The following is a 56665-nucleotide window of genomic DNA, read 5'->3' as shown; positions in this document are numbered from 1 at the left end:
TGGGCGAGGACTTCCAGAAGGTCTTCAGCATCAACAAGGGCTCGATCCCGGTGCGCAACGACATGCTTGCCGACATGGGCAAGTACGGCTTCGACGCCTGCGCCCAAACCTCCGCCAAGGACTTCCTCGCCGACGCCAAGAGCGGCGGCCTGCAGCCGAGCATGGCGCACAACATGGCCACCACGCTTGCCGTGCAGGGCGCCTTCTTCGATGTGGTGACCAACTACATCAACGACCCCAAGGCCGACCCGGCCGATGCGGCGAAGAAGCTGGCGGCGGCGATCAAGGCGGCCAAGTAAAGGCTGGCGCGATCGTTGTAGGAGCGGCCTTGTGTCGCGAAAGGGCTGCACAGCAGCCCCAATCCGGTGCGCTCGATCTGTCAGGTAGGTGATGGTTTGGAGTCCGTGGGGGCTGCTGTGCAGCCCTTTCGCGACACAAGGCCGCTCCTACAGCCAGTGTGGCAGCGCCTGAAAGGTGACCCATGACCACAGCAACCGCCCAACTGCGGGCCTCCCCCCTGGACGCGCTGCAGCGCTGGCTACCGAAACTGGTGCTGGCGCCGAGTATGTTCATCGTCCTGGTGGGCTTCTACGGCTACATCCTGTGGACCTTCGTCCTGTCCTTCACCACCTCCACCTTTCTGCCGACCTACAAGTGGGCAGGCCTGGCGCAGTACGCCCGGTTGTTCGACAACGACCGCTGGTGGGTGGCAAGCAAGAACCTGATGCTGTTCGGTGGCCTGTTCATCGCCATCAGCCTCGCCATCGGCGTGCTGCTGGCCGTGCTGCTGGACCAGCGCATCCGCCGCGAAGGCTTCATCCGCACCATTTACCTGTACCCCATGGCGCTGTCGATGATCGTCACCGGTACCGCCTGGAAGTGGCTGCTCAACCCCGGCATGGGCCTGGACAAACTGCTGCGCGACTGGGGCTGGGAGGGTTTTCGCCTGGACTGGCTGATCGACCCTGACCGCGTGGTGTACTGCCTGGTGATCGCCGCCGTGTGGCAGGCCTCGGGCTTCATCATGGCGATGTTCCTCGCCGGCCTGCGCGGGGTCGATCAGTCGATCATCCGCGCTGCACAGATCGACGGTGCCAGCCTGCCGCGCATCTACTGGACCGTGGTGCTGCCCAGCCTTCGCCCGGTGTTCTTCAGTTCGCTGATGATTCTTTCGCACATCGCCATCAAGAGCTTCGACCTGGTGGCGGCGATGACGGCCGGTGGCCCGGGCTATTCCTCCGACCTGCCGGCGATGTTCATGTATTCCTTCACTTTCAGCCGCGGCCAGATGGGCATGGGCTCGGCCAGTGCCATCCTGATGCTCGGGGCGATCCTGGCGATCCTCGTGCCGTACCTGTATTCGGAGCTGCGGAGCAAGCGCCATGCATAGCCTTTCGGAAAAACCAGCGCTGAGCCTGAACCGCATCGCGATCCATGCGGTGCTGCTGATCGCCGTGCTGTTGTACCTGGTGCCGCTGGTGGTGATGCTGCTGACCAGCTTCAAGTCCCCGGAAGACATCAGCACCGGCAACCTGCTGAGCTGGCCCGCCGTGATCACCGGCATCGGCTGGGTCAAGGCCTGGGGTACGGTCAGTGGTTACTTCTGGAACTCGATCATGATCACCGTGCCGGCGGTGCTGATCTCTACCACCATCGGTGCGCTGAATGGCTATGTGCTGTCGATGTGGCGCTTTCGCGGCTCGCAGCTGTTCTTCGGCCTGCTGCTGTTCGGTTGCTTCCTGCCGTTTCAGACCGTGTTGCTGCCGGCGTCGTTCACCCTCGGCAAGCTGGGCCTGGCCAGCACCACCAGCGGCCTGGTGCTGGTGCACGTGGTCTACGGCCTGGCCTTCACCACGCTGTTCTTCCGCAACTTCTACGTGAGCATCCCCGATGCCTTGGTCAAGGCCGCGCGCCTCGACGGTGCCGGCTTCTTCACCATCTTCCGCCGCATCATCCTGCCGATGTCGACACCGATCATCATGGTCTGCCTGATCTGGCAGTTCACCCAGATCTGGAACGACTTCCTGTTCGGCGTGGTGTTCTCCAGCGGCGATTCACAGCCGATCACCGTGGCCCTGAACAACCTGGTCAACACCAGCACCGGGGCCAAGGAATACAACGTCGACATGGCGGCGGCGATGATCGCCGGCTTGCCAACCCTGCTGGTCTACGTGGTGGCAGGCAAATATTTCGTGCGCGGGCTCACGGCCGGCGCGGTCAAGGGGTAAGTCATGGCAACGCTCGAACTTCGCAATGTGAACAAGACCTACGGCAGCGGCCTGCCAGACACCCTCAAGGACATCCAGTTGTCGATCAATGATGGCGAGTTCTTGATCCTGGTCGGCCCCTCGGGCTGCGGCAAATCTACCCTGATGAACTGCATTGCTGGCCTGGAGAACATCACCGGTGGCGCGATCCTCATCGACGGCCAGGACGTCAGCGGCATGAGCCCCAAGGATCGCGATATCGCCATGGTGTTCCAGTCCTACGCGCTGTACCCGACCATGAGCGTGCGCGAGAACATCGAATTCGGCCTGAAGATCCGCAAGATGCCGCAGGCGGCCATCGATGAAGAGGTGGCACGGGTGGCCAAGCTGCTGCAGATCGAGCACCTGCTTGCGCGTAAGCCGGCGCAGCTGTCCGGGGGGCAGCAGCAGCGCGTGGCCATGGGCCGGGCCCTGGCGCGCCGGCCAAAGATCTACCTGTTCGACGAGCCGCTGTCCAACCTCGACGCCAAGCTGCGGGTCGAGATGCGCACTGAAATGAAGCTGATGCACCAGCGCCTGAAGACCACCACGGTGTATGTCACCCACGACCAGATCGAGGCCATGACCCTGGGCGACAAGGTGGCGGTGATGAAAGACGGCATCATCCAGCAGTTCGGCACGCCACAGCAGATCTACAACGACCCTGCCAATCAGTTCGTCGCCAGCTTTATTGGTTCGCCGCCGATGAACTTCATTCCAGTGCGCCTGGCCAAGCATGACGGGCGCCTGTTGGCAGTGCTCGACAGCGGCCAGGCGCGCTGCGAACTGCCGTTGGGGCCGGCCAGCGATGACCTCGACGGCCGCGAGATCATCCTCGGCATCCGCCCCGAGCAGATCGCCCTGGGCGCAAGCGAGGGCAACGGCCTGCCCGGTATCCGCGCCGAAGTGCAGGTGACCGAGCCCACCGGCCCGGACCTTCTGGTGTTTGTCACCCTCAACCAGACCAAGGTCTGCTGCCGCCTGGCGCCGGACATTGCCTGCCGGGTAGGGGATAGCTTGAACCTGCAGTTCGACCCGGCACGGGTACTGCTGTTTGACGCCGGCAGCGGCGAACGTTTGCACCTGGCCAGCAGCAATACCGCCGTAAAGGACAACGTGGCCCACTTCAAGGGCCGCTAATTCGTCTACACCATCAATAAGAAAAAAGAGGACGCAAAGGGATGGAACAGCGCAATCGCATCAGGACCTTGGGTTCACTGGCTCTGCTTGCCGTGGTTGGCAGCAGCGGTGTGCAGGCTGCCGAGGCATTTTCCAGCGAGTCGAAATGGATGACCGGTGACTGGGGGGGTACCCGCACCGAGCTGCTGGACAAAGGCTACGACTTCACCCTCGACTATGTCGGCGAGGTGGCCGGTAACCTGCATGGCGGCTACAACGACGACAAGACCGCACGCTACAGTGACCAGTTCGCGCTTGGCGCCCACCTGGACCTGCAGAAGATCCTCGGTTGGCACGATGCCGAATTCAAGCTGGCGATCACCGAACGCAGTGGCCGCAACCTGTCCAACGACCGCATCAGCGACCCGCGCGCCGGGCAGTTCAGCTCGGTGCAGGAAGTGTGGGGCCGTGGCCAGACCTGGCGGCTGACGCAGATGTGGGTCAAGCAGAAGTACTTCGACGGCGCGCTGGACGTGAAGGTTGGCCGCTTCGGTGAAGGGGAGGACTTCAACAGCTTCCCCTGCGACTTCCAGAACCTGGCGTTCTGCGGCTCGCAGGTGGGCAACTGGGTCGGCGGCATCTGGTACAACTGGCCGGTCAGCCAGTGGGCACTGCGGGTCAAGTACAACATCACCCCGGAATTCTTCGTTCAAGTCGGCGCCTACGAGCAGAACCCGTCGAACCTGGAGACCGGCAACGGCTTCAAGCTCAGTGGCAGCGGCACAAAAGGCGCAATCCTGCCGGTCGAGATGGTCTGGTCGCCCAAGGTCAATGACCTGCCGGGTGAATACCGCCTGGGTTACTACTACAGCACGGCCAAGGCCGATGACGTGTTCGAGGACGTCAACGGCAACCCGCAGGCGGTCACTGGCCAGGACTTCAAGTCGCATTCGAGCAAGCACGGCTGGTGGGTGGTGGCGCAGCAGCAGGTCACCGCCCATGGCGGCGACATCAATCGCGGCCTGAGCCTGTTCGCCAACTTCACCGTGCACGACAAGGCCACCAACGTGGTCGACAACTACCAGCAGGTCGGTCTGGTCTACAAGGGTGCCTTTGACGCCCGGCCCAAGGACGACATCGGCTTCGGTGTGGCACGCATTCATGTGAACGATGACGTGAAGAAGCGCGCCGAGCTGCTCAATGCCCAGAGCGGTATCGACGATTACGACAACCCAGGCTTCGTGCCACTGCAGCGCACCGAGTACAACGCCGAGCTCTACTACGGCTTCCACGTCACCAACTGGCTGACCGTGCGCCCCAACCTGCAGTACATCAAGAGCCCGGGCGGTGTGGACGAAGTCGACAACGCGCTGGTCGCAGGTTTGAAGATTCAGTCGTCTTTCTAAGCGAACTTGTTGTAAATTTACGCCAATCCAAATTCGGCTCCCGGCACCCACTGGCTTGCAGTGGTTGTCGAGGATAGGCCGAGATAGCGCTATCTCAAACAACAAGAGCCTGGAACCATGCCTGAACATCCGCTACATCGCTTCTTTTCCTCGCAGCGGCCGCGGCCGACATTCGAGTGGGAGCGTTACCAGCAGCGCGATGTGCTGATCATCGACCATCCCCATTGCCAGGCGGTGTTCAGCCGCCAGGGCGCGCAACTGCTGCACTTCCAGCCGGCCGGTGAGCGGCCCTGGCTGTGGTGCGCCGAGCAATGGCCGCAGGTGGGTGCCATTCGCGGTGGTGTGCCGGTGTGCTGGCCCTGGTATGGCCGCCATCCCAGCGAAGATCTGTGGCCAGCTCATGGCTGGGCGCGCTTGCTGGACTGGAAGCTGGTGGACAGTCGCGAAGACGAGGAAGGCGTCAGCCTGAAGTGGCGGCTGGACCTGTGTGACTGGCAGGTAGACCTGCACGCCAGGCTCGGCAGCCGCATGGAACTGAGCCTGAGCACCGAGCACCAGGACAGCGAACCTTGCCAGCTGAGCCATGCGCTGCTGGCCTATTGGCGTATCAGTGACGTTTCCGAGATAGCGCTGTCTGGGCTTGAGGATATCGAAGGTTATGACCGCCTGAGTCGCCAGGCCTGCCGTGAAGACGGCGCGCTCAAGCTCAAGGGTGGCTGCCAGAAGGTCTACCCGGGCACGCCGCGGGTGCAGTTGCAGGACCCGGCCTGGGAACGGGAGCTTTGCATCGACACCGGCGACAGCGACGATACTGTGGTCTGGCACCCGGGCAATCGGCCGCTGATGGGCGTCAGTGGCCGTGAGTGCCAGGGTTTTGTCTGCGTCGAGGCGGCCAGTGGCAGTGGCGAGGGCCTGAGCCTGGCACCGGGGCAGCGTGCGCACTTGCGGCTGCAGGCGCACCGGCTCAGTTGAGTTCGTCGTCCTCGATCGGGTAGCGGCTGGCGTTGAGGCTTTCCTTGATCTTGCGCAGGTGCGGCTGGAAGTCCACACCGCGGCGCAGGGTCATGCCGGTGGCCAGCACGTCGAGCACAGTCAGCTGGATGATCCGCGACGTCATCGGCATGTAGATGTCGGTGTCCTCCGGCAGCGGGATGTGCAGGCTCAGGCTGCAGGCCTGGGCCAACGGCGAGCCGGCAGCGGTCAGGCCGAGCACCGAGGCGCCGTTTTCCCGGGCCAGCCGTGCCACTTCGACCAGCTCGCGGGTGCGCCCTGTGTAGGAGATGATCACGAACAGGTCGCCGGTGTGTGCCACCGAGGCCAGCATGCGTTGCATCAGCACATCGGCATGAGCCGATACCGCAAGGTTGAAGCGGAAGAACTTGTGCTGGGCATCGAGGGCCACCGGCGCCGAGGCGCCGAGGCCGAAGAAGTGGATCTGCCGGGCCTGGATCATCATGTCCACGGCGCGGCTGACCTGTTGTGGGTCCAGTTGCTGGCAGGCGCTGTCGAGCGAGGCGATGGCGCTGCCGAAGATCTTCTGGGTGTAGGCTGCCGGGTCGTCGTCGGCTTCCACTGCGCGGCTGACGTAAGCCGCGCCGCTGGCCAGGCTCTGCGCCAGTTGCAGCTTGAGCTCCGGGTAGCCGCTGACGCCGAACGAACGGCAGAAGCGGTTGACGGTCGGTTCGCTGACCTTGGCCGCCTGGGCCAGCGCGGCGATGCTGAAGCGGGTGGCTTGTTGCGGGTTGAGCAGGATGACTTCGGCGACTTTGCGTTCGGCCTTGTTCAGCTCGTCGAGGCGTCCCTGGATCTGTTCCAGGAGGTTTCGCACGCGGTCCATGGGTGTGTCCTTGGGTCGGGAAGACAGCCGGCTGTTGGAGCAGCAGGCTTTTTGCACGGTCGTCTATCGTACTGTCGGTGCGATTGGCGTACCACTTGTCTGTAACGCTTGTGTGTAATGTTGTGGTTTTTACTACATTATCCCTTGAAAACCGTGTGTGAAAGCGGTATTCCTAGACCAACTTTAGGAAAGAACCAACATCATGGCTGCGATCAGTGTCGAACCTTGCACCTTTGCCCTGTTTGGCGCCCTTGGCGACCTGGCATTGCGCAAGCTGTTTCCCGCGCTCTACCAGCTCGACCGTGCCAACCTCCTGCACGCGGATACCCGCCTGCTGGCGCTGGCCCGCGAGGCCGGCAGCGCCGAGGATCACCTGAACACCATCGAAACGCACCTGCGCCGGCATGTGGCCGAGGCTGAAATCGAGCCCGCCGCGTTAGGGCGTTTTCTGGGTCGCCTGCGCTACCAGCACCTGGATTTCCTGCAGCCCGAGGGCTACCAGGCCCTGGCCGAGCAACTGGCCGCCGAGCAGCCGCTGATCGCTTACTTTGCCACGGCGGCGGCCGTCTACGGCGCCATTTGCGAGAACCTCGACAAGGCTGGCCTGGTCGCCCGCACCCGGGTGGTGCTGGAAAAGCCCATCGGCCATGATCTGGAGTCGTCGCGGCGGGTCAACGATGCCGTGGCGCGTTTCTTCCCGGAAAGCCGTGTCTATCGCATCGACCACTACCTGGGCAAGGAGACGGTGCAGAACCTGATCGCCCTGCGTTTTGCCAACAGCCTGTTCGAAACCCAGTGGAACCAGAATTCCATCTCCCACGTGGAAATCACCGTGGCGGAGAAGGTCGGCATCGAGGGCCGCTGGGGCTACTTCGACAAGGCCGGCCAGCTGCGCGACATGATCCAGAACCACCTGCTGCAACTCCTCTGCCTGATCGCCATGGACCCGCCCAGCGAGCTGTCAGCCGACAGCATCCGTGACGAGAAGGTCAAGGTGCTCAAGGCACTGGCACCGATCACCGGCGAAGGCTTGAGCACTCGTGTGGTGCGCGGTCAGTACATCGCCGGCTACAGCGACGGCAAGCCGGTGCCGGGTTACCTGGAAGAAGACAATTCCAATGCCCAGAGCGACACCGAAACCTTCGTCGCCCTGCGCGCCGACATCCGCAACTGGCGCTGGTCGGGCGTGCCGTTCTACCTGCGTACCGGCAAGCGCATGCCGCAGAAGCTGTCGCAGATCGTCATCCACTTCAAGGAAACGCCGCACTACATCTTCGCCCCGGAACAGCGTTTGCAGATCGGTAACAAGCTGATCATCCGCCTGCAACCGGACGAAGGCATATCCTTGCGGGTGATGACCAAGGAGCAGGGCCTGGACAAGGGCATGCAACTGCGCAGTGGCCCGCTGCAGCTGAATTTTTCCGACACCTGGCGCAGTGCGCGGATTCCGGATGCCTATGAGCGCTTGCTGCTCGAAGTGATGCGTGGCAACCAGAACCTGTTCGTGCGCAAGGACGAGATCGAGTATGCCTGGAAGTGGTGTGACCAGTTGATCGCCGGCTGGCGTAACGCGGGCGATGCGCCCAAGCCTTACGCGGCCGGTTCCTGGGGACCAATGAGCTCGATTGCATTGATTACCCGTGATGGGAGGGCCTGGTATGGCGATATCTGAATTGAAGCTGCCTGCGGCTGTGCAGGTGCACGACCTGGCGGATGCCAAGGCGCTGGCCGCAACCCTGGCCCACGACGTGGCCGAACGCTTGCGTGCAGCCATTGCCGCCAAGGGCCAGGCCTGCGTGGTGTTGTCTGGCGGTCGCAGCCCGGTGCCGTTCCTTGAAAAGCTGGCCAGCGAACAGCTGGACTGGGCCAAGGTCACCGTCAGCCTGGCCGACGAGCGCTGGGTGCCGGTGGAGCACGCCGACAGCAACGCTGGCCTGCTCGCCCGCCATCTGCTCAAGGGGGCTGCCGCCAAGGCGCGCTTCGTCGGTCTCTATCAGCAGGCTGAAAACCTTGATGCCGCTGCGGCCGGTGCCGACCAGGCCTTGATAGAGTTGCCGCCAATCGACGTACTGGTGCTGGGCATGGGCGACGATGGCCATACCGCCTCGCTGTTCCCCAATAGCCCTAACCTCGCCGAAGGCCTGGACCCGAACAGCAAGCGGCGTTGCCTGCCGATGCTGGCCCCAAGCGTGCCGCACCAGCGCCTGTCGATGTCCCGTTCACTGCTGGCCAGTGCGGCGTTCATCGCGCTGTCCGTGCAAGGCCCGGGCAAACTCGCTACCCTGCGCGCCGCGCTGGCGGGCAACGACCTTTCCGAAATGCCGATTCGCGCCTTTCTTCACGACCCCCTGGACATCTACTGGTGCCCATGAGCCAAGGATCCATTGTCATGACCACCCTTGAACGCCCACAGCCAAAGCTTTCGATGGCGGATAAAGCCGCCCGGATCGATGCCATCTGCGAAAAGGCGCGCATCCTGCCGGTAATCACCATCGCCCGTGAGGAAGACATCCTGCCATTGGCTGACGCCTTGGCCGCCGGCGGCATCCGTACCCTGGAAGTCACGCTCCGCTCGCAGCATGGCCTAAAGGCTATTCAAGTGCTGCGCGAGCAGCGCCCGGAGCTGTGTGTGGGCGCTGGCACCGTGCTCGACCGCCGCATGTTTGCGGCGGTGGAAGCCGCTGGCGCGCAGTTCGTTGTCACGCCCGGCATCACCCAGGACATTCTCGAAGCCGGTGTCGACAGCGAGATCCCACTGCTGCCAGGCATCAGCACCCCGTCCGAAATCATGATGGGCTATGCCCTGGGCTACCGTCGCTTCAAGCTGTTCCCGGCGGAAATCAGCGGTGGTGTGGCGGCGATCAAGGCGTTTGGTGGCCCGTTCGGCGATATCCGCTTCTGCCCGACTGGCGGCGTGAACCCGGCTAACGTGCGCAATTACATGGCGCTACCCAACGTGATGTGCGTGGGCGGCACCTGGATGCTGGACAGCAGCTGGATCAAGAACGGCGACTGGGCGCGCATCGAAGCGTGCAGCGCCGAGGCGATGGCATTGCTCGACGCCAACTGAATTTGTTGTGTGCTTTACGGCTTATGGGGCGCTTGGTCGGCGCCCCCTTTTTTTGCCTGACGTTTATGAATTGCCAGTGCCGGCCCTTTCGCGGGACAAGCCCGCTCCCACAGAGACCTCACAAAAGTCGAAGCTGTGCAATACCTGTGGGAGCGGGTTTACCCGCGAAGAGGCCGGTGTAGGTAAAAAAAAGGCCCGCATCATAGATGCGGGCTTTCTCGTTCATCGCGGCACCGCTTAAGTAGACTTGGCTTTCTCCCGGCTCAGCGACTGTGACAGTAGTTAAAGGTAATCAATCGCGAGAATTTGTGAATCCGGTTCAAGTTTATAGAAACAATGAGGAGTCCATTCTTCAATGAAAATGGAATCTCCCTCATTTAGTACCTCGTTGTGAAGGTGTGGATGACTTCCCCATTTAACCCCAACTGTCCCAGAGAGAATGTATACGAATTCTCTAGCCTTATGTCCGGCGTTTAGTATTGCCTTCTCGGCCGATGGAAATAGAGGGGTCGTTCTGAGTACCAGCAGATTTTTATCTGAAGTTGTCTTGAGTAAGTGGCGGTAAAAATAGGCGGGCTCACCCTGCACGTGCCGTAGGCGATCGAATCGGATGAGTCCGCCGAAAACGCAGCTTTGAGATTTATCGTTCTTGCCGCTTAATTCCTCAATCGCATAGGCTGCTGTGACGTTAAGATATTGGGCAATATTTTTAAGCTGCGTAGAGTTAATTTTAATGCCGTCGATGGTGCTATCATAGAGGCCTCGAACATTATCTAGATTCATTTTCCGTTTTTGTATTAATTTTTGAAGGTCATCGAGTTTTGCTGTGATGTTAAACTCCATGCTGCCTTCCTTTTTTTATAGTGGAACAAAGCATGGCCACGTCGGTGAGGCTTATGGCACTTGATTTAATCATGGACACCTCTCTCACCAATTGCAGCAATTGGTGGACTTCATCATCTGAGCATGTGATTTGCAATTGGTCTAATGCGTATTTAATTGAGGCGCGTCCAGAATGTTTACCGACGACAATGTGACGTTCGCGCCCCATTAGGCTCGGATCGTAAGGCTCGAATGACTTGCCGTTGTTAAGAGTCCCTTTTGTGTGAATACCTGACTCGTGAGAAAAAATATTGCTGCCCACGATGGGCTGCCAAGGGTTGATTTGAGAGCCAGTTGCGTTGGCCACAATCTCACAGAGTGTTTGAAGCTTTTCCGGCTTCACACCAATGTCAATCCCATATTGAATTTTTAGAGACATTACCATTTGCGCCAGGTCAGGCATTCCCGCTCGTTCGCCAATACCGTTTACAGTGGCATGAAAATATTTTGCGCCTGCCTGCAAGCCGGATAATGTATTGCTTACACCAAGGCCAAAGTCGTTATGAGCATGGCACTGGGTATCAATCTCTACTGCGGATACCACAGTACGGATAATGGAGTGGTATTGTTCAGGCGTAAGCACTCCAATCGTGTCAGATAGCCGTAACCTATCGGCTCCCGCTTCGCAGATGTGGCCAGCATAATCAACGACAAATGACAAGTCAGAGCGGGCAACATCTTCAGCGCTGATTGAGACAAAGACATCGCGTTGCTTTGCACTGTCTATTAATTCGCATGCCTGTCTGACAAGCCAGTCCTTTGATTTGTTTATGCTGTGCTTCAGGTGGATCTCTGAGGTGGGTAACCCAATATGTATGTATCGATAGCCTGCGTCGAGTGATTCCTCTACGTCTGCACGTATCCCTCTATTCCAACCTACCAGTCGAATATCAGTTCCTTGTGTGCGCTCTAGCATCTCACTTAATGTTCGACTCTCAGTGCCGCCCATCGCGTATATGCCGCCCTCAATCCACCGTATACCCGCGTCGATTAGGGCGTTGAAGATCTTTAGTTTAGTTGCTCTTCCAAACGAAATACCAGGTGCTTGCTCGCCATCTCTTAATGTCGTGTCTTCGACGATAATATCTTGACGTATGCTCATAATGTAACACTCCGTCGTTGAGCGAGTAATGAGAAGTATTGGCATTGGTCAACGTCGTCGCCAAAGGCGTGTCTGGCGTCGATGAAGCATTGGATCGCCATCGCTGTTGCTGGATAAGCCTTAAGGTCTGGTAATTGAGATTGCGCCAATTCCAAATCTTTACAGCGGACGGCCAGCGTCACATGACTAGTTGTCAATCCTGAGAGAATATAGTTCAGCGATACCTGCATGTAGGCGGAACGACCGCGGCAAGAAGTGAATACCTTCGCCATTGATTCGAGATCCAAGCCCAACGCCTGACCTTGATGAATAACTTCCAATGCCCCGGCTAAATTGATAGACTCTGCCAGATTGTTGAGGATTTTAAGGTGCTGTGCCTTTCCAGGTTGTTTAACATAGTTGATTGTTTTGCAGATTTTTATGAGTATGGGATGTACCGATGAGTAGGCTTGTTCACTACCTGAGACAATGGAACATAATTTTCCCTCGAGAGCGCCCACTACTCCCCCAGAGACCGGGCATTCGATATAACTCACACCGATATTTCCGAACGCTTCATGTAGTTTGATCACAGACTCCGCTGACAAGGTGCTGAAGTCAACTACGACTTTTCCTTCTTTGAGCGAGTAAAGCAGTCCGTCAGTATCTGAGTAATAGATTGCCCGTAGTGCACTTTCTCCGCTAACACATACAAGAATAATGTTTGCGTTATCTGCGAGCTCTCTCAAGTTGGTTTTCCAAAGTGCGCCTCGGCGTATCAGTTCTTCAGCTTTTCGTATGTGCGGTTGTGGACTAATACCTCGACGCCAGTGTCTAGAAGTCGATGGCATATGGCATGACCCATTTGACCTAGGCCAATTAATCCGACGGTGATAGTCATGGTTTGATCCTCTATAATTCACAAGGCATGCATAGTTGCAGTTTCAAGTAGATAAAGGAGTGCAGCACGGCATGCTTGATGCGTGCCGGTGGAGCTTGCGTCAGTTACTAGTTTTCTAGAAGGTGGCTAGTGTGAAAATTATCCTATGCCACCGGGTATTTTGTTTTCAATGCTAGCCATAGTTGATGGCGATAATTTCTGATTTCTCACCAGGTATGTTGCTGACAAATCCGTGAGGTACATCGGGGAGAATGAAGATGGAGTCGCCTTCGTTCAATATCCCTTCTTTAAACTCATTGTCAGAGTCCAGCCACCGAACCCGCACGCTCCCTTTAGTTACGTATACAACTTCCTTTGATGCGTGCCCGCCATTCAAAGACATACATTGGAAGTCGTTGGCGCGTACATCCAGTCGTAAAGCCATTAATCGAGAGTCTTGATTGGTTGTAACCAAATGCTCATAAGTGTAGCAATGAGTACCATTTCTGATCTCTTCACGCTTGAAACCAGTTCCTCGTCTAGCTATTTTTACGCCATTATCCAAGTCGGTAGCAGTAGAACCTAAAAAAAGATCGCTCAGCGGCAATGCCAAGTAGCTAGCAAGCTCTCTCAACTGCTCAATACTTTCGAAGTAAGCGAATTTGTCATCAAGCTCCACATCACAAATGTGAGACATGGTCATCTTTCTCGAAGCAAGGAGTCTCTCAAGGTTAGTTTTGCAAATAGTTATTTTGTTGTTCATGGTTCCCTTCTCGCTGTGTCGGTTTGACGATGAATCCTAGCCAAAGCAGTTAAACGCAATGAGTCGCGATCCGGTTCGTGCGTTGTGTGATGGCTGTGGAGCCATTTTTTTAGGGTGAGTGGACTGTGTGTGTTATCTTCATTTAGAAGTGTTTTACAAGTGCCTATGGATATGAATGAGTGAGAGTCAGAACCTCCTGTAGTGTCGAGATTTAATGTCGATGCTAATGTCAGGTATTTATTTATGTTTGTGAGGTCTTTGGCCGGGACCTCGATCGCGTTTATGCAGCGTTTTAAAGTTACAAGATCTGAGCATGTCTTACCTGGCCAAAAAACATGGTGCGCTACTAGTTTAAAAGGTCGGCCTCGCTTCTCTAGCAGTCCATGAAGTGTATCCATGGTATACGCTCTCGCTCGTCGATCGAGACTCAGCAGTGTTTCGAGGTCAGCATGCACGCCAATGTTCATATTGTTCGCGAGATGTAGCTCTGCACCCGGTAACACAAGTACACCGTTACAAATAATTGAGCCGTCTCCCTGCGTACTACCACCGAGGCGATTGCTGCAGAATAGGCCCAGCATTAGTTTTTCGTAAGCATCAGCTTCAATGTGTTCGGTGATGCAGATTGCATCGAGCTCATTTAAATTTGCCACTTTGAGCGTCTGGCTCACTGAGTCCCAATCCGGCTCTGCTTGCTGCTTCCACATGAGCAGATGTACATGAGCATCCAATATTGTCCTTTTCATTCATCACCTCATCACGGCCATGATGATTTTTTCATACCTTGAATACGCACTCACGAATCCGTTGTTATACGGCGTATCATCAAACTTTCGGATGGATAGCGCGTCATGGTGGTATGGCTTGCTTTGAAATGCCAAGATTTCTTCACTTGTCATGCTTCCCCCTTGGTTGTGTAAGCTTGACAGTGATCCCGAACTCAATTGGTCGTTATAACTCTTATCGAGGGTGATTAAGTATCGCTTTGCATCGATATGGAGTTGAATGGGCAAGCAGACTGACTGAGGGAACCATCGATTTAGCCATTGGGCACCCAGATCAGCATGCTGGCAGTCCTTTTCATATGGAGTCATTTCCGGGTCACTGTTGCATAGGTAATGCCCAATGTCGTGAAACAATGCTGCGACAATCAGTTCTTCCGCACAGCCCTCAGTCAATGCCTGATGGGCACTCCAAAGCGAGTGCTCCAAGAGTGTTTCGCCGTTGCTAAGTTTTACTTTTTTACATTCAAGCATGATTGTTTTGAGCATGTGGCAGGCAGCCCGCATGCTAGCTTTCTTGTCGAGCATAAATCCGCTCCGCATGTTTTAGTTCGTCGTAGTTCATAAGTTGGAATACTTCGGCGAGCGAACAGATGTTATTGTCGATGTTGCGGATGCTATTGTCTGCCTGAATTTGTGCTGCTGCATTTCGCATTGCAAGCAGTGAGGCCCGCATCATTTGGTTTGCACATATATACACCGAGATCCCAACTTCCTGTAGTAGCTCTGTCGACACGTTTTTATAGGTTGTTGGGGCGACTATCAAAGGGCAGCGTCCTGCCCAGCACTTACTGAATTCCAATATGTCGAATCCATCTGTCTCTTTGGAGTGTATGAAAATTCCATCGGCACCTGCTTCGTAGTACTGCTCCGCTCGTTTCAAAGCCGCCTGTACACTCATTCCGGCTACCAATGCTTCTGTACGAGCAATAACAATAAAGTCATCATCCCGTTTCGAGTCCTGCGCAGCTTTAATCTTTCCACAAAATTCATCCACGCTACTAAGTGCGTGCTCTTGGCTGACGAACGAGTTCATTTTAGGAAACTGTTTGTCTTCTAAAGAAACTCCGGCTATCCCATAGTGCGACAGGCGCTTAACTATGTGCCTTACATTATTGAAATTACCGAAGCCTGAATCTCCGTCGAAAAGAACAGGGATATTTACTGCGTCAGCTATGCATTGAGCGACCTCCATGACCTGACTCCATGATGCTTCATTGCAATCGCGAAGCCCCATCGCTGAGGAAATAGCGAGTCCCGATGCCCAAATAGCTGGATACCCCGTCTCCTCGACTATTCTAGCGGAGAGCCCATTGTGGGCCTCCAGGATCAGGTCCAGCTTGCCGTTGAATAATAGTTTTCGGAAACTTCCTACAGTTTTTTTTCTTGACATCACAAACTCCGTTTTTGTTGTTGTGGATGAGTTGCTGATTCAGTCTTAGTCACACTTGGTAAAAACTCAATGCTCTGCATTATTTTTTTACATTTACTTTTCCATGGATAAATTTGTCACTATGAGGTGACAATTGAGCCCGATCTCCTGGTTGACGGTAGAGCGGCCGCGAATTAGGCTTCTCTGATTTAATTTAGAACTAGTTAATTATGAGTGATCATTCAAAGGCAATGGCAGGTCTGCTTCTTGCTTTCTTTGTCGAGGCGTGTGCGGTGCAGGTGGTTTTTATCTACGTGCCGTTAAGCATGCTAAGTAGACCGGGGGATGAAGTTGTCTCCGCGCTGCTAAGAGCGACCGTTTATTTAGGTCCGGTTGCCTTTGGTTATTTGGCTGGGAAGCTTGTAGATGCCGTTTGCCCGCGAGACTTAGGTTTCTTAGTAGCGCTGGCCCTGTGCTGTGATGTGGCTTTCTATACGATTCGGCGAGGGGAGTGGTCTCTATTAGAGACGTTTATTCTCTTGAGTGTGATATCCATCGGGACATACATACTTAGCAATCTTCGCGCCTGCATAATGCCCCGTATCGTCCATAGAGATTTGCTCCCGCGCATGAATGCAGGATTACTTGTCGTCGAACAATGTGCGCTCATCCTATCGCCCGTCGCTGTCTCGTCTATTTTGATGTTACAAAATTCGGCGGTAGTATTTATTGGTGCTTCGATTTGTTTTTTGCTTTCAAGTTTTCTGTATCGCTACTCCTGTTTGAAGCTGCCGCCTCGCATCGCCCCCGTTGTCCCGACTTCCTTTATGTCGAGCTTTAGGGTACTTGTGCAAAACAAGCCGCTGGTGCATGTTGTTTATATCGTCGTGGGCAATAATGCCTTCACAGCTATTTATCTTTTTTTCGTGCTCCTGAGTGCTGCGGATAGCGGTGTACTCAACCTCAGCGAAACACCATTCCTTTTGGTTTCATATGCTTTGGGTTCTATTTTTTCCGGTTTAGTCACGCCGAGGATGATGAGAGCAGTAAATTCCCACATTGCCGTGTGCACATGCACTGCGGGAATGGCTGCATCAGGGGTGTCGCCACTTGGACTAGGAACGGTTGAATCTTACTATGTGTCGGCCTTTTTCGTGGGCTTCTTTGGGGCCTATGTGATCATTACAGCTTGGACATTGAGGCAGGCGCTGGTACCCGCGGATTTGCTTGGTAGAGTCACCGGAATTACCAGTGCACTCTTCAAAGTTTCGATGCTGCTTTCTGTCCCATTGGCAGGGCTGATAAGCAGTTATTTCGGCAGTGCAGTAGCCATACTTGCGGGTACTGTGCCCGTAGGTTTAGGGCTCGCACCTATGGCAGTCGCTTCGTTGAAAGTGAAGATAGGTAGTCCCCATACTGACGGGCCTGATTTTTCTTAAACAGTTCTTTATGCTGGTTGACAGTCCAACTGGTGAATCTAAGGTAAAAAAAAGCCCGCATCATAGATGCGGGCTTTTTGGGGTTTGCCGGGGAGTTACGCGGCCTTGGCTTCCTGCTGGCTCAGCGAGCGGTTCAGTGCGCTGAACAGCGCCTTGAAGCTGGCCGTGGTGATGTTCTCATCGATACCTACACCATGCACCGGGCGGCCGCCGGCCACGCGCAGTTCGATGTAGGCAGCGGCCTTGGCGTTGGTGCCCGCACCGATGGCGTGCTCGTTGTAGTCCATGATCTCCACGGATACCGGCAGGCCGGCAACCAGGGCTTCCAGGGCGCCGTTGCCCTTGCCGCGCCAGTGCAGCGTGGTTTCGCCTTCACCGGCGACTTCCACTTCCACGGCACTGTTGCCGTTTTCTTCCTGCAGGCGGTGGCTGACCAGTGCATACGGGGCGTTGGCCTGGAGGTATTCCTTGTGCAGCAGGCTATAGATCTGCTGGGCGGTCATTTCCAGGCCCAGGCGGTCGGTTTCACCCTGCACAACCTGGCTGAATTCGATCTGCATGCGGCGTGGCAGGCTGATGCCGTATTCCTGCTCGAGCAGGTAGGTGATACCGCCTTTGCCCGACTGGCTGTTGACGCGAATCACCGCCTCATAGCTGCGGCCGATGTCGGCCGGGTCGATCGGCAGGTACGGCACTTCCCACAGTTCGCCTTCCTGTTGCTTGGCGAAGCCCTTGCGGATGGCGTCCTGGTGCGAGCCGGAGAACGCGGTGTGGACCAGGTCGCCGACGTATGGGTGACGTGGGTGCACCGGCAGCTGGTTGCACTCTTCGACCACCTTGCGCACGCCGTCGATGTCGGAGAAGTCCAGCAGTGGGTCGATGCCTTGGGTGTAGAGGTTCAGGGCCAGGGTCACCAGGTCGACGTTGCCGGTACGCTCGCCGTTACCGAACAGGCAACCTTCGGCACGGTCGGCGCCGGCCATCAGGCCCAGTTCGGTGGCGGCAATGCCGGTACCGCGGTCGTTGTGGCAGTGCAGGCTGATGATCACGCTGTCGCGGCGGCTGACGTTGCGGCAGAACCATTCGATCTGGTCGGCGTAGATGTTCGGCGTGGACACTTCCACGGTGGCCGGCAGGTTGAGGATGACCTTGTGCTCAGGCGTCGGGTTCCACACTTCGATGACCGCGTCACAGACTTCCTTGGCGAACTCCATCTCGGTGGCGCTGAAGGTTTCTGGCGAGTATTGGAAAGTCCACTGGGTTTCCGGCTGCTGGGCGGCATACTTGACGAACAGCTTGGCGGCGTTCACCGCGATGTCCTTCACGCCTTGCTTGTCCTGGTTGAAGACGATGCGGCGGAACGACGGGCTGGTGGCGTTGTACAGGTGGACGATGGCCTTCTTCGCACCGCGCAGCGACTCGAAAGTGCGGGCGATCAGGTCTTCACGGGCCTGGGTGAGCACCTGGATGGTGGTGTCGTCCGGGATGTGGCCGTCTTCGATCAGGGTGCGCACGAAGTCGAAGTCGGTTTGCGAGGCCGACGGGAACGAGGCTTCGATTTCCTTCACGCCAACCTGCACCAGGGTCTTCCAGAAACGCAGCTTCTTTTCCGAGTCCATCGGCTCGATCAGCGACTGGTTGCCATCACGCAGGTCGGAGCTGCACCAGATCGGCGCCTCGGTGATGGTCTTCGACGGCCAGGTACGGTCAGGCAGGTCGATGGTCGGGAAAGCGCGGTATTTCTTCGATGGGTCTTTGAGCATGGTCATGGAAGCAATCCTTTTGTGTGCGGCCGAGATCGGGCCTGCCGAGCTGTAACGAGATGAAGAGGCGAGGCGACGCGAATCAACCTGGTAGTCGGGCGCTGACCAGGCAGAGGCTGCGATGTTGTCGGAGCAGGATGAGGGTGCTGAAGGTTTTCATGCCTCAACCCTAACCAGTGGGGTGGGGGATGGCAAGCGTTGGAAAAAAATTGAGAGGAATGCTTAAAAAAAGCTCAATGGCGAGATTTTATCGCTGAAATATGTGATGGCCTTTTTATTTTTTGCGCAGTATTTTTCGATGGCGCAACACAGTGAAAGTGATGTTGGCTGTGCTGGCCTCTTCGCGGGCTCGCCCGCTCCCACAGGGTTTCGCGTTCCCTGTGGGAGCGGGCATGCCCGCGAAGCAGGCGCCGCCAATCTCAGGGCTGGAAGGCACCGATGAAGATCGCCGGGTCCACCCGCGCATCGTTCAGGCTGACATTCCAGTGCATGTGCGGCCCGGTCGCTCGCCCAGTGGAGCCCACGCGCCCGACCACATCCCCTCGGCGCAGTTGCTGGCCAACATTCACATCGATCTTCGACATGTGGCAGAACATGCTGATGAAGCCCTGCCCATGGTCGACGAACACCGTACGACCGTTAAAGAAGTAATCGCCCACCAGGATCACCTTGCCGTTGGCCGGGGTCTTGATCGGCGTGCCGGCCGGCACCGCGAAGTCGAGCCCGGCATGCGGGTTACGTTCCTCGCCGTTGAAGAAGCGACGCACGCCGAACTTGCTCGACAACGGCCCGCTGACGGGTTTGTCGAGGATCAGGTTGCTCGGCAGCACCGGGCTGAAGCTGCGATACGCCTTGATCTGCTCGGCCAGTTCACGGTCGATGCGCTTGAGGTCGTCCGGGTTCGGGTTGACCTGGCGGGTGTTCTTCAAGGTGATGTGCTGCTCGGGGTACTTCTTGCTGCCAACGCTGAAGGGCAGGCTGCGGCCGCCCTGGGTCAGCACGGCAGTGCCGGGCTTCTGGGTCAGCGGGATGCCGACGATGGCCAGCCAGTTGTCCTGCTCCTTGACCACCAGCACCGGCTTGCCATCGAAGCGCGCGTTCGGCGCTGTTGCCGCCGGGCCGAGGTCGACCACCGCTACGCCACCGGGCACGGGCTTGTTCAGGGTGCGGGTGATGTAGCTGGCCTGGGCGCCTGCGGTCAGCAGCATGAGGGAGAGGGCGAGCAGGGGCGCGAACAGGCGAGGCATGTGTCAGTCCAGTAAAGAGAGGGTGACCGGGGTCAGGTGATTGTCTTCGACGCGAACCAGCAACTCGCCTTCGTTCAGGCGGGCGGTCAGGCGCTGGCCGTTGCGGGTCTGCTCGGCGCTGCGAATGGCCTGGCCCTGCTCGTCGAGGAGGATGCTATAGCCACGGGCCAGGGTCGCCAGCGGGCTGACTACCTGCAGCGTCTGCAGTTGTGCCTGGAAGCGCTGGCGGCGGTCCTTGAGCACTTCGCGCATGGCCCGTGGCAAGCGTTCGGCGAGGCTGTCCAGGCGCTGCTCCAGCAGCTTCAGCGTGCGCCCCGGATGCTGCGCGGCCAGGCGTGTATCGAGGCGTGCCAGGCGCTCGCGGCGTTGGTTGAGGTTGAGCATGAAGGCGCGGCGCAGGCGCATGTCCAGGTCATCCAGGCGTTGCGCTTGCTGGCGCAGGCGTTCACCGGGATGGCGCAGGCGCCGGGTCAGCGACTCCAGGCGCAGGCGGTCGTGGGTCAGGCGGTTCTGCATGCGCAGCAGCAGGCGCCGCTGCAGGCCGTCGAGGCGCTGCTGCAGGCCGCTGTTGTCGGGGGCCAGCAGCTCTGCGGCAGCCGAAGGCGTAGGCGCTCGTACGTCGGCGACGAAGTCGCTGATCGACACATCGGTTTCGTGGCCGACGGCGCTGACGATTGGCGTTACGCAGGCGGCCACGGCACGCGCCACGGCTTCTTCGTTGAAGCACCAGAGGTCTTCCAGCGAACCACCACCGCGGGCCAGGATCAGCGCGTCGAAGCCCAGCCGGTCAGCTTGCTGCAAGGCGCGGACGATCTGGTTGATCGCCTCGCGGCCCTGCACGGCAGTGGGGATCAGGTTCAGCTCGACCTGCGGTGCCCGGCGGCCGAACACGCTGATGATGTCGCGGATCACTGCGCCAGTGGGCGAGGTGATGATGCCGATGCGTTGCGGATGGGCCGGCAGCGGCTTCTTGCGCTCGGCACTGAACAGCCCTTCGGCGCCGAGCTTCTCCTTCAGCGCCTCGAAGGCCAGGCGCAGGGCGCCATCACCGGCCGGCTCGACCGTGTCGAGGATCAGCTGGTAGTCGCCACGCCCTTCGAACAGCGAGACCTTACCGCGCACGCGCACCGCCAAGCCATCACGCAGGGCCTGGCGCACGCGGGTGGCGTTCTGCCTGAACAGGGCACAGCGCACCTGGGCACCGCTGTCCTTGAGGGTGAAGTACATGTGGCCGGAGGCCGGGCGGGCGAGGTTGGATATCTCACCTTCCACCCACACGCTGCGGAACACGTCTTCCAGCAACACGCGAGCGCGGCCGTTGAGTTGGCTGACGGTGAGGACCTCGCGGTCCAGGCCGAGTCGTTCGAAAGGGTCTTTGATCATGGTCAGCATCATAAAGGACATCGGCCCTGGTTGTCTGTCTTGCCCCTTTCGTCAGCCTTGTCGCGGACCTTGTGCGAGCGGCCTTGTGTCACGAAAGGACCGCAGAGCGGTCCCAGGTTTTCAGCTCCGCCATATAAATTGCCGGGGCCGCTTTGCGGCCCTTTCGCGACACAAGCCCCCCCACAGTGACCTCGCATTGGCTCAGCCCAGCGCAGTAACTGCAGGGGAACTCACCAGCGATGGGACCAGTCAGTCATGCATCGCTGCCACGAACTGGCGCACCATCTGTCCCGCATCGCGTCGGCAGGCCAGTGCCACGGTACTCTCGCTTCCCCCCTCCAGCGCCACCAAGCTGACCGAGGCCGGTGCAATCTCGCGCATGCACTCTGGCAACAGCGCCACCCCGAATCCCGCCTGGATCAGCTGCAGCTGCGTCGTCTTGCGCGACAGCACCTGCGCCGCTCGCGGGAAAAAGCCAGCATCCATGCAGAGTGAGGCCGACAGGTAGCTCAGCCCGCCGCGATCCCGATGCGGGATGGAAATAAAGCGCTCCTCACGCAGCTGCTCAAGCTTCACTTGCGCTGCAGCGGCCAGTGGATGCCCGGCTGCAACCGCCAGCAGCAAGGGTTCGCTGAACAGCTCATGCAGCACCACGCCTTCATGCTGGCGCAGCACCGGCAAGCGCAGCAGGCCGATATCCAGGCGCCCCGCAGCAATATCCTCCAGCTGCGCCTCCGACGACTGCTGGGCGATCTCCAGCGCAATTCCCGGGTTGCCCCTCAGGTAGCCGCCCAGGCGAGCCAGCAATGGGCCGGTCAGCGGTACCGTGCTGGAGTGGTTCAGGCGCAGGCTGCCTTGCAGCCCTTCGCCAATGTCGCGGGTTACCTGCTCAGCCTGCGCCAGGTCGGCCAGCAAGCGCCGCGCACGTTGCAGGAAGGTCTGGCCGGCCAGCGTCAGGCGCGGCAGGCGCGCGGTGCGTTCGAACAGTGGGGTACCCAGTTGCTGCTCCAGCTCCTTGATCTGCCGGCTCAGTGCCGACTGGGCGATGTACAGCCGCTCGGCGGCACCGCTGAAGCTGCCGCATTCGGCGATTTCCACGAAGTAACGCAATTGGCGGATCGACGTCATGTCATGCCTTTTCGAGATGGGTATGGCGATAAAGGCATATTAGTCGGCATCGCTCATGGCTGGCTAACCTTTGCCTTTCTCCCAGGAATTCTTGCCATGCTCGCCCAACTGTCGTTTTCCGGTCTTGAATGGCTGCCCATCCTGCTCGGTGTCGGCGCCGCCTACATCGTCTTCGGCATCGCCGGCTTCGGTACTGCGCTGGTGGCTGGCCCGATGCTGATCCACTTCATGCCTCTGTCGCAGATCATCCCGTTGCTGGTGCTGCTCGACTTCGTCGCCGCCTTCGGCAACCTGTTGCCATCACGCCGCGACGTGGTGCGCGGCGAGCTGCTGCGCCTGTTGCCGTGCATGGCCGTGGGTTGCACCCTGGGCGTGGTGTTCCTGCTGCACCTGAAGTCCGAGCTGCTGTTGCTGCTGATGGGACTGTTCGTCACCGCCTATGCGATCTACGGCCTGGCGGTGACGGTGCGCCCGGCCAGGTTGTCGGGCCTTTGGGCGGTGCCCATGGGCACGGTTGGCGGGCTGTTCGGCGCCTTGTTCGGCAGTGGCGGTTTCCTTTATGCGATCTACCTGAGCGCACGCCTGGATATAAAGGAGCAGGTGCGCGCGACCCAGAGTGCCCTGATCAGCTGCAGCACCATCGTGCGCCTGACCCTGTTCCTGATTGCCGGCGTGTACGCCGACACCAGCCTGTTACTGCTCGCCGCCTGCCTGCTGCCGGTGATGTTCATCGGTCTCTGGGTGGGCCGCCGATTGACCCTGAAACTGTCCCGCGAAGCCTTCGTGCGCCTGGTCACCTGGCTGGTGCTGGCCAGCGGCCTGGCGCTGATCGGTCGCTACCTGAGCGGCTGAGCTGTAGAATTGCAGGATTACCGCAGTCCGCAGGCCCGCTTCGTTCATGAACACCCAGAGCATCATTGTCCCCAAGCTGTCCACCGTCGAGGTGCACGAAGCCCGTGCCCGCGCCATCCTGCGCTGGCTGGTGCGCGAGAAGATCGTCGAAGAACAACTGACCACTTGCGGGCGCACCGGCAACCGCATGGGCCATGCCTTGGCGGCGGGCGCGCGCAAGGTCGCCCTGCATCCTGAAAAGCTGCCGTTCGGCGAGCAGGTCAATGGCCTGGAAGTGATGCTCAAGCGTTGCATCTATACCCCGACCGAGGGGTTCCTTGAGGAGGCCGGTTGCCCGGAATGCCGGCGCGAGGTCGGCGAGCCGCTGTTCGAGAGCCTGGAAGAGTGGATGCCGGCGGTGAGCGACAACTTCACCTGCCCGCTGTGCGGCCATGAGGACGACATCAATGGCTTCATTTACCTGCAGCCATGTGCCTTTTCCAACCTTGGGTTCATCTTCAACAACTGGGGCGAGGCCGGGTTCACCCAGGCCTTTCTCGACAGCTTTGCCGACTGGCTCGACCAGCCGGTGGCGGTGGTGCAGGTAAAAGTGCCACAAGGCTGACCGAAGGCCCTTATTTTGCATTGAGCGGCGCGCCGTGGATGAGTATAATGGCGCGCTTCCATTTTTCCCGCCCGGGAGCCCCCGCGATGCTGCGTATCAGCCAAGAAGCCCTGACCTTCGACGATATCCTCCTTGTACCTGGCTACTCCGAGGTACTGCCCAATGAAGTCAGTCTCAAGACCCGTTTGACTCGTGGCATCGAGCTGAACATTCCGCTGGTTTCCGCTGCCATGGATACCGTCACCGAAGCGCGCCTGGCCATCGCCATGGCCCAGGAAGGCGGCATCGGCATCATCCACAAGAACATGACCATCGAACAGCAGGCCGGCGAAGTGCGCAAGGTCAAGAAGTTCGAGGCTGGCGTGGTCAAGGACCCGATCACCATCGACGCCGACGCCACTGTTCGCGACCTGTTCGACCTGACCCGCCTGAACAACATCTCCGGCGTTCCGGTACTGGCGAACGGCGACCTGGTCGGCATCGTTACCTCCCGTGATGTGCGCTTCGAAACCCGTCTGGACGCCAAGGTCCGCGACGTGATGACGCCGAAAGAGCGTCTGGTCACCGTCCGCGAAGGCGCCGACAAGAACGAAGTCCGCGAGCTGCTGCACAAGCACCGCCTGGAAAAGGTCCTGATCGTTGACGACAAGTTCAACCTCAAGGGCATGATGACCGTCAAGGATATCGAAAAGGCCAAGGCCTACCCGCTGGCCAGCAAGGACGACCAGGGCCGCCTGCGCGTCGGCGCTGCGGTCGGCACCGGCAAGGACACCGGCGAGCGCGTTGCCGCTCTGGTTGCCGCCGGCGTTGACGTGGTGGTGGTCGACACCGCGCACGGTCACTCCAAAGGCGTGATCGACCGCGTTCGCTGGGTGAAAGAAACTTATCCGCAAGTGCAGGTGATCGGCGGCAACATCGCCACCGGCGCTGCGGCCAAGGCCCTGGCTGAAGCCGGCGCCGACGCCGTCAAGGTCGGTATCGGCCCAGGCTCGATCTGCACCACCCGTATCGTTGCCGGTGTCGGCGTGCCGCAGATCAGCGCCATCGCCAACGTCGCCGCTGCACTGGAAGGCACTGGCGTGCCACTGATCGCCGACGGCGGTATCCGCTTCTCCGGTGACCTGTCCAAGGCCATCGTTGCCGGTGCTTCCTGCGTGATGATGGGTTCGATGTTCGCCGGTACCGAAGAAGCACCGGGCGAAGTCGAGCTGTTCCAGGGGCGTTCCTACAAGGCCTACCGCGGCATGGGCTCGCTGGGTGCCATGGCACAGGCGCAAGGCTCGTCCGACCGTTACTTCCAGGACTCCTCGGCCGGCGCCGAGAAGCTGGTACCGGAAGGTATCGAAGGCCGTGTTCCTTACAAAGGCGCCCTGGCCGCGATCATCCACCAGCTGATGGGCGGCCTGCGTTCGTCCATGGGCTACACCGGCAGCGCGACCATCGAAGAGATGCGCACCAAGCCGGAATTCGTGCGCATCACCGGTGCCGGCATGGCCGAGTCCCACGTGCATGACGTGCAGATCACCAAAGAAGCCCCTAACTACCGCGTAGGCTGAGGCTTCTTGGGTTCGTACGAAATGTAGCCGAGCGGCGATCAGGCAAGGCGAAAACAGGCGAGGAAGCGGAGTTTGCTGGTTGCAAATGAGCATTCCGAGCCTGTTTTCAACGCAGCATGATCGACGCGTAGGCACATATCGTACGAAGCCCAGCAAAATTAGCAAGCGGGGCTGTCGTTACAGCCCCGCGTCGTTTCCGATTTCCACTGACGAGATTGAGTCATGGCCCTCGACATTCACGCTCACCGCATCCTGATCCTCGATTTCGGTTCCCAGTACACCCAGCTGATCGCCCGCCGCGTGCGCGAAATCGGCGTGTACTGCGAACTGCACCCGTTCGACATGGACGATGAAGCGATCCGCGAATTCAACCCACGCGGCATCATCCTCGCCGGCGGCCCCGAGTCGGTCCACGAAGCCAATAGCCCACGCGCCCCGCAGGCTGTGTTCGACCTGAACGTGCCGGTGCTGGGCATCTGCTACGGCATGCAGACCATGGCCGAGCAGATGGGCGGCAAGGTCGAAGGTTCCGACCTGCGTGAGTTCGGCTATGCCCGCGTCGACGTGGTCGGCAAGAGCCGCCTGCTCGACGGCATCGAAGACCACGTCGACGACGACGGCGTACTGGGCTTGGACGTGTGGATGAGCCACGGCGACAAGGTCACCCAGATGCCAGGCAACTTCCACGTGCTGGCCAGCACCCCGAGCTGCCCAATCGCTGGCATGTTCGACGATTCGCGCGGCTACTACGGCGTGCAGTTCCACCCGGAAGTGACTCACACCAAGCAGGGCGGTCGCATCCTGTCCCGCTTCGTGCAGGACATCTGCGGCTGTGAAGCCCTGTGGACCCCGTCCAACATCGTCGAAGACGCCATTGCCCAGGTGCGTGAGCAAGTCGGTTCGGCCAACGTCCTGCTGGGCCTGTCCGGCGGCGTTGACAGCTCGGTGGTTGCCGCGCTGCTGCACCGCGCCATCGGCGACCAGCTGACCTGCGTATTCGTCGACAACGGCCTGCTGCGCCTGCACGAAGGTGACCAGGTGATGGCCATGTTCAAGGAGAACATGGGCGTCAAGGTGATCCGTGCCGACGCTGAAAAGCAGTTCCTCGACAACCTGGAAGGCGAAGCGGACCCTGAGAAGAAACGCAAGATCATCGGCCGCACCTTCATCGATATCTTCGATGCCGAAGCCAGCAAACTGGAGAACATCCAGTTCCTCGCCCAGGGCACCATCTACCCGGACGTGATCGAGTCGGCCGGCGCCAAGAGCGGCAAGGCCCACGTGATCAAGTCGCACCACAACGTCGGTGGCCTGCCAGAGGAAATGAACCTCAAGCTGGTCGAGCCGCTGCGTGAGCTGTTCAAGGACGAAGTGCGCAAGATCGGCCTGGAGCTGGGTCTGCCGTACGACATGGTCTATCGCCACCCGTTCCCGGGCCCAGGCCTGGGCGTGCGCATCCTCGGTGAAGTGAAGAAGGAATACGCCGACATCCTGCGTCGCGCCGACCACATTTTCATCGAAGAACTGCGCAAGGCTGACTGGTACCACAAGACCAGCCAGGCATTCGTGGTATTCCAGCCGGTCAAGTCGGTCGGCGTCGTCGGCGACGGCCGTCGCTACGCCTGGGTCGTCGCACTGCGTGCCGTCGAGACCGTGGACTTCATGACCGCGCGTTGGGCACACCTGCCATACGAGCTGCTGGAAACCGTCAGCGGCCGTATCATCAACGAAATCGACGGTATCTCCCGCGTCACCTACGACGTGTCGAGCAAGCCGCCAGCCACCATCGAGTGGGAATGATCCGGCATACGGCTGTAGCCAGTGTCAGATGACGAGTAGTACACAAAGGCCCGCGTAATCGCGGGCCTTTGTCATTCTGCAGTCTGCCCCGCCGGGCGCATGATCACAGCGAATAGAACGGGTCGCTTTCAGGCGCCTGGTCGTGCAGCGCTTGGGCCAGATCCTGGATGCGTTCGGACCACGCCACTGTCTTCACCCACTGCTCGGGCATACCGGATACCCCGTACAACGCCCCGGCCAGTTGTCCCGCTACGGCTGCCACACTGTCGGCGTCGTCTGCCAGGTTTGCCGCCAGAAGCACTGCGTCCCTGAAATTGTCGGTATTCCAGACCGCCCACAACGCAGCTTCCAAGGTGTCGATGACATACCCTGAGGAGCGTATCTGGTCGCGGCTTTTTTCCTTGTATTCGCCAGCGTTGATAAGGGTGACGCGGGGTTGCAGCGGGCAGACCATAGGGCGGCACATTTCATCCTTGTCCGCGCCGTTCAGGGCGAGGTGCAGCTGCGCGCCCAGCAGTTCGCAACCGCTCACTGCTTCGGGCGCCCGATGGGTGGCCCGGCTCTGGCTTTGGGCTTCGCGCCATGTTGATGGCAACATGTGGCGCCTGAAAATGGCGGTCGGGGCGAGCCGGATGATCGAGCCATTGCCGGCTGTATTCGGCTCGGTATTGCCTATCCAGTCCAGGCCTTGCCGTAGCCACCCTTCCAAGGCAAGCCGTGTAGCATTGCCGATGTCGAAACAGACACCGTTTGCGCTGTTTTCGCCTCGCTTGTACCACCTGCACAGGCGCTCGAGATAATCTGCATGGTCAAATCGCAGGCAAGCCAGATACGAGTCCGCAAGGCAAAGCGCCATGCTCGTATCATCGGTCCACTCACCTGGCTTGAGCTTGAACGGGCCGCCACCGACCATGTCGTCGACATGCTTGGCATCGCGGGGCAGAAACTCCAGCGTGGTGCCTACGGCATCGCCAATGGCCAGGCCCAGCAACGCACCCTTGGCTCTGTCGAGCGATTGATCGGGGGTTAATGTACAGGCGCGCGAATTTTGCCATTGCGGGTGCACGTAGGCACGGCCTGCGGACTCGCGTGGGGTGTGCGTTGGCAGCAAATGGTTGTACCGGTAGGCATACTCGGCAATTTCGAGGGTGGGGCTGTGCAGGTCGATCATAGAACTTCTTCTAATAAGAGATGAGTCGTTGGGCCTTGCTCAATCCGGTTCAGCACCCTGAAAGATGTACCCGGCGCAAACAGTACTTCCGCCTCGGGAAGTTCCGTGAGGAAACTGATGTCCCTGCCGGATACGCCGCGTACGACCATCTGGGTATTACCCGTGAACGGTGTCGTCGCAGATGAGCTGAAGAATGCCATGTCGGTCTCCACCGCGCCCATTTGCATCCGATTGAGCACATCCTGTGGAAGATCCGTTCCACGGTAGGTTTGGGCGCCTGAGTAGCGAGGCAAGCGTGCGAGACCTTCGGTTGCATGCTCGGCAAAGGCTAGGATTTCAGGCGTGGCTGTGCCTGCGCGCATTGCCTTGTTATACGCCTTGTACACATCATTGGTAGAGTAGCCGTAAAGCGCGCCTATCTGATCGTCGCTGAGCAGTTTCGAAAGCTGCGGGTCCCGAATGTTGGCTCTTGCACGGCCTGCGGCAATCCACCGCTCCGCCATGTCCTTGCCCACGGCCTCTCGTAGGCTCATGAGCTTCTTGGGCGCCGCTGCAATGGTTTTTTCAGTGGCCTGCGTTGCTGGGGGCAGTTCTGGCTCCGCTTTCTTCAGCGGTGTCGCGGCTTTCATCTGCAACTCAGGTTCGGCCAGCAGCCTGCTTTCGTTCTTCGCCAGCCAGTTGGCCAACTGCTTGTTGGAAATCTCGGCCTGGAGCTTGGCACTGCGGCTGGCGATGCTTTCCACACTACCCATCACGCCGGCTTTCATCTGCCCGCGGGTCAGGTAGGTCACGATCGCCATCAGCAGAAGCATCACAAGCTGCTCTTGTCCGCGTGCCAGTTGCCTTGCAGCTTGTTCGGTACGTTCCTGAACCAGCGCCGCCGAGCCGCCAGAAGGGTCGAGACCCGAGGGTTTCAAGCCGTCTTCGGCGGTCCACGCGGTAGCAAGCCCCTCTTGCATGGAGGCCAGGCAGGTGGGAAGCCCTTGATAGAAATACTCCGCGATGGCGGCCAGGCCCAGCGCCATCAGGATCAGGTTGCCGACCTGCAGGCCGATACCGCTGCCTGCGACCGCCCCTGGTGCCGCACCCACGCCAAAGGCAAGAGAACCCACCGCACCGCCGATTGCGCCACCTAGGGCGACGCTGCCGCCGAGAATCATTACCACTTCCTGCACGAGCTTGAGCAGTACGGGCAGAATCTGATCGATGTTGATCGAAGCCCATTTGCGCGACAGATTTGACTGCATCATGGGATAGGACAAAGCCATTGCCTGCCGGACGTTATCGATCCGGTGCCCGCCTACAGCGCCATAGGCCTGGCTGGCGCCATCGCTTATGCGGCGGTTGAAGCCGTCCCAGCTGTCATGGGCATTGCGCAAGCCACTGCTGACGCTCTGATTCAGGGCGCTGAACTTCTGATCCAGGTTGCGTTCGATGTCGCCCCAGCTAGGGACGTGAGCTGATAAGTCCATTTACCATCGCATTCCATTAAGAGAAGGCAGGTGAGCGTGCACCCTGCAGGCGAGTCGTCCGGGCCGCAAGTGCCATTGCGAAGACATTTTTTACATCTGATCAATACCTGGCAATAGTGTCGATCCGACATCATCGTGCTGTGTTGGTTCAGTCTTGGGCTTGTATTCAGCCCCTGTCGGCCGGTCACGAAGCGGGATGTCAGGATACTTCACTTAATATTTCCCATTTGCAGGTGTATCGTATTCGCCCTTCACCGCCAGCCGTGCTGGCAGCTTGATTGCGCAGAACGCGAGGTACCCGCACCGATGTCCTTCACCCGTCGACAAATGCTCAAGGGCCTGACCGGCCTGGTTGTGGTTGGCCTGGGCGCCGGGGGCGCTGCCCGGTACTGGCTGGGCAAGGTCGAGGACGACAATGCCGGGCATGACTACGAGCTGATCGCCGCGCCACTGGACGTCGAGCTGGTGCCGGGCTTCAAGACCGAGGCCTGGGCCTTCGGCCCTTCGGCGCCGGGCACCGAGTTGCGCGTACGCCAGGGCACCTGGCTGCGGGTGCGCTTCATCAACCATCTGCCGGTGGAAACCACCATCCACTGGCATGGCATCCGCTTGCCGCTGGAAATGGACGGCGTGCCCTACGTTTCGCAGCTGCCGGTCAAGCCGGGCGAATACTTCGACTACAAGTTCCGCGTGCCGGATGCCGGCAGCTACTGGTACCACCCCCATGTCAGCAGCTCTGAGGAGCTTGGGCGTGGGCTGGTCGGCCCGCTGATCGTCGAGGAGCGCGAGCCGACCGGGTTCAAGCACGAGCGCACCCTGAGCCTGAAGAACTGGCACGTGGACGAGCAGGGCGCCTGGCTGCCCTTCAGCATCCCCCGCGAGGCTGCACGCAACGGCACCGCCGGGCGGCTGATCACCATCAATGGCCAGGCTGACTCCGTCACTGAGTTGCCGGCTGGGCAGGTGGTGCGCGTGCGTCTGCTGAACCTGGACAACACCTGGACCTACCGCCTCAACCTCAAAGGCAACTGCGAGGCGAAAATCTATGCCCTCGATGGCAACCCGGTGACCCCACGGCCACTGGATGATGAATATTGGCTCGGCCCGGGCATGCGTATCTGCCTGGCCATCCGCATTCCCGAGGCGGGCGAGGAAGTTTCCCTGCGCGACGGTTTCGTGCGCCTGGGCACCTTGCGCTCGGTGGCCAGTACCGACGCACCGGGCGAGTGGCCCAAGGCCCTGCCGGCGAACCCGATCGCCGAGCCGGACCTGGAGAATGCCGAGAAGCTGAACTTCAATTTCGAATGGGCGGCGACTGTCTCGGTGAACGACGATCCGGACAAGCCGTCGAGCATGTGGCAGATCAACGGCCAGGCCTGGGACATCACCGACAAGACCTGCGCTGACCGGCCGATCGCCACGCTGAAGAAGGGCAAGAGCTATATCTTCGAGCTGAAGAACATGACCCAGTACCAGCACCCGGTCCACCTGCATGGCATGAGCTTCAAGGTGATCGGCTCCAATCGCCGCCAGATCCCCGAGCAATACTTTACCGATACCTATCTGTTGGGCAAGAACGAGCGCGCTCAGGTCGCATTGGTGGCGGATAACCCAGGCACCTGGATGTTCCACTGCCACGTCATCGACCACATGGAAACCGGCCTGATGGCCGCGATCGCGGTGGTCTGATGCGCCCGCAGATCATCGATCGCAGCCGCGATCAGGAATTCATGCGCCTGGCCCTGGCCCTGGCCGCCGAGGGCGCGGCCATGGGCGAGGTGCCGGTGGGCGCGGTGCTGGTGCAGCACGGCCAGGTGATCGGCCAGGGCTTCAACCGGCCGATCATCGACAGCGACCCCAGCGCCCATGCCGAAATGGTCGCCATTCGTGCGGCGGCCAAGGCTGCCAGCAACTACCGGCTGCCGGGCAGCACCCTGTACGTGACCTTGGAACCGTGCAGCATGTGTGCAGGGCTGATCGTGCATTCGCGGGTGATGCGAGTGGTGTATGGCGCGCTGGAGCCCAAGGCGGGCATCGTGCAGAGCCAGGGGCAGTTCTTCGGGCAGGGCTTTCTCAACCATCGGGTGATGGTCGAAGGCGGGGTGCTGGCGCAAGAGTGCGGGCAGATCCTCAGTGACTTCTTCAAGGCCCGTCGAGCCAAGGCCTGACCTGAGTTACATCGGCGGTGACTGGTCCGCCGGCTTGTCCTTGTTCACTCCGGGCACATGCAGGTTGCCCTCGGCCACCTGGCCTTCGAGCTGTGGCTGGGTCACCCAGGTGAGGATGTCGTAGTAACGGCGGATGTTGGCCACGAAGTGCACGGGCTCGCCGCCACGGGCGTAGCCGTACTTGGTCTGCCGGTACCACTGCTTCTGCGCCAGGCGCGGCAGCATCTTCTTCACGTCCAGCCACTTGTTCGGGTTGAGCTTTTCGCGCTTGGCCAGGGTGCGGGCGTCTTCCAGGTGGCCGGTGCCGACGTTGTAGGCGGCCAGAGCGAACCAGGTGCGGTCTGGCTCCTGGATGCTGTCGTCGAGCTCTTCCTTGATCTTCATGAAGTACTTGGCGCCGCCCTGGATGCTCTGTTTCGGGTCCAGGCGGTTGGACACACCCATGGCCTGGGCGGTGCGCTGGGTCAGCATCATCAGGCCGCGCACGCCGGTCTTGGAGGTAACTTCAGGCTGCCACATCGATTCCTGATAGCCGATGGCGGCCAGCAGGCGCCAGTCGACCTGTTCGACCTTGGCGTAGCTCTTGAAGTGCTTCTCGTACTTGGGCAGGCGCTGCTGCAGGTGCTGGGCGAAGGTGTAGGCGCCGACGTAGCCAAGTACGTCGACATGGCCGTAGTAACGGTCTTTCAGGCGCTGCAGGGTGCCGTTCTTCTGTGCCTTGTCGAGGAACTGGTTGATTTCGTTGAGCAGGCTGTTGTCATCACCGGCCGCCACCGCCCAGCGCTGATCGCGAGTGTCGCCCAGGTCGAAGGCGACCCGCACGTTGGGGAAGTACACCTGGTTCATTGCCAGTTCATTGGAGTCGACCAGGGTCAGGTCGATCTGCCCTTCATCGACCATGCGCAGCAGGTCGACTACCTCGACCGCGTCGGATTCCTCGTATTCCAGGCCCGGATACTGCTTTTTCAGTTCGGCCAGCTGGTCGGCGTGGCTGCTGCCCTTGAGCACCATGATCTTCTTGCCGACCAGGCCCTTGGCATCGGTAGGGCGCGGACGGCCGTTGCGGTAGATGACCTGCGGGGTCACTTCCAGGTAAGGGTGCGAGTACTTGACCTGGGCCTTGCGCCGGTCACTGCTGACCAGGCCGGCCGCCGCCAGCACCGGACCGGAAGGCTTGCCGAGCGAGTCGTACAGTTCGTCGAGATTGTCGGCGGTCTCGATCTGCAGCTTGACGCCGAGATCTTCGGCGAAATGCTGGACCAGCTCGTACTCGAAGCCGGTTTCGCCGTTGCGGTCCTGGAAATAGGTGGCTGGGCTGTTGCGGGTGATTACGCGCAGCACGCCGTCCTCCTTCACGCGCTCGAGGGTGCTGGGTTTTTCAACGCAGGCACCGAGCAGCAGAAAGAGTCCGGTTGCGATTAGCCATCTGGCGCAACGTTGGCGCAAAGCAGTGTGGGCGAACATAGGTTGCAGTATACGCAAAGGACCGGCACAGCCATATCTCGACAACGGTTAGCTTGTCTGGTAGCGATTTTTTCGCTATGGCGCGGCAGGGGCGGACAAAGGCAGGCAGATTCGCGGTGTTTTTTTGACCCCGAAGTCCGGTTCCGCCGCCCGGCAGGCGTGGTGTAGAGCGGGTGCCGAAAGCCGTCGAATTAGGCTAGAATGCACGGCCTCTAAGCACACCCCTTCCTGAGGCTGTCCCGACGATGTTGATCCTGCGCGGCGCTCCTGCCCTTTCTGCCTTTCGCCACGGTAAATTACTCGAGCAACTGAGCCAGAAAGTCCCCGCTGTTACTGGTTTGTATGCCGAATTTGCCCACTTCGCCGACGTTGACGGCGAGCTGACCGCCGACCAGCAGCAGGTGCTGGGCCGTCTGCTCAAATACGGCCCGAGCGTGCCGGTACAGGAGCCGACCGGCCGCCTGTTCCTGGTCGTGCCGCGCCTGGGCACCATCTCGCCATGGGCCAGCAAGGCCAGCGACATCGCCCACAACTGCGGCCTGCAGTCGATCCAGCGCCTGGAGCGCGGCATCGCCTACTACGTGGCCGGCAGCCTGAGCGACGCCGACGCCGAGCTGATCGCTGCCGAACTGCACGACCGCATGACCCAGCGCGTGCTGGCCAAGCTGGAGCAGGCAGCCGACCTGTTCAGCCACGCCCAGCCCAAGCCGATGACCTCGGTCGACATCCTCGAAGGTGGCCGCGACGCACTGGCCAAGGCCAACATCGACCTGGGCCTGGCCCTGGCCGAAGACGAGATCGACTACCTGGTCAATGCCTTCCAGGGCCTCAAGCGCAACCCGAACGACATCGAACTGATGATGTTCGCCCAGGCCAACTCCGAGCACTGCCGCCACAAGATCTTCAACGCCAGCTGGGACATTGACGGCCAGGCGCAAGAGAAGAGCCTGTTCGGCATGATCAAGAACACCTACCAGATGCACAACGAAGGCGTGCTGTCGGCTTACAAGGACAACGCCTCGGTGATCGTCGGTTCGGTGGCCGGGCGCTTCTTCCCGAACCCTGAAACCCGCCAATACGGCGCGGTGAAGGAGCCGGTGCACATCCTGATGAAGGTCGAGACGCACAACCACCCGACCGCCATCGCCCCGTTCTCCGGCGCCTCCACCGGCTCCGGCGGCGAAATCCGCGACGAAGGCGCGACTGGCCGTGGCGCCAAGCCAAAAGCCGGCCTGACCGGCTTCACCGTTTCCAACCTGCGCATCCCGGGCTTCGAGCAGCCATGGGAGCAGGCCTACGGCAAGCCCGAGCGCATTGTCGACGCCCTCGACATCATGATCGAAGGCCCGCTGGGTGGCGCCGCGTTCAACAACGAATTCGGTCGTCCGGCTCTGACCGGCTACTTCCGTACCTTCGAGCAAGCCATCGACACCCCGCATGGTGAAGAAGTGCGCGGCTACCACAAGCCGATCATGCTTGCCGGCGGCATGGGCAACATCCGTGAAGACCACGTGCAGAAGGGCGAGATCACTGTCGGCGCCAAGCTGATCGTGCTCGGTGGCCCGGCCATGCTCATCGGCCTGGGCGGCGGCGCTGCTTCGTCGGTGGCCACCGGTGCCAGCTCGGCGGACCTGGACTTCGCCTCGGTACAGCGCGAAAACCCGGAAATGGAGCGCCGTTGCCAGGAAGTCATCGACCGCTGCTGGCAGCTGGGTGACAAGAACCCGATCGCCTTCATCCACGACGTCGGCGCCGGTGGTATCTCCAATGCCTTCCCGGAACTGGTCAACGACGGTGGCCGTGGTGGCCGCTTCGAACTGCGCAACGTGCCCAACGACGAGCCGGGCATGGCCCCGCACGAAATCTGGAGCAACGAATCGCAGGAGCGTTACGTACTGGCCGTCAGCGCCGTCGATTTCGAGCGCTTCCAGGCCATTTGCGAACGCGAGCGTTGCCCGTTTGCCGTGGTCGGTGAAGCGACTGAAGAGCCGCACCTGACCGTCAGCGACAGCCACTTCGGCAACACCCCGGTGGACATGCCGCTCGACGTGCTGCTGGGCAAGCCGCCGCGCATGCACCGTTCGGTCACCCGCGAAGCCGAGCTGGGCGATGACTTCGACCCGAGCCAGCTGGACCTGGACACCGCCGTACAGCGCGTGCTCAGCCACCCGGCCGTTGCCAGCAAGAGCTTCCTGATCACCATCGGCGACCGCACCATCACCGGTCTGGTTGCCCGCGACCAGATGGTCGGCCCGTGGCAGGTTCCGGTGGCCGACTGCGCCGTCACCGCCACCAGCTTCGACGTCTACACCGGTGAAGCCATGGCCATGGGTGAGCGTACCCCGCTGGCACTGCTGGATGCCCCGGCTTCCGGGCGCATGGCGATCGGCGAGACCATCACCAACCTGGCCGCCTCGCGCATCGAGAAGCTGTCCGACATCAAGCTGTCGGCCAACTGGATGTCCGCCGCTGGCCACCCAGGTGAAGACGCGCGCCTGTACGACACCGTCAAGGCTGTCGGCATGGAACTGTGCCCGGAGCTGGGCATCACCATTCCGGTCGGCAAAGACTCCATGTCGATGAAGACCAAGTGGAGCGAAGAGGGTGTCGAGAAGAGCGTCACCTCGCCGATGTCGCTGATCATCACCGGCTTTGCCCCAGTCACCGACATTCGCCAGACCCTGACCCCGCAGCTGCGCATGGACAAGGGCGAGACCGACCTGATCCTGATCGACCTGGGCCGCGGCAAGAACCGCATGGGCGCCTCGATCCTGGCCCAGACCTACGGCAAGATCGCTGCCCAGGCACCGGACGTCGACGACGCCGAAGACCTCAAGGCATTCTTCGCCGTGATCCAGGGCCTGAACGCCGATGGCCACCTGCTGGCCTACCACGACCGTTCCGACGGCGGCCTGCTGACCACGGTGCTGGAAATGGCCTTCGCCGGCCACTGCGGCCTCGACCTGCACCTCGACCCGCTGACCGACAGCAAGGCTGATGTCGCCGCCATCCTCTTCAACGAAGAGCTGGGTGCGGTCATCCAGGTCCGCCAGGATGCCACCCCGGACGTACTGGCACAGTTCAGCGCTGCCGGCCTGGGCGAAGAGTGCGTCGCGGTGATCGGCAAGCCGATCAACAACGGCGAAGTCTCCATCAGCCTCAACGGCGAAGTGCTGTTCGACGACGACCGTCGCATGCTGCAGCGTCAGTGGGCTGAAACCAGCTACCAGATCCAGCGTCTGCGTGACAACGCCGATTGCGCCGACCAGGAATTCGACCTGCTGCTCGAGGAAGAAAACCCGGGTCTGTCGGTTAAGCTGGGCTATGACGTCAACGACGACATCGCCGCGCCATACATCAAGAAGGGCGTGCGCCCGCAAGTGGCGATCCTGCGCGAACAGGGCGTCAACGGCCAGGTCGAGATGGCTGCCGCCTTTGACCGCGCAGGCTTCGCCGCCATCGACGTGCACATGAGCGATATCCTCGCTGGCCGCGTCGACTTCGAAGCCTTCAAGGGCTTGGTCGCCTGCGGTGGTTTCTCTTACGGTGACGTGCTCGGCGCCGGTGAAGGCTGGGCCAAGTCGGCGCTGTTCAACAGCCGCGCCCGCGATGCCTTCCAGACCTTCTTCGAGCGCACCGACAGCTTCGCCCTGGGCGTGTGCAACGGTTGCCAGATGATGTCCAACCTGCACGAACTGATTCCGGGCACCGAGCACTGGCCGCACTTCGTGCGCAACCGCTCGGAGCAGTTCGAGGCACGCGTGGCGATGGTCGAGGTGCAGAAGTCCAACTCGATCTTCCTGCAGGGCATGGCCGGTTCGCGCATGCCGATCGCCATCGCCCACGGCGAAGGCCATGCCGAGTTCGCCAGCGAAGAGGCACTGCTGGCAGCCGATCTGTCCGGTTGCGTGGCCCTGCGCTACGTCGACAACCATGGCAAGGTCACCGAAGCCTATCCGGCCAACCCGAACGGCTCGCCGCGAGGTATCACCGGCCTGACCAGCCGTGACGGTCGCGTGACCATCATGATGCCGCACCCGGAGCGTATGTTCCGCGCCGTGCAGAACTCCTGGCGCCCGGATGAGTGGCAGGAAGACGCTGCGCTGATGCGTATGTTCCGCAATGCGCGAGTGTGGGTGAACTAAGGCGTGTACAAGCTCGCCTTCTTCGTCCCGGCCAGCCACGTTGAAGTGGTCAAGGCCGCCGTGTTCGCCGCCGGTGGCGGGCGTATCGGCGACTACGACCACTGCGCCTGGCAGACCCTGGGCCAGGGCCAGTTCCGCCCGTTGGACGGCAGCCAGCCGTTCCTCGGGCAGACTGGTCAGGTCGAGGTGGTCGAGGAGTGGAAGGTGGAGCTTGTGGTGGCCGACGACCTGATTGCTCAGGTCGTGGCTGCGCTCAAGCAGAGCCACCCGTACGAGACGCCGGCCTATGACGTCTGGCGGTTACTGGATTACTGAAGCTTTAGCGCTACAGGCTCCAAGGCGCAGGCCCAGCGTCGGGTAGATTGACGATCTCCCAGTAATCGGTGCCGGTTATTTCCTCTATCTCCTCGATGTGCTCTACCGCCTTGTCGAGAGCGCCCCTGATTGCTTTCAACGCATTGTCCAGATCGTCGCTTTGAATCTGCCTGAGCGTTTCGATCGATTTTGCTTGCTCAACCCTTTCTGGGTTCGCGCTTGCCCATTCATCGACGATTTGCGTGTACCAGTTGGTGTCGTTGGGATGAACGATGAATGCTTCGGCAACTGCCCGTGGATCGCCCCTCTCGGCACCCATTGCCATCCAGTGATTGAACATGGCGTGGCCTACATCGCTCACCGCTTGCGCAGCCAGCCGCACTGCCAAGGTATGCAAGGGATGGGTATCGTGATCCTTGGCCAGTTGTGAATGGGTTGCCATGATGCTGGCGTCCTCATTCGGGTCGCCATCCAGGTGACTCTGCAAGCTGGCGATGTGGTCGCCTGCCCATTTCAGAAGTGGTCTTCTGATGAGGTTGCTGGCTTGTTCAATGACCTTCACAGGCGCTTCAACGGCTCCGCTGACCTTCTCGAACCATTGATAGTAAGTGGAGCTTTTTATGGAGTCGCGCGCGCTCAGATATAGTTCGTAGGCGCGGAGCAGGAGGGGCTCTTCGTCTTTCAGTAAGATCAGCATGACCTGGTCAAAGTCGCTGCGCTCACCAGGCCCGGGTGGCGGCGAACCATCGTCACCGAAAAGCAGATTGGCCAGCGGGTCGCTGACACTGCCGACGATATCCAATGCGCCGAACTTACCGGTGATGATGGGCCATTCATGACGGCTTTCTTCCCTTGATTCGATTCGGGAAGTCCATGTCAATACCTCTCCATAACCCAGCTTCCGCAAGCTGAGTTCGATGAAGTTGGAGTGCGCGAAGTAATCTTCCAGAACATGCAGGGCTTCGCCAAACAGGCGAAGGCCATCAGCTGTCATGCCTTCCTTTTTCGCAGCCTCCAGTTTTCTGTTCATGTATGCAATTGGCCGGCGAACGTAACGCTTCATCGAACGTTTGGGGAGCACTTTGTTGCGGATGTCATCGGGAAACACCAACGCGGTGAAGTCGGGGTCGATGCTACGAGGGTCGAACGCCTCCCTGTCCATTGTGGTCGGGTTATCGACATGTTCGTGAGCACGGTACACACCCAGCAATTTCGGGGTTACCCGGTAGGCTTCACGCCCTTCGGGCGTTTGTTGCAGTGCATGGAATTCCTTGAGGCCGAACAGGTCGAAAATGGCCGTCAGCTTTTCGCGCGACACTCGCGGCAGGTTCCCAGAAACAATAGCCTCTATGATTGCCGCAGTATCGGTGCTGCCATTGTCCGATGGCAGAACGATCTTGGGATCGATCAGCTGTGAGTAGTCACGCAACCAGTTGCCAAAATAGATGGCTTTGCGTTGGGCCTCATCGAAACCGGCAACTTCAAGAGCGTCTTCAATGGACTCATGACCGAAAGACGTATGGGAATTCCCGTGTCCGCGCCCGGCGGCAAAGCGTTTGGTACGACGCGGGGGAAGCTCCGGGACACGGAGTGGCAAGGTATGCTCGATGCCTGTCTCGATGAATGTCGCGATGGTGCTTCCGGTCGGTATCGGCTTGGTGTAGAAAAGCAGTGTTTGCACGAAAGCCGAAGTCATATCTTCGGTGTCCGGTGGCGTAATGCTGGGGGCATCCAGCGCCTTGTGGCCTTGCAATAGTAAGTGCTGGATGTACAGCGCAAATGCTCCCATCAGTGACACCAAGAGCATGGCGGTTGTCGCAGGATCCTCAATAGCTTGGGCAATGGCTCCATGCTGCACCAGTATCTGGCCGGTATCGATAGAGTAGGTGCAAGGCACGTTGATGTCGCTGCTGACTTGGCACGTTGGGTTACTCAAAGCCTTGGCAATCAGTTCCCGGTGCAGGTGTACAAACAGTGCGGGTGTCAGGCGGCTACCAAATATCGGCCTGAACAAGTGTGTAAAAAGTTGGGCGTCAATGCTCGCAGCGATTTCAGCCAGTCGGTTCAACGCAATGTCGCTGGCAAATGAGGTGATATCAGGATGCTGGTCATTCATCATGTAAACCTTGTCTGGATGAACGAACAGCATGGGCAATCGGCGGTCAGTAGTGCACGGGGCAGTATTACCGGTGCTAACCGCCGCCTGCTGCTTCACCTGTTCCAGATGGTTGATCACGGACCAGAGAGCACGCCACCAGGCCGAGTTCGAACAAGACCCACATCGGCACCGCCAGCATGGTCTGCGAGAACACATCCGGCGGTGTAAGGATCATCCCCACCACAAAGCAGCCAACGATTACGTATGGCCGGCTGCGCCGTAATGTCGGCACGTCGGTAAACCCGATCCAGACGACGATGAACGTAGCCACCGGGATCTCGAAGGCCAGGCCGAACGCCAGGAACAGTGCCAGGATGAAGTCCAGGTACTGGCTGATGTCGGTCATCATTGCCACGCCTTCCGGCGTCACGCTGGCAAAGAAGCCGAACATCATCGGGAACACCAGGTAGAACGCGAAGGCCATGCCGGCATAGAACAGCACGATGCTCGATACCAGCAACGGCAGGGCGATGCGCCGCTCGCGGCGGTACAAGCCCGGAGCGAGAAATCCCCAGGCCTGGTGCAGCAACAGCGGCATGGCCACGAACAGCGCACACATCGCCGTGAGCTTGAAGGGTGTGAGGAACGGTGAGGTGACGCTGGTGGCAATCATGCTGGCGCCTTCCGGCAGGAAGCGGCGCAGCGGCTCCGAGATCAGGGTGTAAAGCTGCTGGGCAAAGGGGAACAGCCCGGCGAACACGACGGCCAGCAGTAACAGGCAGCGCACCAGGCGCTTGCGCAGGTCGCGCAGGTGGTCGGTCAAGGGCATGCGTGCTGCCGGGTCCAGGGCAATGCTCATGGGGTGCCCTCGCGGGAAACGGTGGTAGGGGCTGCAGTATTGGCCGGCTCCGCCGTGAGGCTGATGCCCTGGCGGATCTCCTGTTCCAGGCGTTGCAGGCGCGCGCTGTCGAGGTTGGGCATATCGAGCTCTCGCTGCATCTGCGCGCGCAAGCCATGCATCGCCCGGCGTGCCTGCCCCAGGCCGTGGCCCAGGGTGCGCGCCGCGACCGGCAGGCGTTCCGGGCCAAGCACCAGCAGCGCGACGATGCCGACCAGCAAGAGTTCGCTGAAGCCAATCTCGAACATCAGGCTTGGCGATCCGCATGCGGCTGCTGTGCGGCCTGGGCGGTTACTGGTGGTTGTTGATTGACTTGAGCCGCACCTGGCGCGTTGGCGTCGTTGCCGCCGCCCATGGATTTGCGAAAGCCTTGGATCGCTTCGCCGACATCGCTGCTCAGGCCCTTGAGGCGCTTGGTGCCAAACAGCAGAAACACGATCAGCAGTACGATCACCATTTGCCAGATTCCGATGCCACCCATTTCGACCACTCCTGTAAGGTCATGAAAATGAAGGCCAATCCTGCCGTTTGCAGATGACGCCCACATGACTGCAAGGCCATTGCAACCTGGCTGCAACAACCCGCGTGTTGACTGGCGCCTTTCACCGATTGAAAAAGGGGGGGTGATGGGAGGCAGGCGGCAGCAGGGCGCGGCGCTGCTGATGGTGATGGTGGTGCTGGCCATGCTCGCCGCAGGCCTGGCCTGGCTGGTGGAAGATGGGCGCCATCAGGTGGATGAGGTGCAGCTGTTGCGCCAGCGGGTGCAGGTGCGAGCCATGGAGCAGGCCGGCCTGGCTTATGCCGAACAGGCCCTGCGTGACCCCGCCTGGCGGATCAGCCCGTTATTCTGGCAGGCCTTGCGCGGGCAACCGCTGAAGTACGACTTTGGCGCCGGGCAGGCGCAGCTGCGGGTGCGCGACCAGCACACCTGTTTCAACGTGAATGCGCTGCTGGGGGCCGAAGCCGAGCGTGCAGAGCGCCAATTGAAGCGCTTGCTGGGTGACGACATGGCCGCCGAACGTCTGGTCGATGCTTTGGTCGACTGGCTCGACAGTGACAGCGATGCCCGCCTGCAAGGCGCCGAAAGCGCCCAGTACCTGCGTCAGCAGCCCCCGCGTCTGGCAGCCAACCAGCCAATGCTTGATACCAGCGAACTGAACCTGCTGCTGGAGCCGGACGCTTCCCGCCAACGCCGCTACCCGATGCTGTGCGCCTTGCCGCAGACCACGGGCTGGCGCCTGAATGCCAATGCCTTGGGGCTGGAGCATCTGCCGTTGCTCGATGCGTTGTATGAGGGGCGTTTCCCGCGTTCGTTGCTAAGCCGCATCATCAGTGGCCGGCCGGCGTCGGGGTATGAAGATGCCTCGGCGCTGCGCCAGGCGCTGGGGGCGGTGGATGATGAGACGTTTGAGCGGTTGAGCGAGGGCTTGCTGCTCAACAGTGGGCATTACCTGCTGCAGCTTTCGTTCGAGGAGCAGGGCAGGGTGATGCGCAGCGAGTTTCAGGTGGAGGCGTTGGGCGTGGTGCAGTGGCATGCGCGGGTGCCGGCGCAGCAGGTGCGGGTTCGCAGCCGGGAGCCATTGTTTCAGGTGGATCGTTAGCGAGAGGCGCGTAGATAAGAACGTAAAATTTTTAAAGCAACAAAATTTGACGCGGTGCCGATAGTGAACAAGGTTACGCCGGCAATAGGACCTAAGTAATTTTCATGTAATGTCCTGTGATAACGAAGACGCGGATGTGTAGGGATCATGATGGCGCGTGCCAGTCCATATGACCCAAGCGCCAGGGCGACTTCATTCACCGTCACGAGAGCAGCAACTGCCGCTTGTTGGCTTGAGGTGAGGGTTGGTCTGCCAGTCTGTGTGGTATGTTGCAGAGGGGCGGACTCAAAGCCAGAAGTGCCGGTACTCGACTGAGTTTCTGAGGGGGCAATCGTATTGGAAGTGGTTGAGTTGGTGGTGTTTAGGTTTGCTCCCACGGAAGGGCTCGCGGGGCTACTCTGCTCTAACCTGTCCGATGAAACATTTACGAGTGGGATATCCTCCGTAAGGGAAGGGGTACTGAATAGATTAGATACCCAGCTAATCGGCTTCTTCACCCATGTTGGTATGGATGGCCAGCGGCCATTCCGGTCTACCCTATTGATTGGGTCTCCCAAGCAATAGGCATATCCGTTAATGCCGCCTTTGCCGAATGGAGAGACTGCATCCGGCTGGGTGAATCTCATCAGTCCAGGGTTGTAATTTCGATATCCATTGCCCAGAGGATAAGTACCTGATCGGCAGTCAAACCTTTGCCCTGCAAATGTCAATGCGCTTGTTGGTGCGTCAATAGCCAACATGCCGTAAGGGGCATAACTTTGTTGGTGAGATTTTTTGTGTGTACCCAGTACAGTATTTACTCTGTCTGTTCTAACGGGGCTGACTGATTTGGCACTCAAATCATACTGAGCAATCGCAGTGTCATTGGCCCACAAGAAATGCCTTCGAGTAGCTCCGATGTCATTTGATAGTCGGTTTCCCTGATAGAAGAACTGATTCATGTAGGGCCTCGTCAGATCTTTCAGGTTTCCGATGATCCTTAATCATGCAGAGGGCGTCTACTGGCAAAATTATCAGGTGGCCTTAACTGAGTGAGCTTCCAGCGTCGTATGTCAGGGCGCTTGGGCAAACACGCCCCCAGCGGTGAATTACCAGTGGGAGCGATCTTGCCCCACGAAAGGGCCGGTGCAGCCAGCACAATGCTGACTGCCCGGAACGGGATCAGACAGTGCCGATCTCCCCACCATCATCCCGCTGAATCACCACCGTCGTAGCCCGCGGCCTTACCTTGGCCCCGGCCGGGGTCGCATCGGTCGCCTTGTCGGTATACGGCCAGTTGTCCGGGTGCTGGATATTGATGAACAAGGTCTTGTTGTCCGGCGTGAAGCTGATGCCCGTCACCTCGCAACCGTTCGGCCCGACGAAGAAGCGGCGCAGGGCCGACTGGTTCTGGGCATTGATCGGCACCTGCTTGCCGCTGGCATCGACCAGGTCGGTGGGGATCACCGCCAGCAGCTGGTCGTTGGTGTAGTCGGTGAGCGTGGTTTCGCCGTTGTCGGTCTCGAACCACAGCACGCCACGGCTATCGAAGCTCATGCCGTCGGGGCTGGCGAACTGGTTGAGTTCGGTCAGGCCCGAGCGGTTGATGTCGGCGGTACCAGCGGCGTTGGCGCCAAACACGAAGATGTCCCAGGTGAAGCTCAGCTGGTCGTCGCTGTCGTGCCAACGGATGATGTGGCCGTGACGGTTCGGGCCGCGCGGGTTGGCTGCATCGACTTTTTCCGGGGTACGCGCGCTGTTGTTGGTCAGGGTCAGGTAGACGTCGCCATTGAGCGGGTTGACGGCAGTCCACTCGGGGCGGTCCATCGGCGTGGCGCCCACGGCATCGCCGGCCCCCCGGGTGTTGAGGATGATGCCCGCCAGGTCACCGTACAGCGCACCGAGGGTGCTGCCGGCGGCGGTGGCGGTGTTCACGTCGAGCAGCAGCCACACGCCAGTGCCGTCGGCATTGAAGCGGGCGACGTACAGCTTGCCCTGGTCCAGGTACTTGGCGCCGGTGGCCAGGCGGTCGGCCGGGTTGGCGTCGGCGGCGTCCCACACGGCAGTGGACACCCACTTGTACAGGTATTCGTTGTTGGAGTCGTCGCCCATGTACCAGACCAGCGGCTTGCCGACCACCGGCAGCCCCGGGCAGCAGCCTTCGTGGCGGAAGCGGCCCAGGGCCGTGCGCTTGGTGGCCAGGGTGCTGCTGATGTACGGGTCGATCTCGACGATGTAGCCATAGGTGCTGGCTTCGTTGCGGTAGTCGTCGGTGGCGGCGGCACCTTTGACGGTCACGTCGAAACGGGCGAATTCATCGGCCACTTCACTGCTGTCACCGGCAGCGCTTTCCCACTTGTACTGGCCACTGGAGGTGCCCACGCCGATGCGACGCTGGTCTTCCGGGCGGGTGCCTTTGTTGACGAAGATGCCTGGCCAGTTCTCTTCGCAGGTCAGGTAGGTGCCCCACGGGGTGTAGCCATTGCCGCAGTTGTTGTTGGTGCCGCGGCAGTGGGTGCCGTCGACCGAATACTTGGTCTTGACGTGGTTGGTGCCACGCAGCGGCCCGGTGATTTCCATGCGCGAAGCGGTGGTGAAGCGGCGGTTGAGTGGGTCGTTGTCGATTACCTGCCAGCGGCCGTTGACCTTCTGCAGGCGCACCACGCCAGCACCGTGGGCGTTGATCTCTTTGCGCACTTCTTCGGCCGGACGCTTGCCGCTGGTGTCGGTGGTCGGGCCGTTGGGGTGCAGGGCTGCGGTGTCGATGTACTCGAAGTTGATCGCCAGCAGGCCGTCTTCGGAGCTGCCGTTGATGGGGAAGAAGTGCATGCCGTCGTGGTGCATGCCCATGGCATTGGCCTGGTCGGTCGAGGTGTTGCTGCCGTCCGGTTTCCACGGGTTGCCGTTGCTGTTCAGCGGCGTGCCCCAAGGGGCCAGGACATAGGCGCTGTAACCGGCGGCGACGACACAGGCGTCGGTACGCGAGCCAGGGATGGACTGGAAGCCCAAGGCCAGTTTTGGCTCTTCAGGTTCGGTCACCGGTGGCTCGGTCACGGGCGGCTGGGTGACCGGATCGTCATCGGAACCACCACTGCTGTCGAAGCAGCCGGTCAGGCCGGTACCGGCAATCATGGCGATGGCGGCGCCCAGGCTGCCGCGCATCACGCTGCGACGGCTCAGGTAAGCGTCCATGACGCTGGCCATCGGCAGGTTGCCGCTCTGGTTGCGGTCCAGGTTATCGCCGGTATCTCGACTCATCAGGGTGTCCTTATAGTGGCTGAGTTAGAGGAAACCGCGACTTTAGGGCGCTACTGTGATGATTCATTGGCAAAAATATTAACGGGTTTTTAAAACTGTAAATTCTTATTACAAACACCGACAGATCGATTTGGAATGATTGTCGGATTTTTGCCATTAAACTGTCATGCCTACGCCGCAACATCCGGGGCCCAACGAGAACTCGGATAAGGATGGCGGGCCCGATGGCAAGCAGTGTGAACAGGCGCGAATTGATCAGCTGGATGGGTGTCGGTGCGCTGGCACCGCTGCTTGGCGCCTGCTCTGCATTGCCGGGCCAACGTGGCGGCAGCGCCGGTGTCGATCTGCTGTACGTCGCCGACACGCTGGATGCGCGTCAGCCCGGTCTGCCGGTAGTGCCGGCCACCCGCCTGGGCCCGGTCAGCCACCTGGGCCGGGCACCGTGGATGACCGGAGCCAGTGCCAGCCTGGCGCATCCGCAGCTGGCACCGTTGCTCGATGCCAACCAGGCGGCGGGGGTCAAGTTGGGTGGCTACGCCGTGCTGGGTGCGCTGCTGGAGCAGCTGCGTAGCGAAGCCGGGGCGGGCAACAGCCTCACCCTGGAGAACGGTCAGGGCTGGAACGGCAGTGGCCTGGCCTATCTCACCCAAGGCGAAAGCGGCGTGCAGGGCAGCCAGTTGCTGGGTAGCGAAGCGCGGGTCAGTAGCGATGAGCGTGTGCTCTGGCCCCAGCGCAGCGCGGCGCTCTACCGCCAGTCTTCCGCCATCACCCTCGGCGCCGGGCTCGCGGACCCTCAGCGCAAGTCGCTGAACCTTGAGCCGCTGCATCTCTTCGAGCGCGGCGGTGCGCGCATCGCCGTGGTGGGTGTCACCGACCCCTACGCCCAAGATCAGAAGGCCTCCCTTAAACAGTGGTACCAATCCTTGCTGCCGACTTTCGAGCAGGCGCGGCGCGAGGCCGACCTGGTCGTGGCGATGGCCGATGTCGGCACCGGGCCGGGCCTGTGGCTGGCCGAGCGACTGGCTGAAGTCGACGTATTGCTCTGTGCCCGCGGCCAGGACCTGTGGCCGGCACCGGTGCAAGCCACCCAGGCCAGTGGCCGTCGGGTGCCGGTGCTGTTTGCCGGCTGCCGCGGCAGTGGTGCATTCCGCCTGCGTTGCCAGCAGGCCGCCGGGCGATGGCAGTTCGACGGGCAGTTTTTCCCGGCCTTTGAACGCTACCTGTCGGCTGCTGCACAGATGCGCGCCAGCCAGTTGCAGGGTGAACTGCGCCAGCAACGCGCCGGCCATGCGGCGTGGCTCGATCAGCCGCTGGCGCGCGCACCGCAGGCGCTGTGGCGCCGGGACACCCGTGGCGGCAGCTGGGACCGCCTGCTGCACCAGGCCTTGGCCGATGACAGCAGCATGCCGGTGCTGCTGCCGGGCCTGCGCTATGACTACCCCTTGGCGGCAGGCGAAGCAATTACCCGTGAGCACCTGATCAGCCTGACCGGTGGCTACCCGGCACCGGTGGTCGAGGCCCCGGCCCGGCAAGTCGAACAAGTGCTGGAGAACGCTGCCGAGCAACTGTTCGGTGACCCACTGCTGCTCGACAACAGCCAGGACCTGCCGCGCTGGCAGGGCCAGGCCTGGCGGGTCAGTTACAGCCCGCAAGGCAAGCGCGTGAGCGGTATCGACGCGATTCAGGGCCTGTGTCGCACCTTTGGCCTGCAGTTCGAAACCCAGGCGGGCGAACCGCTGTGGCAGCGGGTCGAGGCCTGGCTGGCGAGGCAGAAGGCCGATTGGCAATTGGCATCGCTGCAACTGCCCGAGGTGCGCTACGTGCAGGGCCACCCAGGCTGGCACCCGCGGCAGGCCGTCTCGTGAGCCTGGCTTCACGTGTGATGACCGGCGGCCTGCTGACGCTGGCCGGCTGGCTGGCCGCCCAGTGCGTGCTGCAACTGGGGCGTCAGCCGCAACCGGCCAGACCGGCGCAGGTCGCCGCTCTGCCACTGCCTGGCCTGCTCATCGGTCACTGGCAGCCCACGGTCGATGACGGCGCGATCGCCATCACCCGCCTGCCGTTGCAGTACCTCGGCGGCCTCAAGGCCCAGCCGTTGTCGGCCAGCGTGGTGGTGCTGCGCTACGGCCAGCAGGTCCGCACCCTCGGCCGCGGTCAACGCCTGGCGCCAGGCATCGTATTGCAGGACATCGACGCCGATGGCCTGATTTTCGACAACCAGGGGCGGCGCGAACGCCTGCCCTGGCCGCCACGCCCTGCCGTGACCGGCTTCAAGCGGCAAGGATGAATGATGTTCCCCAGATACTGCGTGGCTGCAGCCTTGAGCCTGGGCCTGTCAATTGCTTGGGCAGAAGCGCCGGAAACTTTCGATGACAACGGCACGCCGGTGTATGAGGTGAACTTCGTCGACACCGAACTGGGCGAGTTCATCGACAGCGTGTCGCGCATCACCGGCACCACCTTCATCGTAGACCCGCGGGTCAAGGGCAAGGTCACCGTGCGCACCGTCGACCGTCACGACGCCGATGCCATCTACGACATCTTTCTCGCCCAGCTGCGTGCCCAAGGCTATGCCGCCGTGGACCTGCCCAACGGCAGCGTGAAGATCGTCCCCGACCAGGCCGCGCGCCTGGAGCCGGTGCCGGTCGAGCCTGCGGGTAAACAGAGCCAGGGCAGCGATGGTGTGGCGACCCGGGTATTCAATGTGCGCAATGCCGCCAGCGAGCAGATGCTCGGCATCCTCAAGCCGCTGATCGACCCCCGCGTCGGTGTGATCACGCCCTATCCGGCAGCCAACCTGTTGGTGGTCACCGACTGGCGCAGCAATCTCGAACGCATCGACAGCCTGCTGCGCCAGCTTGACCAGGTGAGCGACGAGCCGCTGCAGGTCATGCCGTTGCGCCATGCCAGCGCAGCCGACACCGCACAGCTGCTCACCCGCTTGCTGGCTCGCGAGCAGGGCGCCGACAGCACCCAGGTGGTCGCCGACCCGCGCAGCAATGCCTTGCTGGTACGGGGCAGCACCGAGCGGGTGCGGGCGTTGCTCGGCCAGCTCGACAGCCCCAGCGACAACCAGCACAGCAGCAACACCCAGGTCATGTACCTGCGCCACGCCAATGCCGCCGAAGTGGTCAAGGTGCTGCGCGGCCTCAGCCAGGAAGGCGCGGTGCCTGGCGAAGCGGCTGGCGAAGGGGAGGGCAAGGACCGGCCGGTGATGGCGGCTGCCAGCGACTCCGGCATCCGCCTGGAATACGAAGAGGGCACCAATGCCGTGGTCATGGTCGGCCCCGACAGCGAACTGGCGGCCTACCGCTCGATTGTCGAACAGCTCGACATCCGCCGTGCCCAGGTGGTGGTGGAGGCGATCATCGCCGAGGTGTCCGACATCCAGGCCCAGGAACTGGGCGTGCAATGGCTGTTCGCCGATGAGAAGTTCGGTGCCGGTATCGTCAACTTTGGCAGCAACGGGGTGAACATCGCCAACATTGCCGGCGCTGCTGCCAGTGGCGACAACGAGGGACTGGGCGACCTGCTGTCGTCCACCAGCGGTGCAACGGCCGGCTTTGGCCATATTGGCGGCGGTTTCAACTTCGCCATGCTGATCAACGCACTCAAGGGCAAGAGCGGCTTCAACCTGCTGTCGACGCCAACCCTGCTGACCCTGGACAACGCCGAGGCGTCGATCCTGGTTGGCCAGGAAGTGCCATTCGTTACCGGCTCGGTGACCCAGAACAATGCCAACCCCTACCAGACCATCGAGCGCAAGGAAGTCGGCGTAAAGCTGCGTATCAAGCCGCAGATCAATGTCGACAACAGCGTACGCCTGGACATCGTCCAGGAGGTTTCGTCGATTGCCGACTCCCGCGCCGCCAGTGACGTGATCACCAACAAGCGCGAGATCAAGACCAAGGTCATGGTCGAGGACAATGGCTTGGTCATCCTCGGCGGCCTGATCAGCGACGAGCTCAGCACCAGCGACCAGCGCGTGCCGTTGCTCGGTGACATCCCCTACCTGGGCCGGCTGTTCCGTTCCGACGCCAGCAAGAACACCAAGCAGAACCTGATGGTGTTCATTCGCCCGCGCATCTTGCGCGACGGCCCGAGCCTGGCGCGCCTCAGCGAGGGCAAGTACCGCACCCTGCAGCAGACCACGCCGCTGCAGTTGCCCGACCTGGCCGAAGGCACCCCGTTGCTGCAGGTGTTCCCCGCCAGCCGCGCACGCCTCGAAGGCGGCAACTGGTGATGCTGCCCTATCGCCTGGCCCGCCAGGCCGGGCTGGCCATGGCCCCGGCCGATGAAGGCTGGCGCCTGTGGTTGCGTCGCGACGCCGACAGCGACCAGCTGCAGGAATTGCTGCGCGTGCATGGGCGTCCCATGGCGCTGGAATACCTGGAGCCTGCGGCGTTCGATGAGCGCCTTGGCCAGCTCTATGAGGCGGGTGCAGGCGCGACCGAAGCGCTGATCGAAGGCATCGGCGAACAGGTCGACCTGGACAGCCTGATGAGCGAGATGCCGCGCATAGAGGACCTGCTCGAAAGCGACGACGAAGCCCCGGTGATCCGCCTGATCAACGGGCTGTTCGGCCAGGCGCTGCGGCTGCGTGCATCGGATATCCATATCGAAACCTTCGAGCAGAGCCTGGTGGTACGTCTGCGCGTCGATGGCTACCTGCGCGAGGTGCTGCGCCCGCCACGGGCGCTGTCGGCGATGCTGGTGTCGCGGATCAAGGTCATGGCGCGGCTGGACATCGCCGAAAAGCGCCAGCCCCAGGATGGCCGCATTACCTTGCGCGCGGCTGGCAGGGAAGTGGATGTGCGGGTGTCGACGTTGCCCGGCATTCACGGCGAGCGCGTGGTGATGCGGGTGCTCGACAAACAGGCCAGCCTGCTGGCACTGGCCAACCTGGGCATGCCCGCTGCGGTGCTGCAGGGCCTGCGCAGCTGCCTGGCGCGGCCCAACGGCATCGTCCTGTCCACCGGCCCGACCGGTTCGGGCAAGACCACCACGCTGTACGCCAGCCTCAACAGCCTGAACGATGGCAGCCGCAACATTCTCACCGTCGAAGACCCGGTCGAATACGCCATCGCCGGCATCGGCCAGACCGCCATCAACCCCCGTGCCGGGCTGACCTTCGCCAGCGGCCTGCGGGCGATCCTGCGCCAGGACCCGGACGTGATCATGCTCGGTGAAATCCGCGATCAGGAGACCGCGCAGATTGCCGTGCAAGCCAGCCTCACCGGCCACCTGGTGCTGTCGACGCTGCACACCAACAGCGCGGTGGGCGCCGTCACGCGCTTGCGCGACATGGGTATCGAACCGTTCCTGATCGCCTCGTGCCTGCGCGGGGTGCTGGCCCAGCGCCTGGTCAGGCGGCTGTGCCGGTGCGCGGTCGCACAGCCGTTGCAGCCGGCAGAGCGTGCCTTGTGGCCAGAGCTGGCGGCGCTCCACAGCAGCTATCACGCGGTCGGTTGCGAGCAGTGCCAGGGCAGTGGCTATGTCGGGCGGCTGGGGCTCTACGAATTCATCGAACTGGACGCCGGCTTGGTCGGCCTGCTGTACGACGGCGCCAGCGAACTGGCCATGCACGGCTATCTGGCCGAGCGCAGGCAGAGCCTGGTGGCGATGGCCAGCGATTGCCTGGCCCGCGGCGAAACCAGCCTCGCCGAAGTGCTGCGCGTGGTGCAGGGCTGACCGATGCCGACCTTCCACTACCAGGCCGTCGACCTTGCCGGCAAGACTCACAAGGCCAGCCTGCAGGCCGACAGTGAACGCCATGCGCGCCAGTTGCTGCGCGAGCAGGGCCTGTTCCCGCGCCAGCTGCAGCGCCGCGAGACCGGCAGCCGCCAGCCGCGCCGTCAGCGCCTGAGCCGTGCCCAGCTGTGCGAGCTGACCCGCCAGCTGGCGACCTTGACCGGTGCCGGCATTCCGTTGGTGGATGCCCTGGCCACCCTCGAAAGGCAACTGCGCGAACCGGCCCTGCATGGCGTGCTGGTAGCCCTGCGCGGCTCGCTTGCCGAGGGCCTTGGGCTGGCCCGCAGCCTCGCCCGCCAAGGGGCGCCCTTCACCGGTTTGTACTGCGCACTGGTCGAGGCTGGCGAGCGTTCCGGCCGCCTGGCCCAGGTGCTGACCCGCCTGGCCGATCACCTCGAGCAGGTTCAGCGCCAGCAGCACAAGGCGCGCACGGCGCTGATCTACCCCTGCGTGCTGATGGGCGTGTCGCTGGCAGTGGTGGTCGGCCTGATGACCTTCGTCGTGCCCAAGCTCACCGAACAATTCGCCCACGCAGGGCAGAGCCTGCCGCTGATTACCTCGCTGCTGATCGGCGTGAGCCAGGGCCTGGTGCAGGCCGGCCCCTGGCTGCTGGGGTTGGCGCTGGTCGTCGGCATCTTGGGCAGTTGGCTGCTGCGCAAGCCGCACTGGTGCCTGCGCCGCGATGAACTGCTGCTGCGCCTGCCGCGTATCGGCGTGCTGCTGCAGGTACTGGAAAGCGCCCGCCTGGCGCGCAGCCTGGCAATCCTCACCAGCAGTGGCGTGGCCCTGCTCGAAGCCCTGCAGGTGGCCACCGAAACGGTCGGCAACCAGCGCATCCGCCTGGCCATGGAGCAGGTGCGCCAGCAGGTGCAGGGCGGCACCGCCCTGCACCGAGCCCTGGATGCCAGCCAGCAGTTCCCGCCGTTGCTGGTGAACATGGTCGGCAGCGGCGAGGCCAGCGGCACCCTGGCCGACATGCTCGAACGCGTGGCCGACGACCAGGAGCGCGGCTTCGCCCGCCAGGTGGACACCGCCATGGCGCTTTTCGAACCCCTGATGATCCTGGTGATGGGCGCCGTGGTGCTGTTCATCGTGCTGGCGGTGCTGTTACCGATCATGCAACTCAACCAGGGCCTGCAACTGTGATGACAAGGAGTACGTACATGCAGCATCGACGCAACCGCCAGCGCGGCTTCACCCTGATGGAAATCATGGTGGTGATCTTCATCATTGGCCTGCTGATCGCCGTGGTCGCGCCCAGCGTGCTGGGCAACCAGGACAAGGCCATGAAGCAGAAAGTCATGGCCGACCTGGCGACCCTGGAGCAGGCGCTGGACATGTACCGTCTGGACAACCTGCGTTTTCCCAGCAACGAGCAGGGCCTGGCTGCACTGGTGAAAAAGCCGACCCAGGACCCGCTGCCACGCAGTTGGCGCAGCGACGGCTATGTGCGCCGCCTGCCGGAAGACCCATGGGGCACCCCGTACCAGTACCGCATGCCCGGTGAGCATGGGCGGGTCGATGTGTTTTCGCTGGGTGCTGATGGCGTGCCCGGTGGCGAAGGCCAGGATGCCGACCTGGGCAACTGGGCCCTTTAGACCATGCGTGGCCAGCGCGGCTTCAGCCTGCTCGAACTGCTCGTGGTACTGGCCGTCGCCGGGCTCATGACCGGCCTGGCAGTGGCCTGGCTCGACAGCGGCAAGTCCAGTGTCGATCAGGCACTGCAGCGCCTGGCCACGGAAACCCGCACCCAGGCCGCGCTGGCCCGGCACGCCGGGCAGCTGCGCGGATTGCGCTGGACCGGCCAGCGGCCTGAGTTCGTGCGCCGAGATGGCGATGGCTGGGTGGTCGAGGCTGGCGCCTCGGTCGACTGGCCAAAGGGCCTGCGCCCGGACTGGTCGGCCAGTGCCCAGCCCCGTGTGCTGTTCACGCCGCAGGGCTGGGCGCAACCAGGCGTGGTGCACTGGCGCTGGGCAGAGGGCAGCCAGCGCTGGGAGTGGGGCCGTGACGGCAAGTTACACGTGGCGATGGCGCCATGAAGCGCAGGCAGCGCGGGTTCACCTTGCTGGAAGTGACCGTGGCCCTGGCGATAGCCGCGGTGCTGGCGGCCATCACCAGCCAGGTGCTGCGCCAGCGCCTGGCGGTGCAGGATAACGTACAGCAGCACCGCCTCGGCGTGCTCTGCGCCCGCGAACTTCAGGCGCGCTTCACCGTCGAGCAGTACTGGCCGACCAGCAATCAGGTTGATGGTGTGCTCAGCCAAGGCGGTCGGACCTGTCACTGGCAGATGCAGTTGCGCCGTACCGGTGTGCGCGATCTGCGTCGTGGCGAATTGCAGTTGTACGCCGACCGCGACCAACGCCTGCCGCTCGGGCAGTACACACTTTTTCTGGAACAGCCATGAAACGGCGCCAGGCGGGTTTGACCCTGATCGAGCTGATGGTCGCCATAGCCCTGACTGCACTGCTCGGGGTCATGCTGTCGGCGCTGGTCAATGGCTGGTTCAAGGTGCGTGAGCGGCTGCAGGTGAACACGCAGGAAACCAGCGTGCTGGAGTTCTGCCTGGCCCTGGAGCGGCGCTTCGACAGCCCGGTGCTGCGCCGTCTGTACGAACAGCGGCTGCCTCTGGCCAGCCGCTGGCTCGACTGGCAGGCCGACCGCCAGCAGTTGCTGTGGGTGGCCGCCGCCGCCTTGCCCGAGGCCGAAGGCGGCTCGCGCCTGCAACGCCAGCGTCTGCGATTCGATACGCGTGACCAGCGCCTGCTGCTGGAGTCTTCGGCGGACCTGTACGCCGCCAGCGAGCCGCGCTGGGTGCTGCGCGAACAGCTGCCGCGGGTCAGCGCAATCAACATTCTTTACCACCAGGGTGGCCGCTGGTTGCCCTGGCCCTCCGACCAACCTGCGCACCCCGGCCGTGGCGTGCGCCTGGAATTGCAGCGTGATGGAGCACCTTATGTCTGCACCTTTGTTCTCCATTGGGGGCGCTCATGAAGTTTGAATGGCGCCGAACTGCGCCAGCACGACCCTGGTTGTTGCTGCGCCCGGGCGAGGTCTGGGACTGGTTGCTGGTCGAGGCGGGTGGCGCCCAACGCCAAGGTCAGGGAGAGCCTCCGGCGAACGTGCAGGCACGGGTAGCGTTGATCGTCCCCGGGGGATGCTGTAGCCAGTTTCAGCTGGCGGCGCCGCCGGGCCTGAAGCGCGACGAGTGGCCGCTGTTGCTGGAAGACTGCTTGCTGCAGAACCCGGATGAAATCCTGTGTGCCTGCCTGTCGCGTCAGGCGGGTCAATTGCGCCTTATGACGGTGTCGCGCCAGCTGCTTGAGCCGTGGCGCGAGCAATGTGCCGAATGGGGGCTGCAGTTAGAGTGCTGCTGGACCGAGTTCCAGTTGCTGCCGACGCCCGAGCCGGGCAGTGCCTGGCAGTGGCAGCGCACGCCGGAGGTGGTGCTATTCAAAGGGCTGGGCGAAGGCGGGCTTGAACACTGGTTGGCCTGGCCCGCTGCGTTGGGCGAGTTGCCGCAGCAACCGTGGTCGGCCCTGCATCAGCAATTGATGACCGGCACCTGGCCAATCGCGTTGGCACCGCTCGACAACCTGCCTAGCCTGCTTGAGCGGCCACGTCGGGCGCGCTCGTTGCCAGCTGTGTCGCGGCAACAGCAGCGTCTGCTTGCAGCTTGCCTGGTCTTGGCCACCCTATGGGGCGGCTTGTGGCTGACCCAGCAATGGCGCCAGGTACAAACCTGGCGTGCGCAGGTGTTGGCGGTCACCGGCGAACAGGCCAGCCCCCGGCACGCGGCGCAGGCCTTGAAGCGTCTGCGGGAAAGCGAACTTGAACAGCAATTGCGCGAGCGTCAGCTCGAAGACCTGCAGGCCCGTTTGCAAGCTTGGTTGCGCGAGCATCCCGCCTGGCGGCTGCAGGCCGTGCGTTTCGATGGTCAGCGCTGGCACCTGCGCCTGGACGGCAATGGTGCCGCGCCGCCGTGGGCCGAGATGGCCAGTGCGGTCGGCGCTGCCGTGCAGGTACAGAACGGGCAGGTGGTGTTCGACCTGGGAGCGGCCTCATGAATCGGGACTGGATGCAGCGTCATCGGCTGTGGTTCGCGTGGGGGCTGATCGGCTTGCTGCTGGCTTTCCTGGCCGCGCGCGAAGGCCTGACGCAATGGCGTGAACTCAGCCAGTGGCGTGAACTGGCAGTGCAGGCCGCAAGATTGCAAGGCGGCCCGGGCGTGAGCCTGGAACGCCTGCGCCAGTTGGCCCAGTCGCGACAAATCGAACTGGGCGATGTCGATGTGCAAGGCAAAAGCTGGCAGTTGCGGGGGCTGGTAGCGGATGAGCGCGTATTGCACGGCTGGTTGCAGAGCCTGCGCGCGGAAGGGGGGCAGCCGTTGCAATGGGGGCTGGAGCAGGATGCCAAGGGGTTGCGTTTCGAACTGGTGATGCAACCATGAGCCCTAGCGGACCGCTGTGGTGTGTGTTGGTGTTCGTACTCACCTTGCTGGTGGAGTTGCCGGCTGACTGGGTGGCGCGTGGCGTTGGTCTGCCGGCACATGATGTCAGCGGCAGCCTGTGGCAAGGCCAGGCACGGCAACTGGGGCCGGTCGGGCCAGTAAGTTGGGCTTTGCAGCCTTGGCCCATGCAGGCCGATGCGCAGCTCGGTTTCCAGGGGCAGTCCTGGCAATTGCGCGCCGAAGGTTGGCCATGGCGCTGGCAACTGGAAGCGACGGCGTTGGGTGCCCAGGCGACGGTACTGACGGATTACCGCCTGGCCGGGCAGTGGCAAGGGGCGTTACGCATGCAGGGTTCGGGGCGTCAGTGTCGAAGCAGCGAGGGACGGGTGAGTGTGACCGACCTGGCCTTGAGCGAGCCTTGGTCGCTGGGGTTGGGGCAGGGCTGGGTAGAGATGGATTGCCGTGCAGGCTGGCGCTTGCGCGGGAAATTGGCGCAGCAGGGGCAACATGAGCTGAGGCTTGAAGCGGACCTTCTGGCGCGCGAGGCGCAGGTCACGTTCAATCTGCAGAATGAGGCTGCGCTGACGCCGTTGCTGCGGAGCGCACAATGGCTGGGTTCGCAGGCGCTGGCGGGGCAGCGGGAGGTGCGCTGGTAGGGTGGGGGATTGGGGCTGGGCTGCCATGTGCG

The 56665-nt window shown here is 61.4% G+C and carries 53 protein-coding genes (1 of these 53 cut by a window edge); 31 read left to right on the top strand and 22 right to left on the bottom strand.

Annotated features, from left to right (window positions below; genetic code table 11):
- The 6 genes from ACLEJU_RS19120 to ACLEJU_RS19095 form a co-directional block, all read left to right on the top strand.
- On the top strand, positions 1–299 hold the 3' end of the coding sequence (locus tag ACLEJU_RS19120) for an ABC transporter substrate-binding protein (protein ID WP_435422937.1). It extends 988 nt beyond the left edge of the window; the window shows 299 of its 1287 coding nt (coding positions 989–1287); its start codon lies off the left edge, out of view; the stop codon is at positions 297–299.
- A gap of 182 nt (positions 300–481) precedes the next feature.
- Entirely contained in the window at positions 482–1390 is a 909-nt protein-coding gene (locus ACLEJU_RS19115; protein WP_294337684.1) for a carbohydrate ABC transporter permease, read from the top strand.
- Positions 1383–2228 (top strand): carbohydrate ABC transporter permease, encoded by an 846-nt coding sequence (locus tag ACLEJU_RS19110; protein WP_435422938.1) that lies wholly within the window; start codon positions 1383–1385, stop codon positions 2226–2228. The genes ACLEJU_RS19115 and ACLEJU_RS19110 overlap by 8 nt, the downstream gene beginning before the upstream one ends.
- 3 nt (positions 2229–2231) lie before the next feature.
- The gene (locus ACLEJU_RS19105; RefSeq protein ID WP_435422939.1) at positions 2232–3386 is read left to right on the top strand and encodes an ABC transporter ATP-binding protein; all 1155 of its coding nucleotides are present in this window, start codon (positions 2232–2234) and stop codon (positions 3384–3386) included.
- Positions 3387–3427: 41 nt separating this feature from the next.
- On the top strand, positions 3428–4771 hold the full coding sequence (locus ACLEJU_RS19100; protein WP_435422940.1) for a carbohydrate porin: 1344 nt from the start codon (positions 3428–3430) through the stop codon (positions 4769–4771).
- 117 nt (positions 4772–4888) lie between these two features.
- Positions 4889–5743, top strand: a complete 855-nt coding sequence (locus tag ACLEJU_RS19095; RefSeq protein ID WP_435422941.1) for a D-hexose-6-phosphate mutarotase — start codon at positions 4889–4891, stop codon at positions 5741–5743.
- Here the strand turns inward: ACLEJU_RS19095 and hexR are convergent.
- The gene (gene hexR / locus ACLEJU_RS19090; protein WP_177326722.1) at positions 5736–6599 is read right to left on the bottom strand and encodes a DNA-binding transcriptional regulator HexR; all 864 of its coding nucleotides are present in this window, start codon (positions 6597–6599) and stop codon (positions 5736–5738) included. The genes ACLEJU_RS19095 and hexR overlap by 8 nt on opposite strands.
- Positions 6600–6810: 211 nt before the next feature.
- On the opposite strand from hexR, the gene zwf reads away from it, so the two are divergent.
- From zwf to ACLEJU_RS19075, 3 genes are read left to right on the top strand one after another with little or no spacing between them, the layout of a single operon-like run.
- Positions 6811–8280, top strand: coding sequence for a glucose-6-phosphate dehydrogenase (gene zwf / locus ACLEJU_RS19085; RefSeq protein ID WP_435422942.1), 1470 nt, complete (start codon positions 6811–6813; stop codon positions 8278–8280).
- Positions 8267–8980, top strand: coding sequence for a 6-phosphogluconolactonase (gene pgl, locus ACLEJU_RS19080; protein WP_435422943.1), 714 nt, complete (start codon positions 8267–8269; stop codon positions 8978–8980). The genes zwf and pgl overlap by 14 nt, the downstream gene beginning before the upstream one ends.
- A 17-nt stretch (positions 8981–8997) precedes the next feature.
- Positions 8998–9678, top strand: a complete 681-nt coding sequence (locus ACLEJU_RS19075) for a bifunctional 4-hydroxy-2-oxoglutarate aldolase/2-dehydro-3-deoxy-phosphogluconate aldolase (RefSeq protein ID WP_435422944.1) — start codon at positions 8998–9000, stop codon at positions 9676–9678.
- A 282-nt stretch (positions 9679–9960) separates the two neighbouring features.
- On the opposite strand, the gene ACLEJU_RS19070 is transcribed toward ACLEJU_RS19075, so the two are convergent.
- From ACLEJU_RS19070 to aepX, 8 genes are all read right to left on the bottom strand, one after another.
- Positions 9961–10521, bottom strand: a complete 561-nt coding sequence (locus tag ACLEJU_RS19070) for a cupin domain-containing protein (RefSeq protein WP_435422945.1) — start codon at positions 10519–10521, stop codon at positions 9961–9963.
- A complete protein-coding gene (locus tag ACLEJU_RS19065; RefSeq protein ID WP_435422946.1) occupies positions 10511–11662 on the bottom strand; it encodes a homocitrate synthase/isopropylmalate synthase family protein in 1152 nt (383 codons plus the stop codon). The genes ACLEJU_RS19070 and ACLEJU_RS19065 overlap by 11 nt, the downstream gene beginning before the upstream one ends.
- Entirely contained in the window at positions 11659–12390 is a 732-nt protein-coding gene (locus ACLEJU_RS19060) for an NAD(P)-dependent oxidoreductase (protein ID WP_440776738.1), read from the bottom strand. The genes ACLEJU_RS19065 and ACLEJU_RS19060 overlap by 4 nt, the downstream gene beginning before the upstream one ends.
- Before the next feature lie 29 nt (positions 12391–12419).
- Positions 12420–12542, bottom strand: a complete 123-nt coding sequence (locus ACLEJU_RS19055) for an NAD(P)-binding domain-containing protein (RefSeq protein WP_440776737.1) — start codon at positions 12540–12542, stop codon at positions 12420–12422.
- 172 nt (positions 12543–12714) lie between these two features.
- Positions 12715–13284 carry a hypothetical protein gene (locus ACLEJU_RS19050; protein WP_435422947.1) on the bottom strand — a complete coding sequence of 190 codons (570 nt, stop codon included), beginning with the start codon at positions 13282–13284 and terminating at the stop codon, positions 12715–12717.
- Positions 13281–13682, bottom strand: a complete 402-nt coding sequence (locus tag ACLEJU_RS19045; protein ID WP_440776739.1) for a PHP-associated domain-containing protein — start codon at positions 13680–13682, stop codon at positions 13281–13283. Before ACLEJU_RS19045 ends, ACLEJU_RS19050 begins: the two co-directional genes overlap by 4 nt.
- 351 nt (positions 13683–14033) lie before the next feature.
- Positions 14034–14594, bottom strand: a complete 561-nt coding sequence (locus ACLEJU_RS19040) for an HD domain-containing protein (RefSeq protein ID WP_435422949.1) — start codon at positions 14592–14594, stop codon at positions 14034–14036.
- The gene (aepX, locus tag ACLEJU_RS19035; protein ID WP_435422950.1) at positions 14575–15459 is read right to left on the bottom strand and encodes a phosphoenolpyruvate mutase; all 885 of its coding nucleotides are present in this window, start codon (positions 15457–15459) and stop codon (positions 14575–14577) included. The genes ACLEJU_RS19040 and aepX overlap by 20 nt, the downstream gene beginning before the upstream one ends.
- A gap of 209 nt (positions 15460–15668) precedes the next feature.
- Here aepX and ACLEJU_RS19030 point away from each other — a divergent pair, with 209 nt between their 5' ends.
- Positions 15669–16877: an MFS transporter gene (locus tag ACLEJU_RS19030; protein WP_435422951.1), complete on the top strand. Its 1209-nt coding sequence runs from the start codon at positions 15669–15671 to the stop codon at positions 16875–16877.
- A 95-nt stretch (positions 16878–16972) separates the two neighbouring features.
- Here ACLEJU_RS19030 and leuA read toward each other — a convergent pair whose 3' ends face one another.
- The 4 genes from leuA to ACLEJU_RS19010 form a co-directional block, all read right to left on the bottom strand.
- Positions 16973–18646, bottom strand: coding sequence for a 2-isopropylmalate synthase (gene leuA, locus ACLEJU_RS19025; protein WP_435422952.1), 1674 nt, complete (start codon positions 18644–18646; stop codon positions 16973–16975).
- Positions 18647–19059: 413 nt separating this feature from the next.
- On the bottom strand, positions 19060–19887 hold the full coding sequence (locus ACLEJU_RS19020) for a peptidoglycan DD-metalloendopeptidase family protein (RefSeq protein ID WP_435424464.1): 828 nt from the start codon (positions 19885–19887) through the stop codon (positions 19060–19062).
- 3 nt (positions 19888–19890) lie between these two features.
- Positions 19891–21270, bottom strand: a complete 1380-nt coding sequence (gene xseA / locus ACLEJU_RS19015) for an exodeoxyribonuclease VII large subunit (protein ID WP_435424465.1) — start codon at positions 21268–21270, stop codon at positions 19891–19893.
- A gap of 249 nt (positions 21271–21519) precedes the next feature.
- A complete protein-coding gene (locus tag ACLEJU_RS19010; RefSeq protein ID WP_435424466.1) occupies positions 21520–22398 on the bottom strand; it encodes a LysR family transcriptional regulator in 879 nt (292 codons plus the stop codon).
- Between the two features lie 96 nt (positions 22399–22494).
- Here ACLEJU_RS19010 and ACLEJU_RS19005 point away from each other — a divergent pair, with 96 nt between their 5' ends.
- The 4 genes from ACLEJU_RS19005 (at position 22495) to guaA (ending at position 27210) form a co-directional block, all read left to right on the top strand.
- Positions 22495–23250, top strand: coding sequence for a sulfite exporter TauE/SafE family protein (locus ACLEJU_RS19005; RefSeq protein ID WP_435424467.1), 756 nt, complete (start codon positions 22495–22497; stop codon positions 23248–23250).
- Between the two features lie 46 nt (positions 23251–23296).
- Entirely contained in the window at positions 23297–23854 is a 558-nt protein-coding gene (locus tag ACLEJU_RS19000; RefSeq protein WP_103445500.1) for a sugar ABC transporter ATPase, read from the top strand.
- Positions 23855–23940: 86 nt separating this feature from the next.
- A complete protein-coding gene (gene guaB, locus ACLEJU_RS18995) occupies positions 23941–25410 on the top strand; it encodes an IMP dehydrogenase (protein WP_016713074.1) in 1470 nt (489 codons plus the stop codon).
- Positions 25411–25632: 222 nt separating this feature from the next.
- Positions 25633–27210, top strand: a complete 1578-nt coding sequence (gene guaA / locus ACLEJU_RS18990) for a glutamine-hydrolyzing GMP synthase (protein WP_105946886.1) — start codon at positions 25633–25635, stop codon at positions 27208–27210.
- 103 nt (positions 27211–27313) lie between these two features.
- Here the strand turns inward: guaA and tri1 are convergent, their stop codons facing one another.
- Both tri1 and ACLEJU_RS18980 read right to left on the bottom strand, forming a co-directional pair.
- A complete protein-coding gene (gene tri1 / locus ACLEJU_RS18985; protein ID WP_435424468.1) occupies positions 27314–28381 on the bottom strand; it encodes an ADP-ribosylarginine hydrolase Tri1 in 1068 nt (355 codons plus the stop codon).
- Positions 28378–29853, bottom strand: coding sequence for a DUF6861 domain-containing protein (locus tag ACLEJU_RS18980; RefSeq protein WP_435424469.1), 1476 nt, complete (start codon positions 29851–29853; stop codon positions 28378–28380). Before ACLEJU_RS18980 ends, tri1 begins: the two co-directional genes overlap by 4 nt.
- A gap of 306 nt (positions 29854–30159) precedes the next feature.
- Here ACLEJU_RS18980 and ACLEJU_RS18975 point away from each other — a divergent pair, with 306 nt between their 5' ends.
- Both ACLEJU_RS18975 and tadA read left to right on the top strand, forming a co-directional pair.
- The gene (locus ACLEJU_RS18975; RefSeq protein WP_435424470.1) at positions 30160–31542 is read left to right on the top strand and encodes a multicopper oxidase family protein; all 1383 of its coding nucleotides are present in this window, start codon (positions 30160–30162) and stop codon (positions 31540–31542) included.
- Complete coding sequence (gene tadA, locus ACLEJU_RS18970; RefSeq protein WP_435424471.1) at positions 31542–32021, top strand: tRNA adenosine(34) deaminase TadA; 480 nt, start codon at positions 31542–31544, stop codon at positions 32019–32021. Before ACLEJU_RS18975 ends, tadA begins: the two co-directional genes overlap by 1 nt.
- Before the next feature lie 6 nt (positions 32022–32027).
- Here tadA and mltF read toward each other — a convergent pair whose 3' ends face one another.
- On the bottom strand, positions 32028–33485 hold the full coding sequence (gene mltF / locus ACLEJU_RS18965) for a membrane-bound lytic murein transglycosylase MltF (protein ID WP_435424472.1): 1458 nt from the start codon (positions 33483–33485) through the stop codon (positions 32028–32030).
- A gap of 245 nt (positions 33486–33730) precedes the next feature.
- Here mltF and purL point away from each other — a divergent pair, with 245 nt between their 5' ends.
- Together purL and ACLEJU_RS18955 are read left to right on the top strand one after the other, a co-directional pair.
- Positions 33731–37630 (top strand): phosphoribosylformylglycinamidine synthase, encoded by a 3900-nt coding sequence (gene purL / locus ACLEJU_RS18960; protein ID WP_435424473.1) that lies wholly within the window; start codon positions 33731–33733, stop codon positions 37628–37630.
- Positions 37631–37633: 3 nt separating this feature from the next.
- Entirely contained in the window at positions 37634–37945 is a 312-nt protein-coding gene (locus tag ACLEJU_RS18955) for an NGG1p interacting factor NIF3 (RefSeq protein WP_435424474.1), read from the top strand.
- A gap of 10 nt (positions 37946–37955) precedes the next feature.
- Here ACLEJU_RS18955 and ACLEJU_RS18950 read toward each other — a convergent pair whose 3' ends face one another.
- Genes ACLEJU_RS18950 through tatA form a run of 4 tightly spaced genes read right to left on the bottom strand, consistent with a single transcriptional unit; the run spans position 37956 to position 41422 of the window.
- Positions 37956–40181: an HET-C-related protein gene (locus ACLEJU_RS18950; protein WP_435424475.1), complete on the bottom strand. Its 2226-nt coding sequence runs from the start codon at positions 40179–40181 to the stop codon at positions 37956–37958.
- Complete coding sequence (gene tatC, locus ACLEJU_RS18945) at positions 40138–40902, bottom strand: twin-arginine translocase subunit TatC (RefSeq protein WP_435424476.1); 765 nt, start codon at positions 40900–40902, stop codon at positions 40138–40140. The genes ACLEJU_RS18950 and tatC overlap by 44 nt, the downstream gene beginning before the upstream one ends.
- Positions 40899–41189, bottom strand: coding sequence for a Sec-independent protein translocase protein TatB (gene tatB / locus ACLEJU_RS18940; protein WP_435424477.1), 291 nt, complete (start codon positions 41187–41189; stop codon positions 40899–40901). The genes tatC and tatB overlap by 4 nt, the downstream gene beginning before the upstream one ends.
- A complete protein-coding gene (gene tatA, locus ACLEJU_RS18935) occupies positions 41189–41422 on the bottom strand; it encodes a twin-arginine translocase TatA/TatE family subunit (RefSeq protein WP_435424478.1) in 234 nt (77 codons plus the stop codon). Before tatA ends, tatB begins: the two co-directional genes overlap by 1 nt.
- A gap of 145 nt (positions 41423–41567) precedes the next feature.
- Between tatA and gspK the strand changes: the two genes are divergently transcribed.
- Positions 41568–42542, top strand: coding sequence for a type II secretion system minor pseudopilin GspK (gspK, locus tag ACLEJU_RS18930; RefSeq protein ID WP_435424479.1), 975 nt, complete (start codon positions 41568–41570; stop codon positions 42540–42542).
- Here the strand turns inward: gspK and ACLEJU_RS18925 are convergent.
- Positions 42539–43483: an RHS repeat-associated core domain-containing protein gene (locus tag ACLEJU_RS18925; RefSeq protein ID WP_435424480.1), complete on the bottom strand. Its 945-nt coding sequence runs from the start codon at positions 43481–43483 to the stop codon at positions 42539–42541. The genes gspK and ACLEJU_RS18925 overlap by 4 nt on opposite strands.
- A gap of 220 nt (positions 43484–43703) precedes the next feature.
- Positions 43704–45779, bottom strand: coding sequence for a PhoX family protein (locus tag ACLEJU_RS18920; RefSeq protein ID WP_435424481.1), 2076 nt, complete (start codon positions 45777–45779; stop codon positions 43704–43706).
- A gap of 224 nt (positions 45780–46003) precedes the next feature.
- Here ACLEJU_RS18920 and ACLEJU_RS18915 point away from each other — a divergent pair, with 224 nt between their 5' ends.
- The 12 genes from ACLEJU_RS18915 to ACLEJU_RS18860 are packed head-to-tail and all read left to right on the top strand — an operon-like array spanning position 46004 to position 56633.
- On the top strand, positions 46004–47644 hold the full coding sequence (locus tag ACLEJU_RS18915) for a lipoprotein UxpA (protein WP_435424482.1): 1641 nt from the start codon (positions 46004–46006) through the stop codon (positions 47642–47644).
- Positions 47641–48066, top strand: coding sequence for a pilus assembly protein PilZ (locus ACLEJU_RS18910; RefSeq protein ID WP_435424483.1), 426 nt, complete (start codon positions 47641–47643; stop codon positions 48064–48066). The genes ACLEJU_RS18915 and ACLEJU_RS18910 overlap by 4 nt, the downstream gene beginning before the upstream one ends.
- 21 nt (positions 48067–48087) lie before the next feature.
- Positions 48088–50022, top strand: a complete 1935-nt coding sequence (gene gspD / locus ACLEJU_RS18905; RefSeq protein WP_435424492.1) for a type II secretion system secretin GspD — start codon at positions 48088–48090, stop codon at positions 50020–50022.
- A complete protein-coding gene (locus ACLEJU_RS18900; RefSeq protein WP_435424493.1) occupies positions 50022–51470 on the top strand; it encodes a GspE/PulE family protein in 1449 nt (482 codons plus the stop codon). The genes gspD and ACLEJU_RS18900 overlap by 1 nt, the downstream gene beginning before the upstream one ends.
- Before the next feature lie 3 nt (positions 51471–51473).
- Entirely contained in the window at positions 51474–52676 is a 1203-nt protein-coding gene (gspF, locus tag ACLEJU_RS18895) for a type II secretion system inner membrane protein GspF (protein ID WP_435424484.1), read from the top strand.
- A 17-nt stretch (positions 52677–52693) separates the two neighbouring features.
- Complete coding sequence (gspG, locus tag ACLEJU_RS18890; protein ID WP_435424485.1) at positions 52694–53128, top strand: type II secretion system major pseudopilin GspG; 435 nt, start codon at positions 52694–52696, stop codon at positions 53126–53128.
- A gap of 3 nt (positions 53129–53131) precedes the next feature.
- A complete protein-coding gene (gene gspH, locus ACLEJU_RS18885; RefSeq protein ID WP_435424486.1) occupies positions 53132–53569 on the top strand; it encodes a type II secretion system minor pseudopilin GspH in 438 nt (145 codons plus the stop codon).
- Positions 53566–53934: a type II secretion system protein GspI gene (locus ACLEJU_RS18880; protein ID WP_435424487.1), complete on the top strand. Its 369-nt coding sequence runs from the start codon at positions 53566–53568 to the stop codon at positions 53932–53934. The genes gspH and ACLEJU_RS18880 overlap by 4 nt, the downstream gene beginning before the upstream one ends.
- Positions 53931–54521, top strand: coding sequence for a prepilin-type N-terminal cleavage/methylation domain-containing protein (locus ACLEJU_RS18875; RefSeq protein ID WP_435424488.1), 591 nt, complete (start codon positions 53931–53933; stop codon positions 54519–54521). Before ACLEJU_RS18880 ends, ACLEJU_RS18875 begins: the two co-directional genes overlap by 4 nt.
- A complete protein-coding gene (locus tag ACLEJU_RS18870) occupies positions 54518–55594 on the top strand; it encodes a GspL/Epsl periplasmic domain-containing protein (protein ID WP_435424489.1) in 1077 nt (358 codons plus the stop codon). The genes ACLEJU_RS18875 and ACLEJU_RS18870 overlap by 4 nt, the downstream gene beginning before the upstream one ends.
- Positions 55591–55977, top strand: coding sequence for a type II secretion system protein GspM (gene gspM, locus ACLEJU_RS18865; protein WP_435424490.1), 387 nt, complete (start codon positions 55591–55593; stop codon positions 55975–55977). Before ACLEJU_RS18870 ends, gspM begins: the two co-directional genes overlap by 4 nt.
- Complete coding sequence (locus ACLEJU_RS18860; RefSeq protein ID WP_435424491.1) at positions 55974–56633, top strand: hypothetical protein; 660 nt, start codon at positions 55974–55976, stop codon at positions 56631–56633. Before gspM ends, ACLEJU_RS18860 begins: the two co-directional genes overlap by 4 nt.
- Positions 56634–56665: the final 32 nt, after the last annotated feature.

It is taken from the genome of Pseudomonas sp. SMN11, from assembly GCF_052041945.1.
Classification (GTDB): Bacteria; Pseudomonadota; Gammaproteobacteria; order Pseudomonadales; family Pseudomonadaceae; genus Aquipseudomonas.
This window is presented reverse-complemented; position numbering and strand designations above follow the sequence as displayed.

Bases quoted from the DNA above. Each gene is read 5' to 3' on its own strand.
- ACLEJU_RS19115 (WP_294337684.1), top strand. From the start codon at position 482: ATGACCACAGCAACCGCCCAACTGCGGGCCTCCCCCCTGGACGCGCTG.
- ACLEJU_RS19110 (WP_435422938.1), top strand. From the start codon at position 1,383: ATGCATAGCCTTTCGGAAAAACCAGCGCTGAGCCTGAACCGCATCGCG.
- ACLEJU_RS19105 (WP_435422939.1), top strand. From the start codon at position 2,232: ATGGCAACGCTCGAACTTCGCAATGTGAACAAGACCTACGGCAGCGGC.
- ACLEJU_RS19100 (WP_435422940.1), top strand. From the start codon at position 3,428: ATGGAACAGCGCAATCGCATCAGGACCTTGGGTTCACTGGCTCTGCTT.
- ACLEJU_RS19095 (WP_435422941.1), top strand. From the start codon at position 4,889: ATGCCTGAACATCCGCTACATCGCTTCTTTTCCTCGCAGCGGCCGCGG.
- zwf (WP_435422942.1), top strand. From the start codon at position 6,811: ATGGCTGCGATCAGTGTCGAACCTTGCACCTTTGCCCTGTTTGGCGCC.
- pgl (WP_435422943.1), top strand. From the start codon at position 8,267: ATGGCGATATCTGAATTGAAGCTGCCTGCGGCTGTGCAGGTGCACGAC.
- ACLEJU_RS19075 (WP_435422944.1), top strand. From the start codon at position 8,998: ATGACCACCCTTGAACGCCCACAGCCAAAGCTTTCGATGGCGGATAAA.
- ACLEJU_RS19070 (WP_435422945.1), bottom strand. From the start codon at position 10,521: ATGGAGTTTAACATCACAGCAAAACTCGATGACCTTCAAAAATTAATA.
- ACLEJU_RS19065 (WP_435422946.1), bottom strand. From the start codon at position 11,662: ATGAGCATACGTCAAGATATTATCGTCGAAGACACGACATTAAGAGAT.
- ACLEJU_RS19055 (WP_440776737.1), bottom strand. From the start codon at position 12,542: ATGACTATCACCGTCGGATTAATTGGCCTAGGTCAAATGGGTCATGCC.
- ACLEJU_RS19050 (WP_435422947.1), bottom strand. From the start codon at position 13,284: ATGAACAACAAAATAACTATTTGCAAAACTAACCTTGAGAGACTCCTT.
- ACLEJU_RS19045 (WP_440776739.1), bottom strand. From the start codon at position 13,682: ATGGATACACTTCATGGACTGCTAGAGAAGCGAGGCCGACCTTTTAAA.
- ACLEJU_RS19040 (WP_435422949.1), bottom strand. From the start codon at position 14,594: ATGCTCGACAAGAAAGCTAGCATGCGGGCTGCCTGCCACATGCTCAAA.
- aepX (WP_435422950.1), bottom strand. From the start codon at position 15,459: ATGTCAAGAAAAAAAACTGTAGGAAGTTTCCGAAAACTATTATTCAAC.
- ACLEJU_RS19030 (WP_435422951.1), top strand. From the start codon at position 15,669: ATGAGTGATCATTCAAAGGCAATGGCAGGTCTGCTTCTTGCTTTCTTT.
- leuA (WP_435422952.1), bottom strand. From the start codon at position 18,646: ATGACCATGCTCAAAGACCCATCGAAGAAATACCGCGCTTTCCCGACC.
- ACLEJU_RS19020 (WP_435424464.1), bottom strand. From the start codon at position 19,887: ATGCCTCGCCTGTTCGCGCCCCTGCTCGCCCTCTCCCTCATGCTGCTG.
- xseA (WP_435424465.1), bottom strand. From the start codon at position 21,270: ATGATCAAAGACCCTTTCGAACGACTCGGCCTGGACCGCGAGGTCCTC.
- ACLEJU_RS19010 (WP_435424466.1), bottom strand. From the start codon at position 22,398: ATGACGTCGATCCGCCAATTGCGTTACTTCGTGGAAATCGCCGAATGC.
- ACLEJU_RS19005 (WP_435424467.1), top strand. From the start codon at position 22,495: ATGCTCGCCCAACTGTCGTTTTCCGGTCTTGAATGGCTGCCCATCCTG.
- ACLEJU_RS19000 (WP_103445500.1), top strand. From the start codon at position 23,297: ATGAACACCCAGAGCATCATTGTCCCCAAGCTGTCCACCGTCGAGGTG.
- guaB (WP_016713074.1), top strand. From the start codon at position 23,941: ATGCTGCGTATCAGCCAAGAAGCCCTGACCTTCGACGATATCCTCCTT.
- guaA (WP_105946886.1), top strand. From the start codon at position 25,633: ATGGCCCTCGACATTCACGCTCACCGCATCCTGATCCTCGATTTCGGT.
- tri1 (WP_435424468.1), bottom strand. From the start codon at position 28,381: ATGATCGACCTGCACAGCCCCACCCTCGAAATTGCCGAGTATGCCTAC.
- ACLEJU_RS18980 (WP_435424469.1), bottom strand. From the start codon at position 29,853: ATGGACTTATCAGCTCACGTCCCTAGCTGGGGCGACATCGAACGCAAC.
- ACLEJU_RS18975 (WP_435424470.1), top strand. From the start codon at position 30,160: ATGTCCTTCACCCGTCGACAAATGCTCAAGGGCCTGACCGGCCTGGTT.
- tadA (WP_435424471.1), top strand. From the start codon at position 31,542: ATGCGCCCGCAGATCATCGATCGCAGCCGCGATCAGGAATTCATGCGC.
- mltF (WP_435424472.1), bottom strand. From the start codon at position 33,485: ATGTTCGCCCACACTGCTTTGCGCCAACGTTGCGCCAGATGGCTAATC.
- purL (WP_435424473.1), top strand. From the start codon at position 33,731: ATGTTGATCCTGCGCGGCGCTCCTGCCCTTTCTGCCTTTCGCCACGGT.
- tatC (WP_435424476.1), bottom strand. From the start codon at position 40,902: ATGAGCATTGCCCTGGACCCGGCAGCACGCATGCCCTTGACCGACCAC.
- tatB (WP_435424477.1), bottom strand. From the start codon at position 41,189: ATGTTCGAGATTGGCTTCAGCGAACTCTTGCTGGTCGGCATCGTCGCG.
- tatA (WP_435424478.1), bottom strand. From the start codon at position 41,422: ATGGGTGGCATCGGAATCTGGCAAATGGTGATCGTACTGCTGATCGTG.
- gspK (WP_435424479.1), top strand. From the start codon at position 41,568: ATGGGAGGCAGGCGGCAGCAGGGCGCGGCGCTGCTGATGGTGATGGTG.
- ACLEJU_RS18925 (WP_435424480.1), bottom strand. From the start codon at position 43,483: ATGAATCAGTTCTTCTATCAGGGAAACCGACTATCAAATGACATCGGA.
- ACLEJU_RS18920 (WP_435424481.1), bottom strand. From the start codon at position 45,779: ATGAGTCGAGATACCGGCGATAACCTGGACCGCAACCAGAGCGGCAAC.
- ACLEJU_RS18915 (WP_435424482.1), top strand. From the start codon at position 46,004: ATGGCAAGCAGTGTGAACAGGCGCGAATTGATCAGCTGGATGGGTGTC.
- ACLEJU_RS18900 (WP_435424493.1), top strand. From the start codon at position 50,022: ATGCTGCCCTATCGCCTGGCCCGCCAGGCCGGGCTGGCCATGGCCCCG.
- gspF (WP_435424484.1), top strand. From the start codon at position 51,474: ATGCCGACCTTCCACTACCAGGCCGTCGACCTTGCCGGCAAGACTCAC.
- gspG (WP_435424485.1), top strand. From the start codon at position 52,694: ATGCAGCATCGACGCAACCGCCAGCGCGGCTTCACCCTGATGGAAATC.
- gspH (WP_435424486.1), top strand. From the start codon at position 53,132: ATGCGTGGCCAGCGCGGCTTCAGCCTGCTCGAACTGCTCGTGGTACTG.
- ACLEJU_RS18880 (WP_435424487.1), top strand. From the start codon at position 53,566: ATGAAGCGCAGGCAGCGCGGGTTCACCTTGCTGGAAGTGACCGTGGCC.
- ACLEJU_RS18875 (WP_435424488.1), top strand. From the start codon at position 53,931: ATGAAACGGCGCCAGGCGGGTTTGACCCTGATCGAGCTGATGGTCGCC.
- ACLEJU_RS18870 (WP_435424489.1), top strand. From the start codon at position 54,518: ATGAAGTTTGAATGGCGCCGAACTGCGCCAGCACGACCCTGGTTGTTG.
- gspM (WP_435424490.1), top strand. From the start codon at position 55,591: ATGAATCGGGACTGGATGCAGCGTCATCGGCTGTGGTTCGCGTGGGGG.
- ACLEJU_RS18860 (WP_435424491.1), top strand. From the start codon at position 55,974: ATGAGCCCTAGCGGACCGCTGTGGTGTGTGTTGGTGTTCGTACTCACC.